Genomic DNA, 56,931 nt, shown 5'->3' on the forward strand with positions numbered 1-56,931 from the left:
AGGGAAATTACGTGCGACTTTTGTGGTGATGTAGCGGTGGGGGGAATTGCTACCATAGGAGGCTCTGGGCGGCGTGTCGCCGGCGTGTCGCGGGCCTATGGTAGTAATTCCCCCCGTTTGGAGCCGTGCCGTCGCCGCGGCTCGTTCGACAACGAGGCGCGGCAGTCGTAATACCCCCGTTTGGAGCCGTGCCGCCATGCCCCGATGCGCCGACGCCCCGTCGGAGCCCGCGCTCCGCACATTGTTACGTTTCTGAAACCTTGCCAGTACACGCTCAGGAGGGGCCTTATCGTGCCTGTGCTTGAATGCGTTTTATGCTGTTTCGTCGTGGACTGGCAAAGAACAAGTCGCCCGCGGCAATACAACTATTGAGAGGTTTCCCAAAGGTCTACCGCATTCTCACAAAGATTTGACATACTGTGGAGCGGAAACAACCCGTAACACCAGGAGCCATCGTGCCCGACCAATCCGTCACCGCTACACATCAGCAGGACGCGGCCTCGGCCTCGTCTTCGACCAAGAAACCCAGCCTCGGCCGCGTTATCGCCGCGTGGGGGGTACACCTCTTCACCATCTCGGGCCTCGTGTGGGCCACGCTCGCTCTGTTCGCGATCCTCAACAACAACACCCCCATGATGTGGCTGTGGCTCGTCATCGCCCTCATCGTGGACGGCGTCGACGGCACCCTCGCCCGCAAGGTCGGCGTCCGCGAGGTCATCCCGTGGTTCGACGGCGGCGTCGTCGACAACCTCGTCGACTATCTGACCTGGACGTTCCTGCCTGCCCTGTTCATGGCGCTGCACCTGCCCTTCGGCCCGCAGCCCGTGCCGGTCGTCATGATGATCGTCATCATCGTCTCCTCCCTGTTCTGCTACGCGAACGACGGCGAAAAGTCCAACGACAACTACTTCGTGGGCTTCCCCGCCGCCTGGAACTGCGTCGCCATCGTCATGTACGTCCTGCAGACCCCCGCGTGGGTGAACATCGCGGCGACGATCTTCCTCGCGATCATGACGCTCGTCCCGCTGCACTACACGCATCCCGCGCGCGTCAAGCGCTTCCAGATCCCCAACATCGTCGGCGCCGCCGCGTGGATCGTCGCGTGTGCGTACATGGTCGTTGCTTACCCGGTCCAGCCCCTGTGGGCGCTCATCCTCTTCTGGATTGGCGGCGGCTGGTTCTTGATCGCCGGCTTCATCCGTACGGCGACCGGCGAGGATAAGTAAGCTTCCCGCCACGAACGAATACGAGAACGTCCCCCGGGCATTGCGCTCGGGGGACGTCGTTATGCGAGCCTCGTTCGGGCGGCGACGAGGCCGGGGCGGGCTGGTGCCCGCGGCCGGCGACGAGGCCGGGGCAAGTTGCGCTGTGAACATACAGTATGTGGACGCTGGCCCCACAGGTGTGGAGGGCGTTGCCGGTGTGGAGGGCGCCGGAGGGACCGGAGGGCGGCGGCAGGGCCTGGCCGGGCTTCGAGCCGACGCGCCGAGCCTTTAGGCTCGCGGCGTGGACGGCGGGCGGGCGGTCCGCCACCCTCGGGCACGGAGAGTAGTTATGTGCGCGCGCTACGCAACCGCGACCGTTTCGCCGCTGCCCTCGGGCACGGACAACAGCTGGGGGAGGCGGTGCTACGAGAGCTCCGCGAGGCCTTTCTTGACGGCCCGGTCGCGCTGGTAGCGGAAGACCTCCAGGAAGATGCCGCCGAAGAAAATCAGGGCGATGGCAGTCCACACGCCCGGGGGAGCGTGGCGCCCGTACATGAGGAAGTACACGTAGGGGGCGAGGAAGGTGACGGCGGAGGTGACGGCGCCGACGATGCGGTGCCAGAGTTTTTGTCCGGCGACCATTTCGATGAGGCCCCACGTGTAGGGGATGGCGGTGATCATGTCGATGGCCCACAGGATGCGCCAGTCGCCCCGGAAGTGCGGGACGTACATGACGGGCACGGCCCGCGCCATCGAGTACACGAGGACGACGACGTAGGCGATGAACTTAGGGTTGCGGCACAGCTTGAGGAAGGCCGTGCGCTCAATGATGGAGGCACCGACTGCTCGCGCGGCGCGGGTGGCGCGTGACGCGGTTGAGAGCGTGTCGAGGCCGGCCATGGCGACCCGCATGAAGGCGCGTTGCTCGTCGGTGCCGTCCGCCCACGCCTCGAGCAGCGCGAGGGGGGACAGCGCGATGGGCGTGTAACCGCCGGAGGGGGCGCCGGCCTCGTGAATGACGTCGGAGCCGAGGGCCTCGCGCAGGCGCGGCAGCTGGTCGGTGGGGATCTCCGCAATCCACAGGCGCACGCGGCGTTGGATGGCGTCGTGGAGCTCGTGGGAGAGCGCGTGGCCGGCGGCGGAGTGGGGGGAGAAGCCTTCGGCGGCGATGTCTGCCAGGGCGCCGGGATGTTCAACGACGCGCGTCGTCAGGTCGCCGGCGCGGTCGACGCCGGAGACGGAGATGATGGTGGCGGCATCCCACTGGTAGGTGCGCGCGATCTCGATGTCGAGGATCGAACGCAGCGTGATGAGGGATGCTGTGACGCTCACGGGTGGCCTTTCGTTAGGGGTGTAACCATCCAATTGTGCCTGACTGGCCGGTCGGAATGCGCGCTCAGGCGCTCACACGTGTGGGACGTAGAATCGTCGCATGGCGAAACGACGGATTGACACGGCCCGTGGGATGGAGGCGCTGCGCGCGTGGCGCGAGGCGGTTGAGCGGGGCGGGGAGGCGCCGCGCCCCGTGGTCCTGACGGCTGTGCGCTTCACGCTCGAGGAGCTGGGGGCCCTGCACCCGGGGCGCTCGGTCGAGGTGCGTGTGCCTCCCGCGGGCGCGGTTCAGATCCTGCCGGGCACGACGCATCGGCGCGGCACTCCGCCCGCCGTCGTGGAGACGGACGCGCGTACGTGGCTGTCGCTCGCGTGTGGTGTGCTCACGTGGGACGAGGCCGTGGCTGGCTCCCTGGTGAGCGCGTCGGGAGAGCGCACGGACCTGGGGCCCCTCCTGCCGCTCGTGTGAGGGGCGGGGAGGGGATCGGGTCGGTGAGGCTCAGGCTTCGATCTGGGGAGCGCCGAAGCGTGCGATGAGCTTGGGGGCCAGGTACTTCTGGGAGCCCTTGTAGGCGTAGCGCTGGGCGACGGCTGCGACGGCGGCGGTGGAGGCCGCGAAGAGTACCAGCGAGGCCAGGGTGACGTCGTCGGCGTCCTCGGCGGGGACGGGGCGCTTGGTGACGGCCTTCCAACCAAATTCAAAAATCTTGGAGGCTGCGAAGGCTGCTCCGGCGATGACGGCGGTCGTGGCGATCTTGTCGATGGTGGCGGGATCCATGTGTGTCTCCTGGCGTGGGTTGATTGTCCCTGCGCGGGCGCGCGTGCTTCCATGATGCCCCACACTCCGGTCTTGTGCGAGGCCCAGCGGCTGTCTGTCTTATGCTTAGACGCAACTGTTCCCGTCAGAAGGATTCGTCATGGCTCGCGCCCGCTTTGTTTTTGCGCTGTCAGCCCTCGCGGCTGCTGCTACGGCCCTGTCGGCGTGTTCGCCGTCTGTGTCGTCGAGCGCCCCACAGGATCCTTTCGCGGCGCCGGTCGTTCCCGGCCAGGGGGCCCAGGGCTTGCCCGGTGACTTGCATGGCACGATTAACGCGCCGACGCCTCGCTCAGGTTCGGGCGTGGTGACGGTTGCTCTCGTGGGCGGCGCGCAGCTGCCTACCGAGACGGCGGAGGCGTTCACGAAGGCGACGGGTTTCTCGGTCGCGGTCGTCCCGGTTGATGGCGTGGCCATGGTGCCGAAGGCTGATGCGGATGTCGTCTTAGGCTTGGATGGCGCGGATGCGTTGCAGGCTGCGAGGGCGGGCATGATCGCTGGCGCGCCCCCGCAGGACACGATGACTCTCGCGGGGACGGCCGTTGATGGCGCGCCCGCGGCTGTGGCGTACGGGCGCGACGACGTGTGTGTCATTGCCGACAAGTCTTGGATGAGCGCGAATAATCGTCCCTTGCCGACTTCGTTCCACGATCTGTCCGACCCGCGCGTGCGCGCGCTGCTCACGGTCCCCGACCCGGCCTCGTCGTCGGTGGGACGCGCATTTGTGCAGGAGGCTGCCTCTCAGACGGGCGAGGGCCTCGGGCCCTTCGTGCAGTCTCTGAACCCGCGCGTGGACGCCTCCCTGGGCGCGACGATCGGCGCGTGGACGGCCGGCGCGTACGTGTCCGACAGCTATCTGTCCGAGGTCGTGGGTTCTGAGTCAGGCAAGTCCGGTTCCTACCCGCTGGTGGTTGCTCCGCGGTCGCTGGCGGCTGCGGCCGCGACGAACACGGGCGCTGACTCGTACGGCACGGCGGTGACCTCAACGTGCATCGCGCGCATCATGTACGTGGCTGCCACTCAGGCACCCGCCTCCGACGGTGCCGAGTCCCTCATTGCCTGGCTCCAGGGCGAAATCGCGCAGCGTTCCCTGGCCACGACGGGTGCCGCGTACCCGATCGACGGCGTGCTCGCCGCCGACACGAAGGCCGAGTGGCTCATGGGCATCAGCGGAAACGCGGTCGTTACCGACGAGACGATCGGTTCCCTCGACGCGATGAACGCGTGGCTGTCGACGTGGAGCTCGGCCATCGAGGCTCCCGCACCAGCGTCCACGCCCGAGCCGACGACGGAACCCACGACTGAGCCGCAGACGAGCTCCGCGGTCGACCCCGTGCAGGACGAGGCCGGGGCGGAAGACGACGGGTCGGCGGCCTACGACGACGAGGAGTAGGCACCCCACCGGTGATGGGAGCGGGGACGCGGCAGTGCCGCGTCCCCGCTCCTCGTGTCGGCCTATCCGTTCCCGCGCGCGAATGGAGTCCCTCTAGTCGCGCAGCATCGAGGGGCTGACCCGGCACTCGTCGCCGATGCGCATGGGCGCGATGAGGCCCGCTTCGCGCAGCTCGCGCAGGCGCGGGACCGTGCGTTCGACGACCTTCCACGGGTCGATTGTGTTGAGGTAGATGCGGGTGCCGCCCTCGAAGCCGGCCAGCGTCGAGATGCGCCACTTGAGCAGGATCCTCCAGCGCATGGGGGTCGAGACGGTGGGCGGGCGGTGGTACCACTCTTCGTTGGCGGGCACGTCTGCGCCGGTCGCCGCGTGCGCGGCGTGCAGGATGTCGGAGATCCCAGCCATGGCCTCGTCGCTGACCTCCCATGGGTTGCGCGGGGAGTGCAGCGGCCAGATTGCGATGCCGGGGAAGCGGTGACCGAAGCCGGCCAGGGCGACGGCGTGCTCGTTTTGGGCGATGAGGAGCTTGCGGGTGGCAGCGACCGTGAAGATCTGGTCGTAGATGTCGGGCTGGGCGCGCAGGCGCTCCAGCTCGGCCTCGGTCTGGACGGACATGTCGTCGATGGCGACCAGCTGCTTGTGGAGGTGGTCGAAGGAAGCACCGGCGGGGCGCAGCCAGTTCTGGAAGGTTGCGACGTAGCGCACCGCGGGGCTGAGGTCGTACAGGTCGCGCATGGAGCGGGCTGTGTACGCGGTGTACTGGGCGTGTTCCTCGGGGGTGAGGGTGCCCGAACCGGCCAGCTGGTGGGCTTCGGTGGCGCCGTCGACGAAGTGGCGTTTGCCGATGATCAGGTCGTGGCCGCCGGAGAAGAAGCCGTTGGCAGCCTGGAGGCGTGCGGTCTCGCTGGTCGCGGCGAATTCGCCTTCGCTCATGCCCGAGGCCAGCATCCGCGCGCGCACGACGTTCATCACGTGGTCGTAGCCCGCGTCCGAGGCCAGGTAGCGGGCCATGCGGTGTCGGTCCTCTTCTGAGGGCACGTGCCCGTGGTTGAGGTGCCAGTAGTTGTAGGAGACGATTTCGAAGAGGTTGGGGATGCGCCGGAATTCGGCGACTGTGTCGCCCAGCTTGTCGGCACCCAGGGCGTCGAGCTGCTCCCATGTGCCGTCCTCGCGGCGCACGAGACGCGACTTTTCGGGCGGGGTCTCCAGGTAGCGGCCGGAACAGAACGCGCAGTGGTGTCCGTCGGCGTCGTGGTCGATGGGGTTGCGGTCGGTGCGTGGCGCTGTGAGCGGCCGGTTTCCGCGGCCGGGGACGGTCCATACCTCTGTGCCGGTGAGCAGGTTCTGCTGTTTGACGGTGCCGTCGGCGAGTCGCACGATGGCGCGGTCGGCGCGGGTGAGCTTCGATGCCATGTCTCAATCGTACCTGTCGTTAGAGTCGGTTCATGGTGGTGGGGTGCGAACCCGTGCGTCCGGCTTCGCCTTCGTTGAGGGCGTCGATGCGCGCGGTCTGCTCAGGGCTCAAGCTGAAGGAAAAAGCGTCGACGTTCGTGGCCATGCGCTGGCTGGACAGTGTCTTGGGGAAGACGACGTGGCCGCGGTCGATGGCCCAGCGCAGGGTGACTTGGGCGGCGCTGACGCCCAGTTCATCGCCGATGGCGCGCAGGGTGGGGTCGGTGATGGCGCGTCCGCGGGCCAGGGGAGACCACGCTTCGAAGACCATGCCGAGGCCCTGGGCGTAGGCGCGCAGGTTGGCGTTGGGGAAGAAGGGGTGTGCCTCGACCTGTAGGACGTGCGGGCGCACGGTGGCGACGGCGCGGACCGCTTCGACGTGCTCGCGCTCGTAGTTCGACAGGCCGATCGCGCGTGCGCCGCCGGTGTTGAAAGCCTCCTCGAGGGCCGGCCAGGGCAGGGCAACGTCGCCCCCGTAGAGGGTGGGCAGCGGCCAGTGCACGAGGAGCAGGTCGACGTAGTCGGTGCGCAGGTCTTCGAGCGACTGGGCGATGGATGCGGCGGCGCGCTCGGGCTCGTGGTTGGAGTTGTCGACCTTGGTGGTGAGGAAAATCTGCTCGCGCGGGATTCCGGAGGCGTCGAGCGCGGCTCCAACCTCGGCCTCGTTGCCGTACATCTGCGCGGTGTCGATATGGCGGTACCCGACCTCGAGGGCGCGGCTGACGGCGTCGTAGGCGTCCTCGGGGGCGACTTTATAGGTGCCGAAACCCAGCACGGGGATGGGCAATCCCGTCGGCAGCGTGAGGGTCGGAATTGGGGACGAGGCCGTGGTGGCGTCGTCGGGTAATGGGGCGTTCATCGGTGAATCCTCCTAGTCGTTCCCAGTGTAGCCTTCCGCACGCGGCGCAGTTGCCGTCGTCCACACGCGCTCGGTCAGTGTGCCGTAGTGTTGTCCTCGTTTCGGAGCAGTGTGGGGCACCGGTTGGAGAGCGCAGGAGGAATCATGATCAACGTCTACGAGACGGAGGACGGCGTCGTCTTCGACATGAGCCAGCTGGAGTGCGACGCTCTGCGCTCATATGCCGATGGGCTCGTTGCCGACCCCGAGCATCCGTTCGTTGAGCTGCTGCGCAGCCAGGGCCTCGTCGTCGGTGATGCTCCCGTCCCGCATCTCGCCGTTCTCCTTCAGGCGTTTTCGCAGGCGACGAAGGTGCTGACCGCTTGGGTCGTCTCTCCGGCTGGGTGCCGCCGATCCACCTTCTTCGTTGGCCCGCACTCCGCCGTGGTGTCGCGGTGCGACGAGGGGGGACTGTACGCGGGCGAGGATGACCTGTTGTCGGTGTGGTCTATCGACTCCGCGCAGCTGCGCGAGACCTTTTTCGAACTCAGTGCCTTGGGGGAACCCTCCGGCGATGGGATTGTGCCGACGGCGGTACCGGAGGTGCTTGTCAGCGCGCTCGAACGGGGCGACGACACGAAGATTCTCGTGGAGGTGCCGAAGGCTGCCCGCGAGATCGCGGAGATCATCGATTCCGAGATCGACGAGGCGACGGGAGCCTTCTGGGCGGACCTCGCGGATGACTCGTGGGTGGGGCTCGCCGTCCGGGTCGTCGATGCGGCGGAGTACCCGGATTTGTCGGGTGACAGTTGGCGTTTGATTGGCACCAGCGAGGAGGTATGCGAGGTGCTGGCGGGCGTGGAGTTTACTGAGCTGTACCCCGATGAGGTGCCTCTGCTGGCGGATAAGGACGGTGAATTCTGGGCGGCAGTTGCTTCATCATCGCCGGAGGTGCTCTGGGAAGACATCGAGGACGTACTCGCTGAATAGTCCATCTGTTGATTCGTAGGTCTCATAGTCTGAGATCAGCGGGTGTCAATTATTTACTATCTATCTGGTCAAATACTAGGCGAGGGTCGGTTTTGGTTGCTTTGGGTGTGTCGGGGCGCGAGGTGTGTCATCTCTGACCGCTTGACTTATAAAACATTGCAATAAAGCTGAAAACCCTGTGCGTGATGTCTGCAACATGGTTGGCACTTTTATTAGAAGCTCGGTTAATTTGTTGCGTGTGCCGCGGAATGTCAAAGGCTTGCATCTAACCAGGCGGTAGGGATTTTGTTAGGTAACCCACCGTCATTTGTCCTCACTATGTAACGATTTGGCGTACGATAGATACTGTTCAACTACGAAAGCCAACGCGTCACTACAACGAACGGAGAGTTATGTCGGTTCGCAATGCACTGCTGGCACTCGTCGCGCAGCAGCCCGCGGGTGTCTACCGCCTCAAGCAGATGTTCGAGGAGCAGACGTGTGGAGCGTGGCCGCTCAACATCGGCCAGGTTTACCAGACCATGCAGCGCCTGGAGCGTGACGGTCAGGTTGTGTCTCACGCTGAGACCAACGCGGGCCGTGACTCTGAGGTCTTCGAGCTGACCGACGCTGGTCGCGATGTTCTCAACGCCTGGTGGTCCACCCCCGTTCCGCGCGAGCACCCCGAGCGTGACGAGCTTGTCATGAAGCTCGCCGTGGCCGCTGCCGACCCCACGGTCGACGTCGAGGCCATGATTCAGACCCAGCGTCGCTCGACCCTGGGCTCCCTGCGCGACGTGACCCGCCTCAAGGCCTCGGCCGACGAGGGCGAGCTCGCCTGGAAGCTCATCCTGGAGCGTCACATCTTCGACCTCGAGGCCGAGCTCAACTGGCTCGACCACATCGAGTCCGGTGCGGTCTCCGAGGCCGCGCGTCGCGCCGCCTTCGCTGCCGCGAAGGGCCGCTCGATGAGCTGGGCCCAGGCTGAGGCCGGTATTTCGGAGCGTGCCGGGGTGCGATGAGCCAGCCTGTGCCGCTACCGATCAGGATGGCCGGCGTCGGACATGAGTTCGGCGCGAATGGCGTCCGAGTGAGAGCGCTCGACGGGATCGACCTTGAGGTCGCGCCCGGCGAGCTTCTCGCTGTTATGGGCCCCTCTGGATCCGGCAAGTCGACGCTGCTGTCTATCGCGGGCGGGCTCGAGCGCCCCACGCACGGCAGTGTCTACGTGAACGGAATCGACCTGGCTGGGCTGGACAGTGTGCACCGTGCCGAGGTGCGACGCCGGTCGATCGGCTACGTGTTCCAGGACTACAACCTGATCCCGTCGCTGTCGGCTCTTGAAAACGTTGAGATGCCGCTACAGCTGGATGGAGTCAGTCCCTCGAAGGTGCGCGAGGCTGCGATGGCTGCCCTCACAGAAGTGGGCGTCGCGGAGCTCGCGGATCGCTTCCCCGAGAGGCTCTCGGGTGGTCAGCGCCAGCGCGTGGCCATCGCTCGGGGCCTCGTTGGTAACCGGTCGGTCATACTTGCTGACGAGCCTACCGGCGCGCTAGATTCTCACACTGGCGAACAGATCATGTTGGTGTTGCGTAACCACATAGATGCGGGCGCAGCCGGTATCCTCGTGACTCATGAGGCCAGAATGGCCGCATGGGCAGACCGCACTGTCTTCCTGCGCGACGGTCGCATCGTTGATCGATCGCGCGGTGACTCACTGAGGGATCTGCTGGCAGACGCAGCACCAAGGATCTAATGAGCCGACTCAGCACACGGATGAGGCGATGGGGAGTAGTACTCCGCATCGCCTCTCGTGATGCACGCCAAACTTTGGGGCGCACGGTTACGGCCGTCATCCTCATCTCCCTGCCGATCATCATCGCGATCGGCTCGCTCACTTTCTGGGATGTGACGACCTCCCAGCGCTACCAGGCCTCGTCCTGGCTGGGGCACGGCACCGACGCGCAGGCCGTCACGCTGCGACGTTCCACCACTGCCCTCGACCAAAATGTCACGGCCGACCTTTTCTTCAAGACGTCCTCGGATGAGGAAGTCGACGTGACCATGGAGACTCTCACCCAGTGGGTGCCCCCGGGCGACCAACTGATCGCGGTGGACACTCTCTACCAGCTGCATATGACCGCGCCCGACGGGACCGGCTACACGGTTGACGCAGGCACGCAGACAGCGTCGCTGGACGCCCCGCGTGTCGACGCCGGCTCCATGCACGGTGGGCTCGGCGCCGATCACGCGGTCATTTCCGACGACGTCGCGCGCGCACTCGGAGTGTCGGTCGGGGACACGCTCAGCCTGTCGCTGACGGTCGGGCGCGACCGCACGAGCCAGACTCTCACAGGTACCGCCGTGGTCGACGCGATCATCAAGGGCAGCGGTCGCGCCATCGTCGGTGACGGCACGCTCGATGTGGACCGCCTGGCCGTGGCCGGGCGCACCCAGACGGCCTGGTTCGTCACGGGTCCGGTGCCGGTGTCCTGGGACAAGATCCGCGAACTCAACGCGTCCGGCTTTTCCGTGGTCTCGCGCCATGTGCTGGCCAGCCCGCCCGACGCATCTGCCATGCCGCCCCAGATCGCCCAGTACCAGGTCACCGAACCCACTCGTAACACGAACCCGTGGCAGTACCTCCTCCTGGTCGCGGGAGTCCTCCTGATCCTCACCGAGATGATCCTACTCATCTCGCCCCTGTACACGGTCGCCCAGCGTTCCGTCATGCGCACGGCCGCCATGATCGTCGCCAACGGCGGAGACCGCTCCGACGGCCGCCGCCTCACGATCGCTCACGGCCTCATCATCGGCGCTTACTCGGCCGGGTTCTCGCTGGCGTTGTCCGGCGCTGCGATGGTCGGCATCGGCGTGTGGTCGGGCCTCGGTATCGGTATCGTCCCGCTATGGCCGGCCGGCCTGTCGGTGCTGCTACCGATCCTGCTGTCCCTCATGGCTTCCGTCTCCCCGGCGCACACCTCCTCCCACATCGACACTTCGGCGGTCATTGGCGGGCGTGTGTGGGAACCCTCCCGCCTGGTGCGCCGCCGCATGATCTATCCGATCTCTCTGCTGGCCGGCATCCCGGTTCTGGTCCTGGCCGCCGCCGCCGGCTCGATCCTGGCGCTCGTACTCGGCGTCGCCCTGCTCGAAGTTGGCCTCATCGGCTCGATCCCCTACGTGTTCACGCGTTGGCGCGTGCCCAACGGCCGCGCGTCGATGAGCATGCGCCTGGCCCTGCGCGACGCCGTGCGCAACGGCCACCGAACGTTCCCGGCCATGGCCTCGATCCTGACGACCGTCTTCGTCGCCTGCTCCTTGCTCATCACCCTGTCCTCCTCGAACGAGGCCGGCTGGAACTCGCGCCCGCACTTGGGCCAGCGCGGACAAATCTTCGTCTCGACGGTTGACAAGACGGAAACGAATACCCGTTCGCGCGCGCTCATGCAGGCCGCGTCCGACACCATCAAGAACGACCGCACGATCACCTCCGAGGCGGTCCTCACCGGCATGGCGTGGAACAGTGGCCCCGGCGGCCCCAGAACCATGGTCGAAGCCGTCTCCCCGCACGACAACTCGACGTCCCCGGAGGCCTCCGACATGCTCCCCATGGCGGAGCTGGACGTCGCCTATATCGTTGACGACGGCACCTACCTGCGACAGGCCGGCTACCTCAAGGAGGCCGACATGGTCCGCGCGGTTGCCACGCTCAACGCGGGCGGCGTGCTGGTGCCCGAAAAGCAGTACATCGACGGGGCCGGCCAGGTGAGGCTGCGCAGCCTCGACACGAGCGCCATCGCCGAGGCCAGGGCCGCCGGCGTCTCCGAAAGTGAGCTCCCCGACGCGCACGTCATGGCGACGCAGATTTTCCCGGCCTCGCCGCTGACCCGCATCAACGTCATGGTGCTCTCCCCGAGCGCAGCAACGTCCCTCGGCCTCGAGTCGGTCACGCTGGGCCGCCTCCTGACGCCTGAGAAGCCTGTGAGCACCGTGGATGCGCCCGCCTTCCAAGCGACCATCGCCCGCCAGGTGCCCGGCGCATCCGCTCAGGTGATCGGCCCGACCATGCGCTCCCAGGTCCTGCCCTACATCGCGGCCCTCATCGCGGTCGTCGCGGCGGCCGCCACGGTCGCCCTGGTCGTGGCCCTCTCGGCCTCCGACATGCGGCCGGATCTGGACACGCTGGACGCGATCGGCGCGGCCCCGACCATGCGGCGCCACGTCACCACCTGGCAGGGCGTCGTCCTCGCGCTCAACGCGATTCCTACAGCGGTCCTCTCGGGGCTCATCGTCGGCGTGCTCGCCGTCATTACTTTTGCCCGCTCCAATATCTTCCCGACGCTGACCACCACGCTGCAGCCCGTCGTGCCGTGGGGAGCACTGCTCGGCATGCTCATCGGCATGCCACTGCTGTGCGCGCTCGTCGCCATCGTCCTGACGCCGCGCAACCAGAAGCGTATTCGCCGCATCAACTAGGCTCGCCCATGAGTGATGCACCCGAAACGGTTGTGATCCCCCCAGGCGCGCTGGCCTCGTCAAGCGTGCGCGTCGACACGTGGCTGTGGGCGACCCGTCACCTCAAGTCGCGCTCCCAGGCGACTGCAGCTGTGCGCGCCGGACACGTGCGCGTGAACGGCGAGCCCGTCAAGGCCGCCTACAAGGTGCGCGTGGGCGACGAAGTGCGCCTACGCATCGAGGGCTTCGACCGGATCCTCGGCGTCGTAGTGCTGCTGAATAAGCGCGTGTCCTACCCACAGGCGCGCACCGCGTACGACGATCGCACCCCCGAGCGTCCCCGCGTCCACATCCCCGTCGCCATGCGCGAGAAGGGAAGCGGGCGCCCCACCAAGAAGGAACGCCGGGAGCTGGACCGCCTGCGCGGGTACGACTCTCACGAGCATTACTGACCCTGTGCCGAGGCCGTGGCGGGCCCTGGTTGCGGTGCGTATACGCGCGGTCCCGCCGCCTGGTGAGGCGACGGGACCGTCAGCGAGAGTACTTACTCGTTGGGGAAGAAGGACTGGGGAGTGATCTTGTAGAAGGCGCCCCACGCGGCGTCGTAAGGTAGGTCGAACGTGTAGTCGATCTTGTTGCCGTCGGTGGGCACCGTGAGCGTGACGACGTCTTTGTCGACGTGCGTCACGTTCTGTCGGGTCTCGTCCGTGGAAAATTCGATGGTGAGGACGACCGTCGTGTTGCTGAACGAGGTTAGGGTGTCCGCCTTGTCCCGGTATAGCTCGGCGGTGCCACTGCAGGTGACAACGGTACTGTCGGCGTTGCGATTGCACTCGTCAGTGAGCTTAACGATCTCATCCGGAGTATAGGTGGTCATGAAAACAGCGGTTGTCACGCGCTTGGTGCACTGAGAGTCAATCGACTGTCGGAGCTGCTCGCTGGCGTTTTTGTAGTCGTCGTAGAGCTGCGGGATTGCTTCGGCATTCGACGCGCTGATCGAGGAACACCAGGTGTTGGCCCGCGTCTCGATGGCCTCCGCGGTGGCGGTGGCGGCCTGTTCGGACAGGGAACGGGCCTGCGTCCGATACTTGTTCGCCAGGACGCCGAACGTGATCGCTGCGGCAATCACGAGGATCAGGGTGAGCCCCATGACGCGGTTGTAGATGCTGAGTAGCTTGTTCTTAGCGGGCTTGGCCGTTGACGTGGCGGGCTTGGTGGTCACTGTGCTGCCTCCTGTGCTGCGCTCAGATCGGAGTTGGCGTCGCTGAGGGCCTTCTCAGCCTGCTGGAACTCCGCCGATGCCGCCCGGTACATGCTGACCGTCATGGTGGCACCCGCCGCGAAGCCGATGGTGAGGATCGTTGTGATGACCGCGATGACGACCTGAGACTTTGGGGGCTGGGGGGTGCCCTGGGCCGGGCGTTGGCTCTGCGCGGTCGTTGGCTCGGCGCCCGCAGGGGGGACGTCGGGCGTGGCGTGGCCGGGGGTGTCCGCCTCCTCGCCGGGGCGCAGGACTCGGCCTGTGATGGGGTCGACGCTGGCCGTGATCGGGTGGGAGGCAGTCCCTGTGACGGGATCGATGGTGGGCGCGAAACGGCCGGTGCTGGTCACGGGTCTGGCGACCGATCCAGTGAACGGGTCGATGATGCCCGTGATGGGGTGGGAGGTCGTGCCCGTGACGGGGTCAATCGTGGGTGCGAAGCGACTGACGTGTGGGCTGGGCACGTCGTAGGAGGCCTCTGTCCTGTAGTCGTCGGTCCAGCCCGTGCCATCCCACCAACGCAAGCGGGGTGTTCCTTCCGGGTCGGGGTACCAACCTTCGATCGGGTTGCTCACGGAAAGCTCCTTTCGTGGTTCCCACCATCACGGGACGGTTGGAATGGGGGTGACTGGTGAGCGACCGGTCTCGCCAGCGTCACATGTTTGAGGGCCACCACGCGGTCATCGTGGCCCCGCACTCTGTATTGTCCGTCATTTGCGGGTCGTAGGGAACTGAGACCGTGAAGGCGAGCGTCGTGCCGGGTGTCAGCGTCGCCGTCGCGGTCCCCTGGTAGGGGGAGGACGGATTGAGGTTCGTGTTCTTCTCCGTGGTGTAGCCGATGACGGTCACATCAAGGGGACCAAACGTAGTAATGGTACTCGATGGCTTGATAGTGAGGGTCCCGTTGACCGTGGTCGTCACCTGATCGGTCGTACATTCGGTGATAGCGATCGTAAAGTCCGCGTTAGACAGCGTCCGCTGGGCGTTGGCCAGTGTCTCCTTGTCGGGGCACTGGGCGTGGATGGTCTCCTTGAGGGACTGGGTGGCCGAATCGTAGGTCTTGATGGCGTCGCGGATCGTGGAGGCGTTCTCGCGCGAGATTGAATCGCACCAGGTGGAGGCGTCGCGCACGACGCCGACGGCGTCCAGACGAGTCTTGGCGGCCTTGATCTCCTGGTCGAGTGCGGCCTTGTCGGATTGTGCCTGGGCGGCCTGCTCGTCGAAGCTGTGCGCGGCCTGGGTACGCGAGATGTTGACCCAACTCACCGCGGCGGACAAGACGATGAAGATGACGGCGAGGACGGCTCCCGCGACGGTTGCTGCGCGCAGGGGGACGGGTGCGGTGCTCACTTCTCGGCCTCCTCGATCTGGCGGTTGATGTCCTCGAGCGTGGACTGAGCGTTGTCGCGCTGATCCTGAGCGCTCTGTGCCTGCTGCTCGGCGTCGTGATAGATGCGGCTCGAATCGCCCAGGTGGGACCACGCGAAGACGAGCACACCGATGAAGACGGCGACCAGAATCCACGAGGCGGCGCAGGCGAGCACCCATCGCCCGGTCGTGCGAGCGGGTGCCGTCGTGCTTGCGCTCGCCTCGTGCTCGCTCATTGACGAGGCCTTGGTGCCGTGAGCGCTCGTCGTGGCCTCGGGTACGGGCGACGGTATTGGCATGGGAACCGCGTCGGCCCCGCGAGAGGGGGCGTGGCCCTGTTCGTTACCACGCGCGAGGGGAACGGTGTCGGGTGAGGCGGCCATGGCCTCGTCCCGGGTGTCGACCTCGGTGTGCTGCGCGCGGACGGTGGGGCTGCTGACCGTCTGATCCTGCGTCGCGTAAGGGACGACGTAGTCGGTCCAGTCACTCCCGCTCCACCAACGCAGCTGCGGCGCTCCGCTGGGGTCCGGGTACCATCCTTGTGCGGGCTCGCTCATCGTGGGCCCCCTTTCCCCTTGCGAATAAAACTGTCTTTCTGGTCAGGAAGTCTAGTCGCAGGACGGATGGTGGGCAACTATCCGCTCAGAGGCCGGTCACCCACAAGCTCGTGATCATGTTGCCGCAGCTGCCCTCGGTCAGGCCATTACCCGGCACTGTCAGCGTGTAACTGGCCTTTCCGCCCTTGGGGATCGTGAACGACGTCGATCCGAGGGGCTTATCTGAGTCTCCGAATTCCTTCGCGGCCGTGAGGTAGAAGTCCACGGTCAGCTCGAGGTCACCCAGGGCGGCCAGCTTCTCGTCGTTGGCCCACATCTCGCCCTTAAACGTCACGTCGGTACCGACGAGTTCGCAGCTTCCCTCCGAGGCGAACGCTTGGGACTTGAGGGAATAGATGGCATCCAAGAGCGCCTCCTTGTCGGGGCACTGCTCCGCGATCGCATCGATTTGCGTTTGGGGTTTCGCGTGCAGGCTGTTTGCCTGACTATTCAGCAGCGACGGGCTGGAGTAGGCGGACGTGAACTCGTTGCACCAGGTCTTGGCGCTTTGGTCGACCTTCGCGGTGTCGATCTTGGCCCGCACGTCCGTGGTCTGCGTCTCGGTCTCCTTCTTTTTGTCGCGGAGAGACTGCGCGTCGGTACGCGTCTGGTCGGCTTCCGCCTTCCGTGAGCGGGTGCCAGTAACGAAGAAAATGGAGGTGACCAGCAAACACAGGGCCAGCACTGCCGCGATGGCCGTCAAGATCTTGATCGTGCGGGTGGAAGCTCCGTTCGCGGGGCTGCTCATGTCTGTTCCTTTCCGAGGTCCTGCACGCGGTCACGGTCCGGCGTGTGCTCGGGGTGACATCTCGGGAGTGGTGTCCCGTCACTCATGTGTGTACATACCCGTCCGGGACTTGGGTCGGTGGTGGGTAGGGCAGGGATTGCTCACAAGCCGCTCATCCAGATACTCTGCACCTTGGTGATGCACTTCCCGCCGGGTACGCCGGGGTCGGGCAGGTTCTCCGAGTAGGTTGCGCTGCCTCCCGACGAAATGGTGAAGGAGAACGTGCCGATGGGCTTCGCATCCTTCGCCGGCTTCGTTCCCTTCGTGTAGTACAGGTCCACCGTGACGTCGATATCGCCGAGGTCCGACAGCTGCTTGTTCGTGATCGTCATGGTCTCCGAGAACGTCAGCCCTTCGTCCGTTATCTCGCAGGTCTGCGAAGACTTCTCAAACGAACTCTCGGGCGCGGCGTGCAGGGCCTCGACAAATGCCTTCTTCTCGGGGCACAGCTGCGCAATCGCGTTGCGTTGGTTCTGCGTCTTAGACGAGAGTTCCCCTGACGCATTGGTCAGGGAGTTAGGGGTGGAGTAGGCGGACGTGAATTCGTCGCACCAGGTCTTGGCCGATCCCTCAACCTTCGTTGAGGTGATCTGCGTTCGTACGTTCGCGGTTTCTGTCTCCGCGTCCTTCTTCTTCGCTCGCAGTGACTCGGTGTCGGCGCGCGTCTGCGCGGCTTTGGTGCTCTGCGAGTGTGCTCCGCTGCCCAGGAAGATGGAGGCACCGAGCAGGCATAGGCACAGCACCGTGGCAATGATCGTCATGATCTTGTACGTGCCGGGAGAAGACTCAACGTTCGCGGAAGGCGAGGCATCATTGGTCACTTCTGGGCCTCCGTCAGTTCCTTCTGAGCCTGCTCAAGGCCGGACTGTGCCTCGTCGTACTCCGCCTGCGCGGCCGCATGCTCAGATTCGGCCTTGGCGAGGTCCTTGCTCGCGCTCGAGTAGGACAATCCGGTGTAGACGGCGGTCACCGCGAGAATGACGACGAGAATCCATGCGGCGAACATGCCGATAAACCAGCCTTGCCCGGAGCTCGCCTTGGCCTTCTTGTCGCTTCCCTTCTGAGCCGGGGTGTCCTCGTCGTCTGAAAAGACCGGTGTCACGCCCGTGTTCTGGTAGGGGTTGGGGTGAACCTTCGGAGCCTGCTGAGAGGATGGCATGCGGGGGCCACTGGACGCGGACGAGTCCGACTGCGCTGCGCCCTGCTGAGCGGGGACTGGCTGTCGAGGCTGGGGTGCGGGGATTCCCCGCGCGCCACCTTGCTGCATCGGCGCATTGTGCGCTGCGGGCGCGCCAGGGGTGGGCACGGGGACGCTTCGCATGGGTGCGGGAATGGGCTGCTGGCGAAAGTTGGGCATCGGTTGAAACTGCTCGGTCCACGAGCTGCCGTTCCACCAGCGCAGGCGCGGGCTTCCGGCGGGGTCGGGGTACCATCCGGCAACGGGTTGAGACATGGCCATCCTTTCACTTTCTGGGTGCAGTCTATACCCAACCCGTGAGCCTTATAACTCGGTCACCTTTGCGCTTCTCACACCCGTCTCAGGATGTGACAGGTACCCTGAAAGCTATGGCTGGTCTCTTCTCGTCCTCACCCCTGCTCGCGCTGTTTGTCGTCGTTGCGTTGGGTGCGGCGATTGGGGCCATTCGGATCGGCCCGCTGCGCTTCGGAGCGGCGGGTGCTCTCTTCGTCGGTCTCGTCGTTTCGGCTCTGCATCCCGAGGTCGTCAGTAACCACATGTCGATCGTCCAGCCGATGGGTCTGGCGTTCTTTGTCTATTGCGTCGGCATTTCCGCGGGCGCGACCTTCTTCCAGAATTTACGTAAGCAGACGAACCTCCTCGCCCTCACCACGGTCGTGTGCATCGTCGGCGCGGTCATCGCGCTCGTGGGAGGCCGCCTCCTCGGCCTGTCCTCCGGTCTGACGTCGGGCCTGTTCACGGGTGCTCTGACGGCTGCTCCCGCCCTCGACACGGCTACCCGGCTCACCGGGGATGCGAACGCGGCGGTCGGCTACGCCTTCGGCTATCCGGTGGGTGTCATCGGAGGCATCCTCGTCGTCACGATCACCGTGACGAGGAAGTGGGTCGGCCCCAAGGACACGCCTTCCCTCGCGGGGTCCTCCCTGGAGGCCGTGAGTATTCGCGTGTCCAAGCACATCAACACGCGCGACATCGACGCGTGGCGCGACCAGCGCGTGCGCCTGTCCTACCTGCGACGTGACGGCCGCACCCGCGTCACCGCGGCCGGCGAGGACCTGTTGCCGGGTGACCACGTCGTCATGGTCGGGGACCCCGAGTCCATCAGGGAGACGGCACCCCTTGTCGGCAAGATCCTCGATCACAACCTCGAGGACGACCGTTCCGACCTTGCCTTCGAGCGCATCGTCGTGTCCAACCCCGACGTCGCCGGCCGCAGCGTCTGCGACCTCAATGTCACCAAGCGATTCGGTGCCGTCATCACGCGCGTGCGCCGTGGTGACCTGGACCTCCTGGCCCGCGACGACCTTGACCTGCAGCTCGGCGATCACGTCGCCGTCGTCGTTCCCACGGACGAGCTCGATGACGTTGCCGAGTGGCTCGGCGACTCCGAGCGCCGCGTCGCTGAGGTGGATGGCATGGCCTTCGGCATCGGCCTCGTCCTCGGCCTGCTCCTGGGCATCGTCTCCTTCCCGCTGCCCGGCGGCCAGGGCTTCCAGCTGGGTGCCGCCGCCGGCCCCCTGATCGTCGGCATGCTGCTCGGCGCCCTGCGCCGCACCGGCCCGCTCGTGTGGACCCTGCCCGCTGCCGCGAACCTGACGATCCGACAGATCGGCCTCATGCTCTTCCTCGCAGCCCTCGGCCTGAACGCAGGCCCGCAGTTCGCGAGCCTGCTCGGCAGTCCCGAGGGCTGGCGCGCCGCCCTCCTCGCCGCCGTCATGGTTATCGTCTGCTGCGTCATCCAGGCCCTCGGCGCGAAGTTCATCGGCCTGTCCTCCGCGCGCGCAGCCGGCGGCATCGCGGGCTTCCTCGGCCAGCCCGCGGTCCTGCAGGCCGCCGACGCCCGCGTCACCGACGAGCGCATCGAGGCGGCCTACGCGACGCTCTTCGCCTTCGCGATCATCATCAAGATCCTGCTCCTGCCGGTCATCACCTCCTTCCTGTGAGCGCCGTAGACTAGGGTCATGGCTACCCCCGACTTCGTCCTCGAACTGCGCCGCCACGTCGGCAACGCGCCCCTGTGGATGCCCGGCACGACCGTCGTCATCTTGCGCCCCGCGCCGGGATGCGCGCCGATCGACTGGGAGACCCCCATCGCGCCTGAGACGGTGGAGATGCTGTGCGTGCGCCGCTCGGATAATGGAGCCTGGACCCCCGTGACCGGCATCGTCGACCCGGGCGAGGAGCCTGCGATCGCCGCCGCCCGCGAGGCCGCCGAGGAGGCCGACGTGTGTATCGAGGTATGCCGCCTCCTGTCCGTCGAGGTCGTCGGCCCCGTCACCTACGCCAACGGTGATGTCACCACCTACCTGGACGTCGCCTTCGCCGCGCAGTGGGTGAGCGGCGAGCCCAGCCCCGCCGACGGCGAAAACAGCGAGACCGCCTTCTTCCGGGCCGACCAGCTCCCGCCCATGAACGACCGCTTCCGCCGCGCCGTCGCCAAGGCGCTGAGTGGCCGCCCCGGCGCGGACTTCCTCACCGCCTGACGGCGCGTGGCCTGAGGGCGGACCCCGGCCTCGTCCTCCCGGCGCGAAAATGCTTGTGTTTGCGTCAAACCCCTTGCGGGACTGAAGTCCTAGTGGTGGAATGGGGGTATGGATACTCCTAGCAAGATTGCATACTCCGTCACCGCCGACTCCACGGGCGGCCGCGCCGGCACCTCCTCCGTCCCCGCGCTCGGCATCAGCCACGTCATGCGCATGCCCAAGGAACTGGGCGGCCCCGGCGACGGCGCCAACCCCGAAGCCCTCTTCGCCATGGGCTACGGTGCCTGCTTCCAAGGCGCCATGGGCCTGGCCGCCAAGGAACTGGGCATCGACACCAAGGACTCCGTCGTGCGCACCACGATCGGCCTCGGCCCCGAGGGTGACTCCTTTGCCCTGACCGCCGACATTAAGGTCTTTATCCCCGGCGTCGAACTCGACCGCGCCCAGGCCCTCGTCGAGCGCGCCCACGAGCTGTGCCCCTACTCCAAGGCCACGCGCGGCAACGTGCCCGTCACCGTCACCGCCGTCGCCAACCTCTGAGCGCACCCGATAGACGAAAGCAACCCCGGCCTCGTCCGTTCCACATGGACGAGGCCGGGGTTCCCTCATGCCCCCCGTGTGCCCTCCGGGGGAGGTTCTCAAGCGCCGCCGGGGGTGCCGCGCGCACGGCTGCACCCTTCGGGTTTGCCGGGCGCGGGCGTCCCGGGCGTCAGGCGCCCTGCCAGTACGCCTTAAGCGCCTGCGACAGCGTCAGAAGATCATCGACGTGGCTCATCTCGCGCGCCGAATGCATGGACAGCAGGCCGATGCCCACGTCCACCGTCAGGATGCCCAGGCGCGTCGCCGTGATCGGGCCGATCGTCGTGCCGCACGGCATCGCGTTGTTGCCCACGAAGCTCTGTGAGGCCACGCCCGCCGCCGCGCACGCGCGATTCCACAGGGCGATGCCCTCGGCGTCCGTCGCGTAGCGCTGCTTCGAGTTGATCTTGATGACCGGGCCGCGACCCATCACCGGGCGGTTATCCGGGTCATGGTGGCCCGCGTAGTTCGGATGCACCGAATGCGCCGCGTCCGCGCTCACGCACGAGGAAGCCGCCAGCATGCGCTCGAAACCATCCTCGTCGCGGCCCAGCGCCGTCGCCGTTCGGCGCAGCACCGTCTCCAGGATCGGGCCCGCCGCACCCGTGCGCGACCCCGAGCCCACCTCCTCGTGATCGAAGCACATGAACACCGTGACGTCGCCGCCCGCAGGCGTTCCTTCCGCGGCCAGGCGCTCCAGGGCCACCAAGCCCGGGTGCACGCTCGACAGGTTATCCTGGCGCGACGCGGCCACGAACTGACCCTTGTCGCCGAAGAAGCCCGGGCCCTGGCTGGGCGTGAGAATCAGGTCGAAGGCCGCGATCTGCGAGGCATCATCCAGACCCGCGGTGCGCGCCACGTACTCCAGCACGTTGCCGTACGGGTTATCCACCGTCCACACCGGATGCAGGTGCTTCTGCGGATCCAGCTTCAGCCCGCCCGGGTTCACGTCTCGATCCAGGTGAATCGCCAACTGTGGGATGCGCGCGATCGGGCCCGTGCGGGCCAGGATCACCTCGCCGCTGGTCAGAACGAGGCGGCCCGCCAGCGTCAGCTCGCGATCCAGCCACGAGTTCCACATCATGCCGCCGTACACCTCGACGTCGATCTGGCCCCAGCCATCCGGCGTCGTCGACTGCACCGACGGCTTGACCGACAACGCCGGCGAATCCGTGTGCGCACCCACGATGCGGAAGCCCGCGTCATCGGCCACTGTTTCGGGGACAAACCACGCGGCCACCGCGCCGGCGCGCACCATCACGTGACCGCCCGGGGACGCATCCCACGCGCCCCTCTCGTCTACGCGCGTAAAGCCGGCGTCCACCAGGCGCTGAGCCACGACCTCGGCCGCATGATAGGGGGAAGGAGAATCAAGGAGGAAATGCTGATAGTCCACCGCGTTCGCGTGGACCTCATCCAGTTCAAGCTGTGCCATACCCCCATCGTAGGCCCGTGACAGGGGGCTATGCTGGAGTCATGAGCGGAATTCCGATGTACACGCTGTCCGACGGCCTGACTCTGCCCGCCATCGCGCTGGGTACCTACAACCTGCGCGGCGAGGCTGGAGTCGCCTCCATGATCTCCGGCGTCGAGGCCGGGTATCGCATGCTGGACAGCGCCTTCAACTATGAAAACGAGGGCGCCCTCGGGCAGGCCGTGCGCCGCTGCGGCGTCCCCCGCGAGGAGCTGCGCCTGGTCTCCAAGCTCCCCGGGCGCCACCAGCGCTACGACGAGGCCGTCTACACGCTCGAAGAATCCCTCATGCGCGCCGACCTGGACTACTGGGACATGTACCTGATCCACTGGCCCAATCCCAAGCGCGGCCTGTACGTCGAAGCCTTCCAGGCCCTGCTGGACGCGCGCGAGCGCGGCCTCATCCGCTCCGTCGGCGTGTGCAACTTCCTGCCCGAACACCTCGACCGCGTGCACGCCGAGACCGGCGAGTACCCGAGCGTCAACCAGATCGAGCTGCACCCCTACTTCCCGCAGGCCTCCGCGCTGGCCTACCACGCGCAGATTGGCGTGCTCACCGAGTCCTGGAGCCCGCTGGGCCGCAAGTGGCGCATCGTCGACGACCCCGCGATCGTCGCCCTGGCTGCCGAAGCGGGCGTGTCCCCGTCGCGCCTCATCCTGCGCTGGCACTACCAGCTCGGCGCCCTGCCCCTGCCCAAGTCCGGTCACCCTGAGCGCCAGCGCGAGAACCTCGACATCTTCTCCTTCTCGCTGTCGCCTGAGCAGATGGCTGCGATCAGCGCGCTCGGGCGCCCCGGCGGCCGCCAGGCCGACCAGAACCCGGAGTACTACGAGGAGTTCTGAGGCTTCTTCGTTCGGTGGTGCTTGTGGCGCCGCTGGTGTTCCGGGCGCCGTCGGGCCCGGCCGCCCGCGAGATCGCCACACGCGAGCTTCGCTCGGAGTGGTCGATCTCGAAGCCCGCCCGTGCCCTCCGGACCCTCCGGCGCCCTCCACACCGGCGGCGCAGCCGGAATTCGCGGTTGAGCTTGTTGCTTGCGGCTCCGCTGGTGTTCCAGGCGCCGTCGGGCCCGGCCGCCCGCGAGATCGCCACACGCGAGCCTAAAGGCTCGGAGTGGTCGATCTCGAAGCCCGCCCGTGCCCTCCGGACCCTCCGGCGCCCTCCACACCGGCGGCGCCTGCGGTGCTGATGCATGGTTCGGTGTGTTGGCTCGAAGCCCGGCCGGGCCCCGCCGCCGCCCACGGGCACCGCAGCCAGGCCCTACCTAGTGCATTGCCTTCCAAAATAGTCCAGCGGTGTCTACGTCTGCTGCGCATGCGGATAGGTTGTCGCCATATGGATAGGTTATGAGTATCCGGATAGCTTATTAACCTATCCGGATGCGGATAACCTATCCGCATCTTCATAACCTATCCGCGTCGTTGGCTGCCAGGTCTGCCCTTGTGCCCACGTGCGTGTCAGTCAGGCTCCGGAGGCGCGCTCATCGCCTCAAACAAAGCGCCCGCCCTCGCGTCATGCGGGGCGGGCGGCGACAGTGACGGCAAGCATTGCTAGCGTCACATGTGAGGCAAACGGCGAAAGCGCGAGCTTACTTCTTCTCGAGCGTCACGCGGTACACGTTGGTCTCGCGCAGTTGGAAGCCGGCGCGCTGGTAGAGGCGGTTCGCGGCCTCGCGCGTGGGGCGCGACGTCAGGTCGACGGTGCGGGCGCCGACCGTCTTGGCGTGCTCGATGGCTGCCTCAACGAGGGCGAGCCCGGCGCCCTGGCCGCGGGCGGCCTCGTCGACGACGACGTCCTCAACCCATGCGCGCACGCCCGTGGGGATCTCGAAGGTGGCCAGGGACAGCATGCCGAGGATCGGATTGTTGCCGTCGGCGTCGGCCGTCTCGGCGCGGAACACGAAGAGGTGGACGCTGGACTGGGACAGGAAGCGCTCCACGTCGGCTTCGCTCATCGGAGCGGCGGAACGGGAGAGCTGGGGGAGCAGGCGCCCCATGGCCTCGTGGAGTTCGGGCGTGGCGGCGGTGATCAGTTCGACAGTCATGTTTCTCCTAACGGTTGGTCTAAGTGTAGCGGTCGAGGCGCGAGTTCCGATGCGGAAATCGGAATGTGTTGGTCCTCCGCTCGCGCGCGGGCTCACGACGGGCGACACTTAGTTTCCATGGAAACTAGCGTTGCACTGATGGACGTCATCCGGCTCGATGGTCCCTGCGAGATCGATGAGATGACGGTCTCCCAGCTCCCGATTCCGCAGGTGAAGGAGGGGTGGCTGCGTGTGCGTGTCGCGGCCTTTGGTGTCAATGAGTCTGAGTCCCACTCGCGCCGTGGCCTGTCCGACCCGGACTTCACCTACCCGCGCGTACTCGGCATTGAGGGTGTGGGCGTCGTCGACGAGGTCGCCCCTGGCAGCGCTTTCACGCCCGGCCAGCAGGTTGCCTTCATGATGGGAGGCATGGGCCGGGAGTACGACGGCTCCTACGCGCGCTACACCCTCATTCCCGAGCGCATCGTGATCCCCTTTAGGTCCGACCTGGATTGGGCAACGATTGGTGCGATCCCCGAGATGACGCAGACCGCCTACGGCTCGCTCGTTCACGCAATGCGCGCTCGGCGCGGCGACACGATTCTTGTGCGCGGAGGAACCTCGACGGTCGGCCTGATGGCGGTGCGCCTGGGCGTGCGCATGGGGATGACGGTCATCGCGACCACGCGCCGCGAGTCCGCTCGGCCGGTCCTGAACGAGGCCGGGGCCGCCCACGTGGTCATCGACGACGGGCGGATTGAGGGTAAGGTGCGCGCTCTCGCTCCGGGTGGGGTGGATGCGGCGCTGGAGCTTGTGGGGATCCCGGTGCTCGGCGATACGCTGCGCTGCGTGCGCCCTGGCGGCATGGTGTCGTTCACGGGGTCGCTGACGGACGTGTGGTCGATGAAGGACTTCTCGCCTTTCGGCCTGATCCCCTCGACCGTGGGCCTCACGGTCTATCACGGCCAGGCCTGGGATCTGCCGGCGTCGGTCTTGCAGGAAGTGCTTGAGGCGGTGAAGGCGGGCGAGATGAGTGTGCCGATCGCGGGGGTCTTCCACGGCCTGGAGCAGGTGCCCGACGCGCACCGCGCACTCGATTCCCACGCGATGCCCGGTAAGAACGTGGTGGTGTTGGGCTGAGGCCTTGGGGTGGTACTCGACCTACGCGCGTTCGGGGAGGGGGGCAACCTCGGCGTGCCTTGAGACAATGGCATTGATGTCATCGGTTCAGCCGAAAACATCGTGGGTGAAAACTGTATGACCGAAAAAGTCATGCTTTTCTGCTTTCGATACCGCAAAACCGGAATGTGCATGAGAGCCGACACGTCGATGAGACGCATCGGCTCCCTTTGCTATATCACCACTTCAATTCTCCATCCCCGCCCATCGGTCTGGTCAAGAGGTAAAGCTGCACAGGTATCCGGGTATTCCGTTCACCTAGAGGAATAAATCCAGATGTGGATCATGCGGCATCGATCTCACGTGGTTTCTTGTTATTTCGATTCACAATATGTGGTAGGAAGGTCACCTCGCATCCTGCCAGAATAACTGCAAACATGTTAATCGGCGGATAAACAAAGATTGCCAGAATAATTCCGATTGCCTTAATGCTCAGGTCACCCGCAACGAATTTCCGGTTACTATGGTCCAACGCGCTCGTCGAGCCATTAGCCCTTGCGACCGCTCGCGCAAGCGCCAGGTTGGATAGTGAAACACATATCACCACCGCGCTGTAAAGCATCTGTGCAAAAAGGCTTGTGAAGTGGTCGCTCACAAAGTCTGTCACATACGGGAAGAAAGAGGCAAAAAACAGCATGATGATGCTCCACCAGATCACCTTGTTGTCTATCTTCTTGATCCTGTGCCAATTGTTATGCATATTCACCCACATGGCGCCAAGCCAGAAGAAGGAAATCGCATAGGAGAAGAAATGCGACCTGAGTGCCCAAAATGACGCCCAGTCAGCTGTCTCCGGTTTCTCAAGTTCCAGCACCAATATTGTCATGATGATCGCCAATATCGCATCCGTAAATGCGGTGAGTCTTTCTTTGCTCATTTTTCAGGAGCCCCTTTCTTCTTCGCGTAGGCAAGGTGGACGTCGTAGCCTAGCTTATCGAGCATATCAACAAAGACCTTATTGATGATGCGCTCTTTCTTGTTTATCGACCCGCTAATATACGGTGCGGAGGTGCCAACCATCTGCGCCAGCAGTGCCTGTGTGACACCTTCTTCCAGACATTTTACTCTTATAAGGACCTCGACCTCTACCCGCAACCCCCGCTCAACACCCGGTCACCCACACTCAACTCGGAAGAGCCGCTAATCAGGCAGTCTCAGATGACACTGGGGCCAACAGACTCGATTGGTATTCAATCTCGCCGGAACGCACTCCGGCATAGAACTCCATCTTCGAATCAATAAACCCCAGCATCTCCTTCAGTAGTGCGATTTTGTCCTCAACAACCTGGCGTTGCGCAATCAGCATGACTTCGCGCTCCGGGATGCTCTCTTCTCCCTGGAGACAAAGTTCCATGTAATGGCGCATTTGCTCGATACCCATGCCGCATTCGCGCAGGCAGTGCAGGCCCTTGAGCCAGGCGATGTCGTGGTCGTCAAAGACACGGTAGTTGTTCTCATCTCGCATTACTCGGGGGACTAGATTGATTTTGCAGTAGTAGCGCACGGTTTCAACCGCGACACCACTGACCTCAGCTGCCTCCTTCGTTGAATACAACCTGCTCATGAGTGCCTTAGCTGTTGTTACGTCGCTGAGCAATCAGATCGGTGAAGAAATCCACTGTGCCGATTGTCTCGTGATCAAAGAACAATGACGCCCCGGCGTCCAAACCTGCGATAGCGGCCATATCCGCCTCAGTCAGAGCGAAATCATCAATCGCGAAGTTCTGCTGCATCCGCTCTGTGTGTACTGACTTGGCCAGTGCCACAATCCCACGCTGATACAGCCAGCGCAACACCACTTGCGCCACTGACTTACCGTACTGCTGGCCAATGCCAGCCAACACTGGATTGTCGAACAAGCCTGAGCGGCCTTCACCAAAGGGCGCCCACGCTTCAACGGTAACTCCGAGCTTTTGCAGCTCAGCAACCCGCTCCGCCTGCTGATGGAAGGGGTTAATCTCAATCTGGTTAACCACCGGATAGACGGCGTTGAACGAACCCAGATCGTGCAGGCGAGCTGGAGTGAAGTTAGAGACCCCGATGGAGTGAATCAGCCCATCCGCCTGGGCTTTCTCCAGGGCCCGCCAGGAACCGTAAACATCATTGAACGGCTGATGCAACAGCATCAAATCCACATATTCAAGCCCCAGCTTCTCCAGAGAAGCCTTCACGCTGGCATAGGTGGCATCCTCACCATAGTTGTCCAACCAGACCTTCGTGGTGACGAACAGTTCGCTGCGGTCGATCCCGCTGCGACGGATACCTTCACCTACGGTCTCCTCGTTGAAGTAAGACTGTGCGGTATCGATATGGCGGTAGCCGACTTCAATAGCCTGAGCCACCGCGTCAGCAGTCTGCTCGGCTGGAATCTGGAAAACTCCGAAACCCTGAGCGGGGATGGAACGACCGTCAGACATGGTCAACGCGTCAAGCATGACACTCTCCTTCTTCAGTCAATGAATGGAACATCATCATCTAACAACTTGGGAGCAACTCCCAAGCAAATCCAGCGAGAGTCTGCTCCACCCCGTGTCCGGTTTCACCCGCCCCACGGACGCATGGGTGAGCGGAACACTCACGGGGTTAACACTTCTTGCCTCGTCGGCAGTGCAGTGAGCACCTCTCGGGGTCCAACAATGGCAGCACCAGGCTGCCACCCCAGGCCGCTCAGAAAGGCACATACGCCATGAGCACCACAGAGTCTCACACTGAGGGGGTATCAACCGATATCTCTCACCGCCTAGCACCTGAGAGGACGAGTGCGCTGCCCACCGCACGCCAGTTCGAATCCTGGGTCATGGACGAGGTGCTGCCCTCGATCCGCAAGCATGGCCTGTACATCACCGACCGGGTGATCGAGGAGATCCGCACGAATCCGAAGGCTCTGCTCGCCATGCTGCAGGGCAGGGACTCCGGCAACGCTGCCGTTCCCGGCAATATTATCGGAATCCCTTGTTTTCAAGGCGTTTTATGCACGTTTAATCCTTGACCCTTGACATCAATACGGCTGTCTCGACATGGGTCGTATGCGGGAACATGTCGAAGAGGCGGCCCTCGACGGGGCGCAGCGTGGGCATGGCCGCCAGGTCTGTGGCCAGCGAGGCGGGGTTGCACGAGGAGTAGATGATGCGCGGAGCGGAGCACTCGTTGAGGAAGGCGGCCAGGTCGGCGCCGATGCCTCGGCGCGGGGGGTTCACGACGATCACGTCGGGGACGTCCTCGGGAGACTGGACGCGTGCCCACGCGGTCGCATCGTCCGCGATGAAGGAGGCGGCAGACCGCGACAGGCCAGCGTGGCGGGCGGCGCTGATCGCCGAGGAGATCGCGCCGGAGGACACCTCGACGCCGGTCACGTGCGGGAATCCGGCGCGAGCGCACGCCAGCGCGAAGCCGCCGACCCCGCAGTACAGGTCCCACAGGCTCTCGGGCGCTCGGCCGTCGGCAAATGGTTGCGACGCCCACGCGGCGGCCTGCTCGTACAGGGCGGCGGCGACGGACGCGTTCGTCTGCGCGAAGGAACGCGGCCCCAGCTCGAGGCCCTCCACGGCCAGCGGGAGGGTGCGGGCGCGCGTCAGGATGATCTCGTCGGGGCCCTCCACGATGGCCTCGTGCGTGGGGTGAATGTTCGCGGTGACGACGTGGGCGCTGGGTACGAGGTCGCGCAGCAGCGGCAGCGCGGCGCGGATGTCGGAGACGCGCTCGCGGCTGCGCAGGACGAAGCGGATCATGAGGCGCTCGCCTGCGCCCACGGTGATGAGGATGTTCTTGAGCTCCCCGCGCTTGGTGGGAACGTCGTAGGGCGTCAGGTCCAGGGAGCGGATGAAGCGCTTGAGCCCGGGCGTCGCGCGGTTGATCGCGGGGTGCTGGATGGGGCAGCCGGGCAGGTCGACGCCGCGCCGGTCGGGCCCCAGGATGCCCAGGGTGGGGCGGCGGCGAGTGCCTCCGACGACGAGCTTCGCGCTCGTGCGGAAGCCCTTCTCGGGGGACGAGGCCGGGGCCAGCCAGGCGATCTCGCCGGCTCCGGGGACGGCGGAGAGGGTTGCCGCGACGGCCTCGACCTTGCCGGTGAGCTGACGCTCGTAGGGCTGGGGGAGGAGGGAGCAGGAGTGGCAGGTTCTGGCGTCAAAGTGGTCGCAGCGCATCCCTCAAGTGTAAGTGGGGGCGGGGCGTACCGTCCGGTACGCCCCGCCCCCATCTGTGGTGGTTATGCCCACGCGGTGGCTATGCCTGTGCTCGGCGCGAGCGGCGGAGCAGTGCCATGCCGACACCGGCTGCCGCCAGGGCGAACGCCCCGACGATCAGCGCGTTGGTACCGGTGCGGGCCAGACCGCCCTTGCCGCCCTGCTCGGGGGCGGGGGAGGGGGCCGCGGAGGGCTGCTCGCTCGGAGTGGCGCTCGGATCCTCGGCGGGTGCCGGGGGCACGGTGACCGTCAGCGGTGCGGAGGCCGTCACGGCGGGCGCGTCAGACGCGGCGACGACCGTGTGCGCGCCGGCCTCGGTGTCGGCGGGAACCGTCACCTCGGCGGTGAAGGCACCGTCAGCGTCCGTCGTGGCTGTGCCGACCTCAACGGGATCGGAGTGCAGTGTGATCGTCACCTCGGACTCGGGAGCGAAGCCCGTGCCCTTCACGGTGACGGTCTTGCCGGCCTCGACGGTGGAGGGATCGACGGTCACGGCGGGGGTCGCGAGCTTCTCGGCCTTGACGGTGACCGCCTTGACGGTCGTGTCCTTGCCGAAGCCCTTGAGGGCGTACGCCGGGTTGTCGTACTCGAGGGTCACGCGAGCGGTCTGGTTCGCTCCGATCGCGAAGGGGCCGACGCCTTCCTTGAGCTCGGCGACGGTGAGGTTCTTGATGACCTGTCCGGCGACCGTGACCTTGTACTTCGCGTAGGCGTCCGTGAAGCCCTCGGTGTCGAAGGCGACGCTCACGCCCGAGGCGACCTTGTCACCGGAGGTGATGGAGGCCGTGAAGCTGGTCTCGCCGGTCTTGGGGGTGGGGGCCTTGAACTTTTCGAGGCCGGAGGCGGGGATCGTGGTCGCATCGGTGCCGATGGTGGTCAGGCCGGTGGGCACGTAGGTGGGCGTGCCCTTCGTGGTGACCGTGACGACGGGGAGGATCTCGTCGGGCTGCGCGGGCAGCGTGATGACGAGGTCGTTGCCCTCGACCTTGTAGTCCAGAGCGGCGTCGGAGCCGTCCAGCTTCACCGAGGAGATGTCGTTGGCGCCGGCGCCGCGCAGCGTAATCATGCCGTCGGCGGGCCACTTCTCGATGCCCAGGTAGATGTGGGAGTCATCGACCATGGTCTTGCCCCAGGTCTCGATGGGGAAGTGGGTCGGGCGCGAGTTGCCCAGGACGCCGGGGTGAGCGCGGTTCCAGTCGCCGACGCCCTTGAGGACGGAGGCGTCCCACGGGTCGTAGGAGCCGTCGAACTTCGGGCCGACGTTGAAGAGGAACTGGCCGCCCAGGGCCACGGTCGAGAACATGTTGCCCACGATCTCGGTGGTCTTGGTGTGGGCGCCGCCGGGGGCCTTACGCAGGGCCGTGGTGTTGTCGACCTGCTGGATGTGGTCCCAGTCTTCCTCGGAGTAGTCCGGGTAGCCGGTGTCCTTGAAGGTGGGAGCTGCGTCGTCCCAGTTCGCGTAGCCCCATGTCTTGTGGAAGATCGACACTGCCGACTCCCAGGGACCCTGGGTCTGCTCGGACTGCATCTCGTTGTCCCAGCCGACCTCGAAGTCCGCGCGATCGTTGCCCACGCGGGAGTTGATCATGATGTTCGGCTGGAGCTCGTGCGCCCACTGGCGCAGCTGGTCGGACTGCTCAGGGTTCGGCTTGCCCATGTCGTACCAGAGCTCGGTGATCTCGCCGTACTTGCCACCGAGGAGTTCCTTGAGCTGCTCATGGATGTAGTCCATGTAGCCCTCTTCGTCGAGCGTGTTGGCGTTCGTCCACGGGTTCTCGGGCTGCTTCTCCCAGTCGATGTTGGAGAAGTAGAGGCCGAACTTGATGCCGACTTTCTGGCAGGCCTGCGACAGCTCGAGGAGCGGATCGCGGTGCGAGGGCGACTGCTTCGTGAAGTTGTAGTCGGTCGTGGCCGTGTCCCACATCGCGAAGCCATCGTGGTGCTTGGAGGTGATGAGCAGCATCTTCATGCCGGAGTCCTTGGCCTGCTGGCACCACGCGGTTGCGTCGAAGTTCGGGGCCTCGAAGGTCTGGGCGGCGGCCAGGTACTCGTCGCGGGGGATGCCCTGCAGGGGGATACGGGAGTCCCAGGTCTGCTGGTGGCCCCATGCCTTGATCTGCTCGGGGTAGCCCACTTCCTGCTTCTGGCCCTTGTACCAGCCGGCGTAGGAGGAGTAGACGCCCCAGTGGATGAACATGGCGTACTTCATGTCCTGCCACTCGGCTACCTTCGCCTCGCTGGAGGCGGGCACGGCCGCGGGGATCGCGTAGCGCGCGTCATAGACGGCGGGTGCGGCGGGTGTTTCCGGCGCGTCGGCCGGCGGCGTGTCTGCCAAGGCGGGGCCTGCCATTCCTAGTGTGAGTAGGCCAGCGAGGAGGCTGCCAGCCAGTCGGTTTGTGATGCGCATCAAGTCTCCATTGATTGACGGGGACTCTCGGACGGTGAGAGTGCCTCTAGTGTGCCAGAGTCGCGGTGCGCTACGCCACTAGTAAACGTTGTGTTTCCTTACGCCAGGCTTTCGCGTTACTTACTAAGCGATTTCATGTGTCGGTTTTAGTCGTGCTGGGGCGGGTTGAATGCCGTCGTGGTCGGGGATGGAATAAAAGCGTGATGAGAAAGTTGAGTACATCAGACTCAAGTTGCGAGCGGCTCAACCTCTTGAGGGGCTTCGTCAGGGAATAAAGCCCAGGCCTCCAAAGTTGAGTACATCAGACTCAAGTTTGAGAGCTTCGGGTTGCGGAATAAAAACCCGGCTCCTAAAGTTGAGTACATCAGACTCAAGGATGTGTCGGGATCCTCCCGGCACCCACAGACCAACGCGAGCCGCCCCGGAAGCGGAGACGGCCTCGTCGATGAAAGGAAAGAACTTATGGCACGCGCAGTCGGCATCGACCTCGGTACCACCAACTCCGCTATCGCCGTCCTCGAAGGCGGCGAGCCCACCATCATCCCCAACGCTGAAGGTTCGCGCACGACCCCCTCGGTCGTCGCCTTCTCCAAGACCGGCGAGGTCCTCGTCGGCGAAATCGCCAAGCGTCAGGCGGTCACCAACGTTGACCGCACCATCTCCTCCGTCAAGCGCCACATGGGCACCGACTGGACCACGGAGATCGACGGCAAGAAGTACACCGCGCAGGAAATCTCCGCGCGCGTCCTCATGAAGCTCAAGGCCGACGCCGAGGCCTACCTGGGTGAGCCCGTCACCGAGGCCGTCATCACCGTCCCCGCCTACTTCAACGACGCCCAGCGCCAGGCCACCAAGGACGCCGGACAGATCGCCGGCCTCAAGGTCGAGCGCATCGTCAACGAGCCCACCGCCGCGGCCCTGGCCTACGGCCTCGAAAAGGGCAAGGAAGACGAGCTCATCCTGGTCTTCGACCTCGGCGGCGGTACCTTCGACGTGTCCCTCCTCGAGGTGGGCAAGGATGACGACGGCTTCTCTACCATCCAGGTGCGCGCCACCTCCGGCGACAACCACCTGGGCGGCGACGACTGGGATCAGCGCATCGTCAACTGGCTGATCGACCAGGTCAAGGCCAAGACCGGCGCCGACCTGTCCAAGGACGCGGTCGCCCTCCAGCGCCTGAAGGAAGCCGCCGAGCAGGCGAAGAAGGAGCTGTCCTCCGCGACCTCCACGAACATCTCGCTGCAGTACCTGTCCATGACCGCTGACGGCCCCATCCACCTGGATGAGTCCCTGACGCGCGCCAAGTTCGAGGAGCTCACCTCCGACCTGCTCGAGCGCACCAAGAAGCCCTTCCGCGACGTTATGGCCGAGGCCGGCGTGACCGTCTCCGAGATCGACCACGTCGTGCTCGTCGGCGGCTCCACCCGTATGCCCGCCGTCACCGAGGTCGTCAAGGAGCTGACCGGCGGTCGCGAGCCCAACAAGGGCGTCAACCCCGATGAGGTCGTCGCCGTGGGCGCTGCCCTGCAGGCCGGCGTCATCCAGGGTGACCGCAAGGACGTCCTGCTCATCGACGTGACCCCCCTGTCGCTCGGCATCGAGACCAAGGGCGGCGTCATGACCAAGCTCATCGACCGCAACACCGCGATCCCGACCAAGGCCTCGGAGATCTTCTCCACCGCCGAGGACGGACAGCCCTCCGTGCTCATCCAGGTCTACCAGGGCGAGCGTGAGTTCGCCCGTGACAACAAGCTGCTCGGCACCTTCGAGCTGTCCGGCATTGCCCCGGCTCCCCGTGGCGTGCCGCAGATTGAGGTCACCTTCGACATCGACGCGAACGGCATCGTTCACGTCTCCGCGAAGGACCGCGGCACCGGCAAGGAGCAGTCGGTGACCATCACCGGCGGTTCCTCCCTGCCCAAGGAGGACATCGACCGCATGGTGCGCGAGGCCGAGGAGCACGCCGCCGAGGACAAGAAGCGCCGTGAGGACGCCGACACCCGCAACCAGGCTGAGCAGGCCGTCTACTCGACGGAGAAGCTGCTCAAGGACGAGGCCGACAAGATCTCCGAGGAGACCCGCGCGGCCGTCCAGAAGGACGTCGACGCCGTCAAGGAAGCCCTCAAGGGTGATGACATCGAGGCCGTGAAGACCGCTATGGCGGCCCTGTCCGAGTCCGGCATGAAGATCGGCCAGGAGATCTACGCCAAGCAGCAGGCCGACGAGGCCGCCGCTTCGTCCGCCCCCGAGCAGGACGACGTCGTGGACGCCGAGATCGTTGACGAGGACGGCAAGTGAGCACCGAAGAAACCAACGGTTTCTCGGCGCCCAACGAAGACGCCAACGTCGCCGGGGCCGACTCTGTCGAGTCGGCCCCGGCCGACCAGGCGGCCCAGCCCGAGAACCCCATTCCCGCGCCCGACGCACCCGACGCAGCCCAGGCATCGTCCGAGGCGGCCGACGACATGAGCGCCTTCGAGGAGCAGATCGAGGACTCCGACCTCGCCAAGGCCCTCGAGCGCATCGCGGCCGTCGAGGAACAGCTCGCGCGCACCAACGCCGAGCTGTACAACCAGGGCCAGGAGTACGCCAACTACGTGCGCCGCTCCAAGGAGGCCATCCCCGGCCACAAGACCGCCGGTCAGGACGAGGTCATCGAGTCGCTCATCAGCGTCCTCGACGACATCGCCGCCGCCCGCGCGCACGGCGACCTGGAGGACGGGCCCTTCGCGTCGATCGCCAACAAGCTCGAGGACACGCTCAAGACGCGCTTCGAGCTGGAGCGCTACGGCGCCGAGGGCGACGACTTCGACCCCGCCCTGCACGACGCCCTCATGGCAACCACCAGCGCCGACGTGGACCACCCCGTCATCGGGCAGGTCCTCACCAGCGGCTACCGCCGCGGCGAACGCGTCGTGCGCGCCGCGAAGGTGCTGGTGAACAACCCTGAGTAACAACACGCTCGCAACTGAAAGAGAGGTGACACGCGCGTGAGTGAACAGGATTGGTTCTCCAAGGATTTCTACAAGGTCCTCGGAGTCGACAAGACAGCGGACAAGAAGGCCATCACGAAGGCCTACCGTAAGCTGGCTCGCAAGTGGCACCCGGATCAGAACCCGGGCGACAAGGCCGCTGAGGCCACCTTCAAGGAGATCGGCGAAGCCTACGCGGTCCTGTCCAACGACGAGGATCGCAAGCGCTACGACGCTATTCGCGCGATGGCCGGCGGCGGGGCTCGATTCTCCGCAGGTTCGGGCGGCACGGGTGGCTTCGAGGACCTTTTTGGGGCCTTCGGCGGTGCGGGCGGTTCCGGCTTCGGCGGGCAGAACGTGCGCTTCCAGACCTCCGGCATGCCCGGCGGCGGGGCTGGCTTTGAGGACATCCTCTCCGGCCTCTTCGGCGGTGGCGGTGGCGCAAGCGCGCGATTCGGTGGCGACCCCTTCGGCTCGTCCTTCGGTGGCGGTCACGCCCCGCGTAGCGCGCCGACGCCCGAAAAGGGCGCCACTGTGCGCGCGAAGCTGTCGATTTCCTTCCGCCAGGCCCTCAACGGCGCAACCCTGACCATCAAGGTCGGTGGTTCTCCGATCAAGGTCCGCATCCCCGCGGGCATCAAGGACGGCCAGAAGGTCCGCGTCAAGGGCCACGGCAAGCCCGGCACGCACGGCGGTCCCACCGGCGACCTCGAGGTCGCCGTCACCGTCAAGCCGCATCCCGTGTACTCGCGGGAGGGTAACGACCTGGTCATGGATCTGCCCGTCACGGTGTCCGAGGCCATCCTCGGTGCCACCATCGACGTGCCCATGATCGACGGCAACACGGCCACGGTCAAGGTGCCCGCGGGCTCCTCCTCGGGCTCCGAGATCCGCGTGCGCGGAGGGGGCGTGAAGACCTCCAAGGCGACGGGTGACCTGATTGCCCGCGTGGCCATCCAGGTTCCCGACAAGCCGAGCCGCGACCTCAAGAAGCTCGCGAAGGAGATGGCGAAGGCCGAGGGTGACCTCGACGTGCGCGCCTCGCTGAGTGCCGGAGCCGAGGAGTAACCCATGGCCGCAACTGGCTCTGACGAGCCGATCACCTTCGTCATCTCGGTCGCCGCCGAGCTGGCGGGGATGCACCCCCAGACCCTGCGGCAATACGACCGCCTGGGCCTGGTCATCCCCGCACGCACGAAGGGGCGCGGCAGGCGCTACACGAAGCGCGACGTGCAACGCCTGCGCGACGTGCAGCGCATGAGTCAGGAGGAAGGCATCAACCTGGCGGGCATCCGCCGCATCCTGGAGCTCGAGCGCCGCGTCGAGGCCTTGGAGGAAGAGCGCGACGCCCTGCGCTCTGCCGTCGCTGCCTCCGAGGCTCGCCGCAACCGCGTGTTCGCGGCCTCCTCGGACGGCCAGGTCATGCCGATGCGCCGAGGTCAGCGCCCGTGGGAGCGCCCTGCGCGCCCCTCGGCATCCGGCGGTTCGCTGACGCTGTGGGACCCGATGGTCGCACGTGCGTCCCTGGCCTCCTCCGAGCCTCCGGCCCGCCAAGCGCTGCCGGGCCCGTCCAAGCGGACCGGCGTGCGCTCGATCATCGAGGGTACGATCATCGCTCGCTGATACGCCTGCGCGCCCACTGCTCGACCAGACAGTTCCGCCCCGACGCGCCCGCGTCGGGGCGGAACAGTCTGCGGGTGCACGATGGCGGTCTTCATCCGGGGCTGGCGATGTGGTTGTGCTTGGGGTGGGTGCTTGGGCCCTTGGATGCGCAGGTTAACCCCTTGGGTGGCAGTGTGGGCGGGGTTGCCCATGCTCCACCTGTAGGGCCCAGCTGCGCATCGAGGGGTTAATGCTGCCAGGTCTCTGGGGGTTGTTCCGTCGTCCGCCCCGTTCCCAGCTTGACCATGGCGAGCACGAGAGAATTGCGAGCCCGAATCTACTGTCTCGGCTGAGGCACGGCCCAGAGGCGCAGACAGTCCTGAGGCAGCTTGAGGTGCTGGACTCCCAACTGAGGAGCAAGACGGGTACGGAACCCGGCAAAGTCATGGGTATCTTGCCAGCAGCTGCGAATGACGTGCCATCCCGCGTTCACAAGATCATGCTGCCGACGGAGCCATTTGCCGGTGTTCTCGCGTACTTCCTGCTCCTTGTCGCCAAACTTCGCTTGGCCATCGGGCTCGACGATGACCTTCAGATCAGGAAGGACAATATCCCCGAAATAGGTGTGGTCTCCTATCCTGACGGGACACTGAGTGACGACGCGCCCCGAGTACAGGCTTTTGATGACCCACAGAACCGAGGCCTCGAAAACGTTGTCGCATCCAGCGTCCGCTGCTCGGATGATGCTGTCCGCGCGCTGGTGCCCATGGTGATTTGTATGCCGCGCTAGTTCCTCAAGCATTGCGTGACGGACCTCTTCGCCTCGTTGGCGTGACTCTTCCAGTGAAAAGCGGTCAAAACGCGACAGTATGTGCATGACCATGCAAGCTGCGACAAAAGCTTCTAGGGGTTCGTCGTTTAATGCTAGACGTACCGCAGCCTCGATTGGTGATTCAGCTTCAAGTGCTTCGATACAGGTGACTGTACGAGGTTTGGCAGCCCGACAGACGATGTTTGAGCGCGGTACGGTTGTGTGCGGGTGGTGAACAGCGCGATTGGGCGCGAGACGAAGCCGCGCGTCACTGGGCCAAACCTCAACGTCTGGATTGGCGGACCACGTTGGAATACCGTGGAGCAAGAGGGAGCTGTTTCCTGTGAATACCAGGCGTTGTGTGGTTTGATAGACGAGAGCATGAAGTCTCGCAACGTTGACGATTCGCCAAATTTCCCACGGGTGTGCCTGATCGTCTCCGTGGATGCGGATACGGTACCCGCGCCGAATCGTTAGAACGTTCGGGTTGTCGACGACGTTGGAGCGGCTGTGCCGATGGGTGCGGAACGATTCGATGGTCATCATGTAGACGGTATAGATGGCGCGCGCGTCTGCAGTCCAGCCGTTTCTGGATGCTTGTGGATAACTTCGATCGGAGACCTCACTTGTGGATAACTCGGTCTCGAGATTGGTCCTGTGCGCAGCACAGTGGAAGCGATACCCTGCCTCAAGGGCATATGAGTCAGTGTCGTATGCCCGATCGCGCATGCGGGCGACGCCTGGTGATTCCGGTTGGCTGCCTGTCACGGCCTCGGCGTGCGTGCGGCCCTGCCGGGAGGCAGGGAACGTCTGGCGGTAGGACTCACTGCATAGGTGGGTGCTTGGGCCCTTGGATGCGCAGGTTAACCCCTTGGGTGGCGGTGTGGGTGGGGTTGCCCATGCTCCACCTGTAGGGCCCAGCTGCGCATCGAGGGGTTAATGCTGCCAGGTCTCCGGGGGTGGTTCCGTCGTCCGCCCGTTCCCAGCGTTGGCCTCGCCGGTGAAAGTGTGACGAGGCCGGGGCCACTTTGTGTGCGTGTGTGCGCGGCTAGTGCGTGGCGGGCGTTCGTTGCCGGTGTTGGCCTCGTCCTCGCGTGCGTGCTTGGCGGCAAGGCTTGCCGGATAGGTGGTGTGTTCGGCCCGAGGGGTGGGTGCTTGGGCCCTTGGATGCGCAGGTTAACCCCTTGGGTGGCGGTGTGGGCGGGGTTGCCCATGCGCCACCTGTAGGGCCCAGCTGCGCATCGAGGGGTTAATGCTGCCAGGTCTCGGTCCCAGTTGCCACAGACGCGCGGCAAGCAGTTCCCACCGAGGCAAGGGTGGGGCATCCGAACACCACGATGAAACACCCGCTTTCGACACCGACTTCGACGCACCACCAAGCCGAAAAGTCGCCATTCCGGCAACGCGATTTGTCCATCCTCATAGTGGTCCCAGCCAGCTAAAATACCGATGTTTCCGCACTAGAAAGCCGAAAAATCACCCTTCCGGCAACACGTTTTGTCCATCCTCATAGTTGGTCCCAGCCAGCTAAAATACCGACGTTCCCGCACTAGAAAGCCGAAAAGTCACGCTACCGGCAACATGCAGTGTCCATAACCCTATAACCCCGATCATGTCCCGGGTCCTGGTGTTGCGCGTCAGTGCATCGTCGGAAGACACAAAGGAGCTGCGGGACCCACCCAACGGATGAGTCCCGCAGCCTAATTCGATCAAGAATCCAGGGGCACACAGGATCCCTGATCGAAGCCTGGAACAGGCGACAGGCTCTCGCCTGCTGATACAGTTTTACCAGGTCACGGCCGGTTTGGATACTTGATTATTCGGTGTCCGCTCACTTCGCACAAACGTGCAGGCCGTCCGAAAACAGCGTGCGTCTACTACGTTACTATTTTTGCGAAACATGTGCTGACCTGCACGTTTGCCCACCACCGTTGCTTTTCGTTGAAAACAAGCTGATTGTGGGCCGTGTGCGCCGTGTCGGCGCATCCCTCGGAGGTGAATATTTATCGATGGGAAATATTGACGCAGTCACAGCGACATGTCGTGGATAACGTCGATATGGTATGCGGCACTATTATCGCAGGTCAGGGCCTACTCGGCGTGTCGCGAGGGGCGACGGCGCCCCCAACCCGGCCACGGCCTCGTCCCCGAGAGGACCACACAGCGTTCTCGGCGGCGCGGGCAGTGCCCCGCAGGCGTTAATCTTGGGGGCATGACGAAAACACCGCATCACCTCTCGGTGCGCTCGCGCGTGGCCAACGCGGCCGGCGCCGCCGCCCGCTTCACCTCCCGGGCCCTCGGGCGAGGATCCGGAGGCATGATCGGCGGAGAGGTCGCCCTGCGCATCTCCCCGAAGTTCCTGGCCGAACTGGCAGCCCCCTTCTCCTCGGTCGTCGTTACCGGTACGAACGGCAAGTCCACGACGACGCGCATGGTGCGCGCCGCCCTGGAAAGCGCCGGTCCTGTCGCCTCCAACATCAACGGTGACAACATGACCTCCGGCGTCATCACCGCCCTCATGCAGGGCAAGAATGCCAGCCGCGCCGCCCTCGAAGTCGACGAGATGCACGTGCCCGCGGTCGCCGCGGACGTGCGTCCCGAGGTCTTCGTGTACCTGAACCTCTCGCGCGACCAGCTCGACCGCGTCGGCGAAATCGGCTCGGTGGAAAAGCGCCTGCGCCAGGGCGCGTCCGCTCACCCGGACGCAGTCGTCGTCGCCAACTGCGACGACCCGCTTATCGTCTCCGCAGCCGCCGACAACCCGAGCGTCGTGTGGGTCGCCGCCGGTGCCGGTTGGGGCGGCGACTCCGCTGCCTACCCGCGCGGCGGCCGCGTCGTGCGCGACTCCGATGGCTGGCACCTGATCCCCGCCTTCGAGGGCGAGGAGCTGCCCGCGCTGCGCAGCCGCCCGAAGCCCCACTGGTGGCTCAGCGACGTCGAGCTGGCTCCCGAGGGACCGCGCGCCACGCTCCACGGACCCGGGGATGTCGCCGTCCCCCTCGAACTCAAGCTCCCCGGCCGCGCGAACCTCGGTAACGCCGCGCAGGCCGTGGCCGCCGCCGTCGCCATGGGCATCGACCCGGCCGCCGCAGCCAAGGCCGTCAGCTCCGTGACCGAGGTCGCGGGACGCTACTCAGTCCACGACGTCAACGGGCGCAGCGCCCGCCTGATGCTCGCGAAGAACCCCGCCGGCTGGCAGGAAGCCATGACCATGGTCGACCCGCGCGTCGATCAGGTCGTCATCGGCGTCAACGGCCAGGTGCCCGACGGCCAGGACCTCTCCTGGCTGTGGGACGTCGACTTCTCCGGCGTCAACCAGCCGGGCAGGCGTGTCATCGCCTGCGGCGAGCGCGGCGCCGACCTGGCCGTGCGCCTCGAATACGCCGGCATCCACTGTGACCTCGTCGATCTGCCGATGGATGCGCTGGCCGCGTGCGAGCCCGGGCGCGTCGAGGTCCTCCTCAACTACACGGCAATGCGCGACTTCAAGGTCCTGCTCGACCGAAAGGAAGGCAAGCGGTGAGCGTTTCCACGCTGCGAATCGGCGTCCTCATGCCCGAGGTCTTGGGCACCTACGGGGACACGGGCAACGCCCTGATCCTGGCCGAACGCGCCCGCAGGCGCGGCATCGACGCCGAGGTCGTCCACGTCGGGTTGACCGAGGAGATCCCCGACAGCCTCGACATCTACACCCTGGGCGGGGGAGAGGACACGGCCCAGGCGCTCGCGGCCGACAAGTTCCGCGCCACCTCCGGCCTGTCCCGCGCGCTCGACGCCGGGCGCCCACTCCTGGCGATCTGCGCCTCCCTGCAGGTCCTGGGCCACTGGTACGAGGACGCGCGAGGCGCGCGCGTGCCCGGCATGGGCGTCCTGGACATCACGACCGAGCCGCAGGGACACCGCACCATCGGCGAGCTGGTGACGGTGCCCCTCGTCGAGGGACTCACCCAGGCCCTGAGCGGCTTTGAGAATCATGGCGGAGGAACCGTCCTGGGCCCCGACGCGGCACCTCTCGGGCGCGTCGTCTCCGGCGTCGGTAATGGCACCCCCCAGGGACGCCAGCCCGCCGATGTCGCCTACGACGGTGCCGTCCAGGGTTCAATCATCGCCACCTACATGCACGGACCGGCGCTGGCGCGTAACCCCGAGCTGGCCGACCTGCTGCTGACGCGCGCGACCGGCATGGCGCTCGAACCCCTCGAGGTGCCCGGCGTGGCCGAGCTGCGCGCGCAGCGCTTGAGCGGGGTCCAGCTGCCCTAGGGCCTGCCTCCTCTCGCAGATGGACGTCTCCGATCCACACGGGGATCGGAGACGTCCCAGTGGTCGCGCAACCCTGTTCGCAGGGGCGGCCGCGTTGTTATGCTAAAACAAATGTCTCATCAGGAAGGCACACTCATGTCGAATCCGTCCCCTTACGATTCTCAGGGCGGGCAGAACACGCCCTGGCCCCAGTACGGCGAAAACGCGCAGACAGCCGCGCCCCAGGGATATTCCGGCGCCGCTTACGGCGGTGGCTACGCTGGCCCCACCGCCGTTGTGATGCCGGATATGCCCAGCCGAGCTCCCGGCGTGGTCACGCTGGTCATTGGTGTCTTGCTGATGATCATTGTCGCCCCCATCGTTCTCATTATGACGATGGGAATGGGTATCACCTCGGCCGCCGAGTCGGTCGGTAACGAAGCCATCCTGCGAAACGGCGACAGCGTGACCGTCACGTCGGAGGGACAGTACACGCTGATGATCGGTGAGGCTGGCGCTACTTCCTGCTCGCTGGTTGACTCGAGCGGCGTGTCCCACCGTATGCAGTCCTACGACGACCAGAACAACCTGTACACGGCCTCGAACCTGTCCAGTGGCACGTACAAGATTGACTGCGACCTCGTGACGTCGGGCACCGATATCTTCGGTTTCAACGGGAATGCTGAGGATGCGGTCATCCAGATGTTCGTGATGCCCTTCGTGTGGGCGACGGTGGTCGGAGTCATCGGCCTGATCCTGCTGATTGTCGGTATCGTTCTCCTTGTCAAGGTGAACGGAAAGCGGCGCCGCCTCGTTCAGCAAACGATGATGTCAGCCATCCGCTGACAAGTACGTCGCGCAAGGCGTGAGGCCGGGAGAAGTTCCCGGCCTCACGCCTTTTTTGGCGCATGTTATCTCGCTGCGATGATGCAACACGCTCGGATCGTCAAGTGCGCTCGGTTGGGTCGAACGGTGTTATGCTGAGCCGACATTTCCACCAGAAAGGCACAGACATGTCCACTCCTTCCTATGGTTCCGCCCCGGTGGCTCCCTCCCCGGTGCCGATGCCGAAGATGCCCGGCCGCGGGGCTGGCATCACCACGCTGGTCCTCGGCATCGTCCTGATGCTCTTCATTGCGCCGGCCGTGTTCTTCGGAATGATGATTTACGGTGTGAGCCAGACCGGCGCGAACTCGATCCACGGTGGCACCACAAACAACGGCGATTCCGTGACCGTGACCGCGTCTGGAGACTTCACGGTCCAGGTGCGCGTGGATACGGATCCCGCCTGCTCGCTCGTCGACTCCTCCGGTGCGATGTATTCGCTGCGACCCTCTGCGGACGCCGACGACACCTACACGGCCTCGGGTGTGCCCGCGGGCCCGTACAGGATTTACTGCGCTGGCCTGTCCAACGACTCGTCTTTCTACGCTGTCAATAGCACGCCGGATGCCGTGACCAAGACCTTCGTGGTGCCCTTCGTGTGGGGCTCCGTCGTCGGAGTGACCGGTCTGATCTGCCTGATCGTCGGCATCGTGCTCCTCGTCAAGGTCAACGGCAAGCGCCGCCGCATCATGCAAGAGGCTATGATGGCAGCTGTTCGCTGACTCATAGCGCGAGGGGGTGAGTCCCGGGTTTTACCCGGCCTCACCCCCTTCCTCGTCTCTCACAACCGCGTCCCCCAGCGAGAGGATTTTGTGTGTCTACCCTGTCTTTCACCGGCACTCGCCAGGTGCGTTACCCGGCCCCTGACGTCGCGCGCGGCTTCATGCTGGCCTTGATTGCTCTGGCGAATGTGCCCTTCTGGCTTGCTTACTTCCCGGAGACTCCCCAGGCAGGACACGCGGCCCTCGAGGCGATGAATGGCGCCGACCAGTGGTGGTATCTGGCCCGCACCATGCTCGTCGATCGCAGGGCCTACCCGCTCTTCTCCATTCTGTTCGGCTTCGGCATGGCGATCATGGCGTCGCGCACGATGGAGCGTGAGCGCCGGGCCGCTTTGGACACCTTCTCCGCCGAGGAGGTCGCCGGCTGGCATCCCGTCCAGCGACAGATTGTCGAGGAGAATATCGAGCGTCACGTTCGCCGCGTGGCCGCGCGCCTAATCCGTCGCCGCGGCCTGTGGATGCTGGTATTCGGCGGCGTGCATGCCCTGTTCTTTTCGGGTGACATCATCGGAACCTATGGCCTCGTCGCGGTGTTGTTCGCCGAAGTCGTCGTCATGAAGCGCGTGTGGCCGCGCGTCTTGGTGGGCTCCCTCGTTGCTGCGCTCAGCCTCCTCGGTTTGTGGGGAACGGGGTTTTCGATGGGTGGCACGCCCATGGTGCTCGAATATCACGGCCCGTTGGCGCCGACGATGTTCTACCCGTTGACGTCCCTGAGGACCTGGTTGGGAGCAACCATCGCAACGGTTCTGCTGTCCCTCGTGGTTCCGTGCGTCATGATCGGTGTGGGCGTCGCTCGCTGGGGTGTCCTGCAGGATCCCCGCGGGCATGGGCTCATCCTTGCCTGTGTCGCCGTCGGTGGTCTGGGCGTTGGTGTCCTCGGTGGGCTTCCTTTCGCGCTCATGCAGCTGACGTGGGCGTTTGCGGGCTCGGCCGCCTGGTCCTACCCGCTCTTCCATGCCTCGGGGGTGCTGGGCGCGTGCGGCTGGCTTGCGCTCCTCGCGCTCGTGGGTGGTGGGCCTCGCGAAAAGCTTGGCTCGGTCTGTGCCTTCCTGAGTGCGATCGGTCGCCGCTCGATGACCGCCTACCTGTCCCAGACGGTGCTCTTCATCCTCATTGTCGTCGTGCTTGGTGTGGCCGGGGTGCGCAGCCTCGGGGTCGCCGTGTCCGGCCTGATCGCGCTCGTTGTGTGGGCGCTGATCGGTATCGGCTGTGTCATTGCCGAGGCATTGGGATCGTCGCGCGGTCCCGCTGAGTGGGCGCTGCGCTGGCTTGTTGCCAAGAGTGCCAGGCGTAGGCCGCTGCCGGCCTTCTTGCCTGTTCTCGCCGGTCAGTCGGGCGCGCCTGCAGAGGCTGCGGCGACATCATCTGACGCGGTGACTGCGGCCGCCGCGCCGTGCGCTGAGAGTGAGACACCTGCGCGGGGAAGTGTTTCCGAGGGCGAGTAAAAATCCCTATTTAATAGAAATTCACGCTGCTTGCAAGGGCTATACCAAAATGTGAGTAACTAGACAATTAGTGGCAGGTGTGGCTGAGTCCCCCGGATGAGCTGCAACGATGGTTCCTCATCGCTCGTCCGATCACTGGCCGCAGGGTTGAAAAGACCCTGCGGCCATTGGTATTTCGCGGATTCTGCGCTACTGTGAAGGTGTCGAGATACACGCACTGATGACGAGATGCGGTGAGTGGAGGAGGTGGCCAATGGGTGTGCATGTGGACATGGTGCGCAGGGGTGGCCGACGCGCTCACGCCCCCGAGTTAACGACGCAGTGGCGCGTCATGATCGAAAGAGACGAGTAGGGGAGTCATCATGAGCTGGCTATGGCGGGCGGATGCCGACGGCGGGACCGACGGTGAGGGCACGCCTCGCCGCGCTGAATCGGCGGACGGTATGCCCTCTGATATGGGACAATGGGAGGAAAGCAACGCGGCAGCGGCGGAAGGAATCGCCACGGGTAACTCGGAGTTTGAAGCTAATCGCTTTGACATGGTTCGTCCCATCACGCAAGAGCGCCTGGGACTCCTTTTCGACTCTGAAGGCTGGGCGTGGCGCATCGATGATGATAGTGACCTGTGTGGATTCTGGGAGGGGCACCTGTTCTGCTTCCGTTTCCTCGGTGATTCGCGCGAAGTGCTGTCGATCGTCGCGTTCATGAAGCAGCTCGTTCCTCTCGAGTATGGGGAGGACCTGCGTGACTTTCTGCAGGCCTGGCACGGGGAGTTCCTGTGGCCCAAGGCCTACGTGGCCGAGCAACTGGAGGGCGACCGTGTCGTCGCCGAGGTGAACGGCGACTACGAGTATGGCGCCACGGATGCTCAGCTGGTCCAGCAGGTCATGTGCGCTCTGGCCACAACGCTCCAGCTCTTCCGCGCGCTCGCGGAGCGCTACGGCATCGAGGATGCCGATGATTCTGGACCGTCGGGCGGTCATCAGCGCGGCTTCGGCGGACCCGTCTGGCTTCCGGAGGACTGAGTCCAGGCCTCGTTCCTGTCTCCATTTTCAAGTTGAGTGGAATAGACTCAACTTTAGCTTCGTTATGTCTATCAGATACGCCGAGAACCGTCGGCGCGACACATTCGAACTATTTGGAGGAACGATCTCATGGCACGTGAGATGACCACGAAGGCGCAGGAGGCCATCGCCTCCGCGCTCCAGGCCGCATCGGCGGCCGGAAATCCGCAGGTGGAGCCCATCCACTTGCTCCAGGCGCTCATCGAGCAGCGCGAGGGCATTGCCCTGTCCCTGCTCCAGGCCGTCGGCGCGGATGCCCGCGCGATCGGCACACGCACTCGCAACGCCCTGGTGTCCCTGCCGAGTACCCAGGGGGCATCCGCTGGCTCAGCCCAGGCCTCGCGCGCGCTGCTCGCCGTCGTCCAGGATGCGGAGGAGCGCGCCCAGGGCGCGGGAGACCAGTACATCTCCACCGAGCACCTGCTCATCGCGCTGGCCGCATCCGACACGGAGGCGGGGCGCATCCTGACCCAGGGTGGCGCCCAGGTCGACGCGCTCACGCAGGCTCTCTCCCAGCTGCGCCCCGACCCGATCACGACGGCTGACCCCGAGGGCTCGTTCGAGGCCTTGGCGAAGTACGGCCGCGACCTGACCGAGGTGGCGCGCGAGGGCAAGCTCGACCCCGTCATCGGGCGCGATAACGAGATTCGCCGCGTCGTGCAGGTCCTGTCGCGCCGCACGAAGAACAACCCTGTCCTCATCGGCGAGCCCGGCGTCGGTAAAACCGCCGTCGTCGAGGGCCTGGCCCAGCGCATCGTCGCTGGCGACGTCCCCGAGTCCCTGCGCGACAAGCGCCTGATCTCGCTGGACGTGTCCTCGATGGTGGCCGGTGCGAAGTATCGCGGTGAGTTCGAGGAGCGCCTCAAGGCCGTCCTGGCCGAGATTGCGCGCTCGGACGGTCAGGTCATCACCTTCATCGACGAGCTGCATACGGTCGTCGGCGCGGGCGGTGGCTCCGAGGGTGCGATGGACGCGGGCAACATGCTCAAGCCCATGCTCGCCCGCGGCGAGCTGCGCATGGTCGGTGCGACCACGCTCGACGAGTATCGCGAGAACATTGAGAAGGATCCCGCCCTGGAGCGTCGCTTCCAGCAGGTCTTCGTCGGCGAGCCCTCGGTTGAGGACACGGTCGCCATCCTGCGCGGCATCGCCCCGAAGTACGAGGCCCACCACAAGGTGACGATCTCCGATGGCGCGCTGGTGGCCGCCGCCACCCTGTCGAACCGCTACATCACGGGGCGTCAGCTGCCCGATAAGGCGATTGACCTGATCGACGAGGCCGCCTCGCGTCTGCGCATGGAGCTGGATTCCTCGCCGGTCGAGATCGACGAGCTGCGCCGCAGTGTGGATCGCCTGCGCATGGAGGAGTCCTACCTGGCGGAGTCCGACCCCGACGGGGCCGACGCCGCCACCCAGGATCGCCTGAGCAAGCTGCGCGCGGACCTGGCGGATCGCGAAGAGAAGCTGCGTGCGCTCACCGCGCGCTGGGAGGCCGAGAAGGCTGGCCACAACCGCGTGGGTGACCTGCGCGTCCAGCTGGACACGCTGCGCACCCAGCTCGAGCTGGCCGTGCGCGAGGGGCGTTGGGAGGAAGCCGGTCGCCTGCAAAACGGAGAGATTCCGGCAGTCGAACGACAGATTGCACACGAGGAGGCTCGCGCCGAGGAGCAGGATGCCGTTGCTGCCGAGGAACCGATGATCGCTGAGAAGGTTGGCCCTACGGAGATTGCCGAGGTTATCGAGGCCTGGACGGGAATTCCTACGGGTAAACTCCTCCAAACTGAGACTGAGAAGCTTCTTCACATGGAGGCCGAGCTCGGCAAGCGTCTGATTGGACAGAAGGAGGCGGTGCGAGCGGTATCGGACGCCGTGAGGCGTTCGCGCGCGGGCCTGTCCGATCCGAATCGCCCGACCGGCTCCTTCCTCTTCCTGGGGCCCACGGGTGTCGGCAAGACGGAGCTGGCCAAGTCCCTCGCGGAGTTCCTCTTCGACGACGAGCGTGCGATCGTGCGCATCGACATGTCCGAGTACTCGGAGAAGCACTCGGTCGCGCGGCTGGTCGGTGCCCCTCCGGGGTACGTCGGCTACGAGCAGGGCGGTCAGCTGACCGAAGCGGTGCGACGTCGGCCATATTCCGTCGTTCTCCTGGACGAAGTGGAGAAGGCTGACCCTGAGATCTTCGACATCCTCTTGCAGGTTCTTGATGACGGGCGTCTCACTGACGGTCAGGGTCGGACGGTCGACTTCCGCAACACAATCCTGATTCTCACGTCAAACCTGGGGTCGCAGTTCCTGGTGGACGAGGGTTTGACGGACTCGGAAAAGCGGGATGCGGTCATGTCTGTTGTGCGGTCAAAGTTCAGGCCAGAATTTCTCAATAGGCTGGATGAGACTGTCATGTTTGACGCCCTGACCCGCGAAAATCTGGGTCAGATCGTTGACCTGCTGGTTGCTGCCCTTCAAACGCGCCTCCAGGATCGCCGCATAAACTTGACAGTGAGTGAGCCAGCTCGCGGCTGGTTGACTCAGGTGGGCTATGATCCCGCCTTCGGGGCGCGCCCGCTTCGCCGCGTGATTCAGCGCGAGATCGGTGATCGGCTGGCTGTTATGCTGCTCGGCGGGCAGGTGCAGGATGGGTGTAGCGTGAAAGTTGACATTAACGCGATGTTCGACGGGCTTGTCATGAATGTTGATAAACCCTAAGATTACGCGCTACACTGAATACCAGTGTGTATTTCGGACTAACGGTATGTGACGTCCGCAACAGCAGGAGAAGATATGACAACCCAGAGGAAGGCCCGTGGCGCCTATTCCGTAGGACAGGCGACGCGCGAATCCATCCTCTCGGCAGCGATGGTTCTGATCGCGGAGCGAGGCTACAACGGCTTCTCTCTGCGCGACCTCGGTCGTCGAGTCGGTATTTCCCACCCCGCCGTCGTCTATCACTTCCCGTCCAAGGAAGCGATCCTGCGCAGCGCGATCCAGCGTCACGAGGAGATGAACGCCCTCTTCGACGTCACCATCAATGACGAGGCTGAGGGCGGCTTCGACGAGGGCGGCATCACTGCCGGCTCCTTCGTCGACTGGGCGGTTGGCGAGATGCGTTTCGCCATGAAGCCCGGGGCAGACGCCGCTATCGCCTTGGACTGTGTCCTGTGGGCGGAATCCTCCTCGGAGACGCACCCCGCACACGCGCACTACAAGTACCGGACCCAGCAGATGGAGGAGGCGCTCACGGCGATGATCGCCGCCTTCGTCGAGGACGAGGGCGCCGACATCGGCACCACCCCTCGCACTCTGGCGAAGATCCTCATCCGCTACTGGTACGGCTCTGTCGTGTCGGCTCGTTACAACGACGAACCTATCGACGCCCGCGAATTCGTCGCGGACTTCCTGGCCGTGTGCGTGCAGCTCCTGCACCTGCCCGCGCATTACGTCCTCCAGCTCGGCGCGTCCGTGCCCGAGGAGGTCGCGGAAGTCTACGCACGCACGCTGCGTAAGATCAGCGAGAAGACCACGGCGGCAGCAGAAGCCGCCGCGGCCGCGGCTGCTCCGGAAGCCACCACCGCGTGATCGGACCGCTGCCGTCCTTCGATGCCGCCCTCGTCCTTCGTGTCGGGGGCGACGTCGTCTACTCGCACGGCGATACGGGCAGAGTGTTCCCGCTCGCGTCTGTTACCAAGCCGATCGTCGCGTGGTCGGTGCTGGTCGCGGTTGAACGAGGCCTGATCTCCCTCGATGATCCCGCGGGTCCTGAGGGGGCAACGGTTCGCCACCTGCTGGCCCATGCCTCGGGCCTGCCTTTCGAGGGGAGGCGTCCTGTCGCCGCTCCCGGGAAGCGCCGCATCTACTCCAACGAGGGCTTCGACGTGCTCGGCGAGGTCGTGGCTGACGCGAGCGGAATGGGGGTCGCTCAGTGGGTGCGCCAGACGGTGTTTGACCCGCTTGGAATGGGCTCCGCGGACATCCCGGGTAGTCCCGCTCATGCGGGGGTCGCCAGCGCGTTCGATGTCAGCCTTTTCGGTGCTGAGCTCGCCCGTCCGACTCTGGTGAGCGCGCCGCTGGCCGCCCTTGCGGGACTCTCACAGTTTCCGACGCTCGCCGGCGTCGTGCCCGGCTACGGGCGTTTTGCGCCCTGCCCGTGGGGCCTCGGCGTGGAGATTCGCGGCGACAAGTCGCCGCACTGGACCGCGCCCGATGCCTCCCCGCGTACCATCGGGCACTTCGGCCAGTCCGGCTCCTTCGTGTGGGCGGACCGCGACCTGGGAGCCAGCGCCGCTTTTGTGGGTGCCGAGCCTTTCGGGCCGTGGCACCGCGACAACTGGTCGGCCCTCAACGCGTCGTTGTTGTCCCTCGCGCGCGAACACGCCTAATCGCGACGAATCGAGGCCTGGGCACGTGCCCAGGCCTCGACGCGTTGCGGGGCTCGCCCACGCCTCGTCCGGTCCCTCAGTCGACGTCGATGATGACGGGCACGTGGTCGGACGCGCCCTTGCCCTTGCGTTCGTCCCGATCAATCAGTGCGCCGCTCACGCGCGCGGCGAGCGCCGGGGAACAGTAGGCGAAGTCGATGCGCATGCCCTCGTTCTTGGGGAAACGTAGCTTCTGGTAGTCCCAGTAGGTGTAGTTCGTGACGCGGCCTCGCGTGACCTCAACCCAGCCGTCGGACGCGAAGGCGGCGAAGGCCTCGCGCTCGGGGGCGGACACGTGGGTTGAGCCCTCGAAGACGGCCATGTCCCACACGTCCTCATCCAGGGGAGCGACGTTCCAGTCGCCGACCAGCGCAATGAGCGCCTCCGGGTCGGCAAGCCAGCCGCGGCCCTGCTCGGCGAGGTTGGCGAGCCACTCGAGCTTGTAGGCGTAGTGCGCGTGGGTGAGCTCGCGCCCGTTGGGCACGTACAGGCTCCAGATCGTCATGGACGAGGCCTGCCCATCCTCGCGCGGGAGGGCGTCGGTCGTGTCGATGGTGACGCCGAGTGCACGGGCCTCGACGACCGCCGGGTCGCCGAAGGCAGGCTGGGTGGGGAAGTGGTCCTGGATGTCGAGGATCGGCAGGCGCGAGGCCACGGCGACGCCGTTCCACTGGTTGAGTCCGTGGATGGCGACGTGGTAGCCGGCCTCCTCGAAGGGGGCGGTGGGGAACTGGTCGGGGCGGCACTTGATTTCCTGCATGGCGAGCACGTCGGTGCTTGAGCGCTCGAGGAAGGCGATGACGCGGTCAACGCGCGTGCGGATGGAGTTGACGTTCCAGGTCGCGAATCTCATGGGGTCGAGCCTAGCTGGGGGACGGGGTGCTGGGCGCGTGAAACGCGTGTGAAACGCGCGCGGTGACGTGCGGTTGTCGGACCGATTGTCTATAGTGATAATGATTCTCATCTACAACATAGCTAGAAAAGGCACCCTTATGTCATACCTGCGACGCGTCAGCACCGCGGCGCTGGCCCTCTTCCTGGCGCTGACCCCCGCCACCGCGTGGGCCGGGCCCGACCAGGACAAGGACTGGATCGTCACCGGACAGCACGTGGATGCGCCCATCCCCGTCTGGCACGACGATACCAACAGCTTTAGCCTCAACACCATCAACCTACCGATGGAAAAGACCGCCCTGTGGATCCCCAAGGCGTGGACCGGCACCGGCGAGAAGGACGAGGCCAAATCGCAGCTCGTCGTTCCCGCCAAGCGTCCCGACCTGTCATTCCTCGGCGCCGAAGGAAGCGTCCTGAACGCCGCCCCCCAGACCCCCGGCCCCGGCAACACGCCCATCTGGGCGGGCCTGGGCGCCGGCGAGATCGGAGACATGGACAAGTTCGAGGGTGAGACCTACACGCTCGACCTCATCAGCGTCGACGGCCCGGGCCGCATGGAGATGTTCATCGACAACGGTGACAGCGTTAACCGCTTCCTCTCCAGCCATGACACCGCCTACCGGTCCGTCTACAACCCCCGCCACACGCACCTGTACACGACCTTCACCCAGCCCGGCCGCTACGTCGCGAACTACAAGATGACCGCGCGCAGCGCCGACGGCACCGCCCTCTACTCCTCGCCGATCACCCCGCTGGTCTGGCAGGTTGGCGGTGCGAACCCCGCCGACGGCACGATCAAGGACATTGTGTCTGCCTACAACGCGGCCCGAGCAGAGCGCACCGACGGCAACGCCGCCACACCCACGCTCACCCTGTCCCACCACGCCGAGCGTGAACATCCCGGCGACAACTACCTCACCGACATCACGCTCGACACGGGCGTCGCCACCGACACGGGACGCGCGTGGATTACCGTCAACGGCTACTTCCTCACCGAGGCCGTGGTTGAGGGCGGCCGCGCAACCGTCTCCGAGCTGCTCGGCGCGGACGCGGCGGCCGTCCAGGCGATCTACATCCCCTCCGATTCCGCCTCCGCCCGCTGGGTCTCCCAGGCCGCGCACTACTCCCAGAAGGACACCGAGCCCGTCACCGTCGGCGGATCTGACACGATCCTGGGCCCCTCCAACCCCGACCCTGCTCCCGAGTGGAACCCCGACCGCCTGCCCGTGGCCTCGCGCCGCGTCGACGTCTCCTACGACCTGATCCCCGGCACGACCGACCAGTACACGGCCACCGTCAAGGCGGCAGACCCCAACCTGCGCGCCACCTACAAGATCGAGTTCCTCGAATCCAAGTGGGATTTCAGCCCCTGGTGCTCGATGGAAGGCACGCTGGGGGCCGGCGGCATGGACACGAAGACCCAGGACCTCGGCGTGTGCCAATCCGACCCCATGTACATGCGCGTCGTCCTGCGCCCCCACCCCCTCTCCGACGCAGTCATGACGGTTGCTGATGCCTCCGACGTCACCGTTGGCGACCACGTGGGTCTGACCGCCACGCTCAAGATGCGTGACGGCTCCCCGGCTCCCGTAGAACCCGAGCCCGCACCCGACCCGACCCCCGATCCTGCGCCCAGCCCTGAGCCCGCGCCCAACCCCGGTGGAGGAGACAACCCGGCCCCGGCCTCGTCACTGCTGACCGACCCCGTCGAGATCGGCCGCGGACACCTGGACGTGCGCCTGACCCAGGCGGCCGGCGAGAACGGCACCACCTACGGGCTGGCCGTCAAGGACGACTCGCTCACCAACGCGCGCACCTCCGTGCTGCGCACCCTGTCCTCCACGACCCTGTCCGTCGGACCCAACGCGCGCTTCGTGCGCCCGGCCTCCCTGTCGGACGCGAGCTACGACGTGCTCGGCCCGGTGGGCACCGCCACCTACGTGCTGCCCGAAACGCAAAACAGCGACATCGTGTGGCCCGGCCTGTCCACCGAAGGCATCGACTACGCCGCCCTGCCCGAGGGCGCGGACCTGACCCTGCACCTGGCCGAGGCCCCCCAGGGCGCTCGCGTCGCCTTCTTCCAGGGCGGCACCTTCGGAACCGGCGCGCGCATCCACTTCGACTCGGCCGCGGGCGACGGGGCGGTCCACACGACCGAGTCCACGCACATGCACGGCAACTGGGTGTTCAGCGCACCCGGAACCTACCGCATCGAGGTGGGCGCCCGCAGCGGCGAGCGCGTCCTCGCCGATCCGCAGTCCTTCACCGTCGTGGTCCGCTCCGGCCACCACAACGACCAGCCCGCGCCCACCCCGGGCGACGAGCCGGTCCCGACGCCCTCGCCGGGCCCCGCGCCGACGCCGGAGCCCGAACCGACTCCTGCGCCCGCCCCCGCGCCGACGCCGGCTCCTGAGCCGAGCGTTGACCCGGCACCTGCGCCCGATCCGACTCCCGCTCCCGAGCCGAGCGTTGACCCGGCACCTGCGCCCGAGCCGACTCCCGCTCCAGAGCCGAGCGCTGCCCCGGTGCCCGCTCCGAGCTCTCGCCCGGGAGGGTCCCCGGCAGCGGCACCCGCAGCTCCTTCCGGAAACAAGGCCGTGGCCAGGGGAGTGCTCTCGAGCGCAACCCGCCCCGCAGCCTCCGCATCCGGCGCGGGCGCCCCGGGTACGCAGGCAGTCCTGAGTTCCGGAGCCGCCTCGCGCGGTGGATCGGGCGCCACGACCTCCTCGGGTGGCGCCACCCCGGTCACCGCCCCCAAGGCGGCACCCGCCGCGACCCCGTCTGCGAGTGCCAGCCCGCAAAGCGGTGCCCAGAGCGGTGAGAGCGCCCAGTCCGGCGCCGCCGGAGCCCCCTCGGTGGGCACCAGCGACGCGGCCGCCTCGCTGCCCATCGCGGCGGCGACCGACGCTGGACGATCGGGAGGCTGGAGCCCCTACTGGCTGCTCCTCCTCCTCATCCCGGCGGCCCTCGCCGGTGGCGGAGCCGGATTCCTGATCCGCACGCGATAAAACAGCAGGCCGGGGCGGACTCGCGACACGTGCGCGACCCCGCCCCGGCTTCGTGCTACCCCCACGCGAGCGCGTTAGACTTCCCCCATGGGAACCGCGCTTGTGACCGGAGCAACCTCCGGGATTGGTGAAGAATTCTGCTGGCAGCTGGCCTCCGCAGGCCATGACCTGGTGCTCGTCGCGCGCCGCGAGGACGCCCTGGCAGCGCTCGCGGCCTCGCTCGCAAACGTCGCGGGCGTGCGCGCCGAGGTCATCGCCGCCGACCTGTCCACCGAGGAAGGATGCGCGCGCGTCGCCGCACGCCTCGACGTCGGAGGCCCCGCGGACACCGAGAAGCCGGACTTGCGCCCCGTCGACCTCCTCGTGAACAACGCGGGCTTTGGCCTGGGTAGCCCCTTCCTGGACAACACACTGGAGCGGGAGGTGGACGGCCTGAACGTCATGGTCCGAGCCGTCATGACCCTGGCCCATCACGCCGGTATCTCCATGCGTTCGCGCGGCCGCGGCGCCATTCTCAACGTCGGCTCCGTCGCCTCGCGTACGGGGGCTGGCACCTACTCCGCGCACAAGGCCTGGGTCGTCGCCTTCACCGAAGGCCTGGCCGCCGAGCTTAAGGGGTCGGGCATCACCGCGACCGTCGTGTGCCCCGGTCCCGTCGATACGCCCTTCTTCGAGCGCGCCGGCGTCGACATGCGCTCGACCCCCTCCTGGCTCATGGCCAGCCCTGACCAGGTCGTCACGGCAGCCCTTGACGCCGTGCGCGCCGGGCGCATCCACGTCACCCCCACAGCCACCTACAAGGTCGCCATGGGTATCATGAAGATCGCCCCTCGCTGGGTCACCGCGCGCGCCATGCGCGCCGTGCCCCACATGTGAGGGCGCGCAGACGATAACGAGGCCGGGGCCAGGTTCACGCAGAACCCGGCCCCGGCCTCGTCGATGGACGGAAAGGATCAGGCCAGGCCAATGTCCTCCAAGCCCAGCGCGTAGAAGTACGGGAAGCCTTCGGCCTCGATGCGTTCCTTCGCGCCGGTCGCGCGATCCACGATCACCGCGACGGCGACGACGTTCGCACCTGCCTCGCGCAGCGTGAGCGCGGCCTCCAGCGGGGAGCCGCCCGTCGTGGAGGTGTCCTCCAGGACCACGACGTTCTTGCCCACGACATCCGGGCCCTCGATGCGGCGCTTCATGCCGTGATCCTTGGCCGCCTTGCGCACGACGAAGGCGTCCAGGTCGAGGCCGCGCGAGGCCGCCGCATGCAGCATCGCGGTGGCCACCGGGTCCGCGCCCATCGTCAGGCCGCCCACGGCCACGTACTCCTCGCCGACTGAGAAACCAGACTCCTCCAGGAGATCCAGCATGACGTGGCCGATGAGGGGAGCCGCCTCGTGGTGCAGCGTCGAGCGGCGCATGTCGACGTAGAAGTCGGACTCGCGGCCCGACGCCAGGGTGACCTTCTCATGAATGACGGAGAGCTCCTGGACGAGGGTGGCCAGGCGCGCCTTGTGGGAATCGTTGGTCATGGGGGTTCCTTTCCGGGACGGAGTGGGTCAGTGGGCCGCCTCGACGAGCTCAATGAGATCGCCGATGCCCTCGTGGATGCCGAAGGGGCGGAACGGGTATTTGGAGATGTCCTCGCGTGCCGTGGAGCCGGACAACACCAGGTGGGTGCGCAGGCCCGCCTCGACGCCGGCGCGAACGTCGGTGTCCATGCGGTCGCCGACCATCGCGGCGCGCTCCGAGTGGGCGCCGATCGTGTTCAGGCCGGCGCGGATCATGACCGGGTTCGGCTTGCCCACGAAGTAGGGCTGCTTGCCGGTGGCCGCTGTGATCATCGCGGCGATCGCGCCGCACGCGGGCAGGGTTCCCTCGTCGGAGGGGCCCGAGACGTCGGGGTTCGTCGCGATGAACTTCGCGCCGCCCTCGATGAAGCGGATCGCCTGGGTGAGGGCGCGGAAGTCGTAGGAACGCACCTCGCCGAGCACCACGTACTCGGGGTCCGTCTCCGTCATGACGTATCCGGCGGCGTGGATCGCGGTGGTCAGGCCGGCCTCGCCGATGACGTAGGCGGTCGAGCCGGGGGACTGCTGCTGGAGGAAGGCGGCCGTCGCGTTGGCGGAGGTCCAGATGTTCTCTTCGGGGATGTCCAGGCCCGAGTTCGCCAGGCGCGCCGAGAGGTCGCGGTTGGTGAACACCGAGTTGTTGGTGAGGACCAGGAACGGAATGTTGTTGGCGCGCAGCGCCGCCAGGAATTCGTTGGCGCCCGGCAGTGCGCGGTTCTCCTTGACCAGGACGCCGTCCATGTCGGAGAGCCACGCGCTCACGGGCGGCAACTCACTGAGTGCTGTTGGTTCGTTCATCAGCGGATTCATGCCTCCATTCTACGTTCCCGATAGGGTGGGATCCGTGAACGAGTTGGAAAACGGGTGTGACATCGCGCGGCAGGGCGCGGTTTCTGGGGACACTGAGGCGTACGAGGCCGGGGCTGGCGCTCGCGGGCAGGTGGGGGTCGGTCCGTGGCCGGGTGGGCAGGCCGCCTGGCCGGTTGGCGAGCACTATGACCGGGAGCTCCTGGAGCACGGGGATCGGCGCAACGTCGAGGACCGATACCGCTACTGGACGATGGATGCGATTCGCGAGGACGTCGCCGCCCGCTCGCTTCCCTTCGAGGTGGCCGTGGAGAACCTGGACCACGACTTCAACATCGGTTCCATCGTGCGCACGGCCAACGCGCTTGGCGCGCGCCGCGTCCACGTCGTGGGCCGCAAGCGCTGGAACCGCCGCGGCGCCATGGTGACCGACCGATACCTGCCGGTGGATCAC

The 56,931-nt window shown here is 65.8% G+C and carries 53 protein-coding genes (1 of these 53 only partly in view); 30 read left to right on the forward strand and 23 right to left on the reverse strand.

The genetic code is table 11. The annotated features are described in order from the left end of the window. The first annotated feature begins 455 nt into the window (after positions 1-455). Positions 456-1,226 (forward strand): phosphatidylcholine/phosphatidylserine synthase, encoded by a 771-nt coding sequence (locus O3669_RS06585; RefSeq protein WP_371524098.1) that lies wholly within the window; start codon positions 456-458, stop codon positions 1,224-1,226. Between the two features lie 402 nt (positions 1,227-1,628). Here O3669_RS06585 and O3669_RS06590 read toward each other — a convergent pair whose 3' ends face one another. Next, positions 1,629-2,537 (reverse strand): cytochrome C oxidase subunit IV, encoded by a 909-nt coding sequence (locus tag O3669_RS06590; RefSeq protein WP_371524099.1) that lies wholly within the window; start codon positions 2,535-2,537, stop codon positions 1,629-1,631. Positions 2,538-2,637: 100 nt separating this feature from the next. Between O3669_RS06590 and O3669_RS06595 the strand changes: the two genes are divergently transcribed. Further along, positions 2,638-3,006: a sterol carrier family protein gene (locus tag O3669_RS06595; protein WP_314769150.1), complete on the forward strand. Its 369-nt coding sequence runs from the start codon at positions 2,638-2,640 to the stop codon at positions 3,004-3,006. 30 nt (positions 3,007-3,036) lie between these two features. On the opposite strand, the gene O3669_RS06600 is transcribed toward O3669_RS06595, so the two are convergent. Beyond that, complete coding sequence (locus O3669_RS06600; RefSeq protein WP_295968843.1) at positions 3,037-3,315, reverse strand: DUF4235 domain-containing protein; 279 nt, start codon at positions 3,313-3,315, stop codon at positions 3,037-3,039. A 139-nt stretch (positions 3,316-3,454) separates the two neighbouring features. Between O3669_RS06600 and O3669_RS06605 the strand changes: the two genes are divergently transcribed. Continuing rightward, positions 3,455-4,744 carry a hypothetical protein gene (locus O3669_RS06605; RefSeq protein WP_371524100.1) on the forward strand — a complete coding sequence of 430 codons (1,290 nt, stop codon included), beginning with the start codon at positions 3,455-3,457 and terminating at the stop codon, positions 4,742-4,744. Positions 4,745-4,837: 93 nt separating this feature from the next. Here O3669_RS06605 and O3669_RS06610 read toward each other — a convergent pair whose 3' ends face one another. Beyond that, positions 4,838-6,157 (reverse strand): DUF4921 family protein, encoded by a 1,320-nt coding sequence (locus O3669_RS06610; RefSeq protein ID WP_371524101.1) that lies wholly within the window; start codon positions 6,155-6,157, stop codon positions 4,838-4,840. A 19-nt stretch (positions 6,158-6,176) separates the two neighbouring features. Next, positions 6,177-7,055 carry an aldo/keto reductase gene (locus O3669_RS06615; protein ID WP_371524102.1) on the reverse strand — a complete coding sequence of 293 codons (879 nt, stop codon included), beginning with the start codon at positions 7,053-7,055 and terminating at the stop codon, positions 6,177-6,179. Positions 7,056-7,199: 144 nt separating this feature from the next. Here O3669_RS06615 and O3669_RS06620 point away from each other — a divergent pair, with 144 nt between their 5' ends. The 5 genes from O3669_RS06620 (at position 7,200) to O3669_RS06640 (ending at position 12,913) form a co-directional block, all read left to right on the forward strand. Beyond that, positions 7,200-8,024, forward strand: coding sequence for a hypothetical protein (locus tag O3669_RS06620; protein ID WP_371524103.1), 825 nt, complete (start codon positions 7,200-7,202; stop codon positions 8,022-8,024). A 392-nt stretch (positions 8,025-8,416) separates the two neighbouring features. Then, entirely contained in the window at positions 8,417-9,025 is a 609-nt protein-coding gene (locus O3669_RS06625) for a PadR family transcriptional regulator (protein ID WP_295920011.1), read from the forward strand. Further along, positions 9,022-9,759 (forward strand): ABC transporter ATP-binding protein, encoded by a 738-nt coding sequence (locus O3669_RS06630; protein WP_295920013.1) that lies wholly within the window; start codon positions 9,022-9,024, stop codon positions 9,757-9,759. The genes O3669_RS06625 and O3669_RS06630 overlap by 4 nt, the downstream gene beginning before the upstream one ends. A 20-nt stretch (positions 9,760-9,779) precedes the next feature. After that, complete coding sequence (locus tag O3669_RS06635; RefSeq protein ID WP_315283605.1) at positions 9,780-12,482, forward strand: ABC transporter permease; 2,703 nt, start codon at positions 9,780-9,782, stop codon at positions 12,480-12,482. Positions 12,483-12,490: 8 nt separating this feature from the next. Next, entirely contained in the window at positions 12,491-12,913 is a 423-nt protein-coding gene (locus O3669_RS06640; protein WP_371524105.1) for an RNA-binding S4 domain-containing protein, read from the forward strand. Between the two features lie 92 nt (positions 12,914-13,005). Here O3669_RS06640 and O3669_RS06645 read toward each other — a convergent pair whose 3' ends face one another. The 7 genes from O3669_RS06645 to O3669_RS06675 form a co-directional block, all read right to left on the reverse strand. After that, a complete protein-coding gene (locus tag O3669_RS06645) occupies positions 13,006-13,683 on the reverse strand; it encodes a hypothetical protein (RefSeq protein ID WP_295920018.1) in 678 nt (225 codons plus the stop codon). Then, entirely contained in the window at positions 13,680-14,297 is a 618-nt protein-coding gene (locus O3669_RS06650; RefSeq protein WP_371524106.1) for a DUF2510 domain-containing protein, read from the reverse strand. The genes O3669_RS06645 and O3669_RS06650 overlap by 4 nt, the downstream gene beginning before the upstream one ends. Before the next feature lie 79 nt (positions 14,298-14,376). Continuing rightward, a complete protein-coding gene (locus O3669_RS06655; RefSeq protein ID WP_371524108.1) occupies positions 14,377-15,072 on the reverse strand; it encodes a hypothetical protein in 696 nt (231 codons plus the stop codon). Continuing rightward, positions 15,069-15,647 carry a DUF2510 domain-containing protein gene (locus tag O3669_RS06660; protein ID WP_371524109.1) on the reverse strand — a complete coding sequence of 193 codons (579 nt, stop codon included), beginning with the start codon at positions 15,645-15,647 and terminating at the stop codon, positions 15,069-15,071. The genes O3669_RS06655 and O3669_RS06660 overlap by 4 nt, the downstream gene beginning before the upstream one ends. Positions 15,648-15,732: 85 nt before the next feature. Then, complete coding sequence (locus O3669_RS06665) at positions 15,733-16,434, reverse strand: hypothetical protein (RefSeq protein ID WP_371524110.1); 702 nt, start codon at positions 16,432-16,434, stop codon at positions 15,733-15,735. Positions 16,435-16,574: 140 nt separating this feature from the next. Next, on the reverse strand, positions 16,575-17,294 hold the full coding sequence (locus O3669_RS06670; RefSeq protein ID WP_314769169.1) for a hypothetical protein: 720 nt from the start codon (positions 17,292-17,294) through the stop codon (positions 16,575-16,577). Then, entirely contained in the window at positions 17,291-17,926 is a 636-nt protein-coding gene (locus tag O3669_RS06675) for a DUF2510 domain-containing protein (RefSeq protein ID WP_371524112.1), read from the reverse strand. The genes O3669_RS06670 and O3669_RS06675 overlap by 4 nt, the downstream gene beginning before the upstream one ends. Positions 17,927-18,039: 113 nt before the next feature. Here O3669_RS06675 and O3669_RS06680 point away from each other — a divergent pair, with 113 nt between their 5' ends. The 3 genes from O3669_RS06680 to O3669_RS06690 all read left to right on the forward strand — a co-directional run bounded on the left by O3669_RS06680 (position 18,040) and on the right by O3669_RS06690 (position 20,694). After that, positions 18,040-19,614, forward strand: coding sequence for an aspartate:alanine exchanger family transporter (locus O3669_RS06680; RefSeq protein WP_371524113.1), 1,575 nt, complete (start codon positions 18,040-18,042; stop codon positions 19,612-19,614). Between the two features lie 18 nt (positions 19,615-19,632). Continuing rightward, positions 19,633-20,154 carry an NUDIX domain-containing protein gene (locus O3669_RS06685; RefSeq protein ID WP_371524114.1) on the forward strand — a complete coding sequence of 174 codons (522 nt, stop codon included), beginning with the start codon at positions 19,633-19,635 and terminating at the stop codon, positions 20,152-20,154. A 108-nt stretch (positions 20,155-20,262) separates the two neighbouring features. Continuing rightward, the gene (locus O3669_RS06690; protein WP_371524116.1) at positions 20,263-20,694 is read left to right on the forward strand and encodes an Ohr family peroxiredoxin; all 432 of its coding nucleotides are present in this window, start codon (positions 20,263-20,265) and stop codon (positions 20,692-20,694) included. A gap of 169 nt (positions 20,695-20,863) precedes the next feature. On the opposite strand, the gene O3669_RS06695 is transcribed toward O3669_RS06690, so the two are convergent. Continuing rightward, complete coding sequence (locus O3669_RS06695) at positions 20,864-22,168, reverse strand: M18 family aminopeptidase (RefSeq protein ID WP_371524117.1); 1,305 nt, start codon at positions 22,166-22,168, stop codon at positions 20,864-20,866. A gap of 41 nt (positions 22,169-22,209) precedes the next feature. Between O3669_RS06695 and O3669_RS06700 the strand changes: the two genes are divergently transcribed. Beyond that, a complete protein-coding gene (locus O3669_RS06700; protein WP_371524118.1) occupies positions 22,210-23,049 on the forward strand; it encodes an aldo/keto reductase in 840 nt (279 codons plus the stop codon). Positions 23,050-23,792: 743 nt separating this feature from the next. Here the strand turns inward: O3669_RS06700 and O3669_RS06705 are convergent. Then, positions 23,793-24,248 (reverse strand): GNAT family N-acetyltransferase, encoded by a 456-nt coding sequence (locus tag O3669_RS06705; protein WP_295921165.1) that lies wholly within the window; start codon positions 24,246-24,248, stop codon positions 23,793-23,795. A 117-nt stretch (positions 24,249-24,365) separates the two neighbouring features. Here O3669_RS06705 and O3669_RS06710 point away from each other — a divergent pair, with 117 nt between their 5' ends. Then, positions 24,366-25,367, forward strand: coding sequence for a zinc-binding dehydrogenase (locus O3669_RS06710; protein WP_371524119.1), 1,002 nt, complete (start codon positions 24,366-24,368; stop codon positions 25,365-25,367). Between the two features lie 322 nt (positions 25,368-25,689). On the opposite strand, the gene O3669_RS06715 is transcribed toward O3669_RS06710, so the two are convergent. From O3669_RS06715 to O3669_RS06730, 4 genes are read right to left on the reverse strand one after another with little or no spacing between them, the layout of a single operon-like run. Continuing rightward, positions 25,690-26,283 (reverse strand): TMEM175 family protein, encoded by a 594-nt coding sequence (locus O3669_RS06715; RefSeq protein WP_371524121.1) that lies wholly within the window; start codon positions 26,281-26,283, stop codon positions 25,690-25,692. Next, positions 26,280-26,501, reverse strand: a complete 222-nt coding sequence (locus O3669_RS06720; protein ID WP_371524122.1) for an XRE family transcriptional regulator — start codon at positions 26,499-26,501, stop codon at positions 26,280-26,282. The genes O3669_RS06715 and O3669_RS06720 overlap by 4 nt, the downstream gene beginning before the upstream one ends. A 49-nt stretch (positions 26,502-26,550) precedes the next feature. Continuing rightward, on the reverse strand, positions 26,551-26,970 hold the full coding sequence (locus O3669_RS06725; RefSeq protein WP_291449150.1) for a MerR family transcriptional regulator: 420 nt from the start codon (positions 26,968-26,970) through the stop codon (positions 26,551-26,553). Between the two features lie 7 nt (positions 26,971-26,977). After that, entirely contained in the window at positions 26,978-27,841 is an 864-nt protein-coding gene (locus O3669_RS06730; RefSeq protein ID WP_371524123.1) for an aldo/keto reductase, read from the reverse strand. A gap of 251 nt (positions 27,842-28,092) precedes the next feature. Between O3669_RS06730 and O3669_RS06735 the strand changes: the two genes are divergently transcribed. Continuing rightward, positions 28,093-28,395, forward strand: a complete 303-nt coding sequence (locus O3669_RS06735; protein ID WP_371524124.1) for a hypothetical protein — start codon at positions 28,093-28,095, stop codon at positions 28,393-28,395. On the opposite strand, the gene O3669_RS06740 is transcribed toward O3669_RS06735, so the two are convergent. Continuing rightward, positions 28,385-29,548 (reverse strand): SAM-dependent methyltransferase, encoded by a 1,164-nt coding sequence (locus tag O3669_RS06740; RefSeq protein ID WP_371524125.1) that lies wholly within the window; start codon positions 29,546-29,548, stop codon positions 28,385-28,387. The genes O3669_RS06735 and O3669_RS06740 overlap by 11 nt on opposite strands. 79 nt (positions 29,549-29,627) lie before the next feature. Then, positions 29,628-31,994, reverse strand: coding sequence for an alpha-L-fucosidase (locus tag O3669_RS06745; protein ID WP_371524126.1), 2,367 nt, complete (start codon positions 31,992-31,994; stop codon positions 29,628-29,630). 462 nt (positions 31,995-32,456) lie between these two features. Between O3669_RS06745 and dnaK the strand changes: the two genes are divergently transcribed. From dnaK to O3669_RS06765, 4 genes are read left to right on the forward strand one after another with little or no spacing between them, the layout of a single operon-like run. Further along, on the forward strand, positions 32,457-34,292 hold the full coding sequence (dnaK, locus tag O3669_RS06750) for a molecular chaperone DnaK (RefSeq protein WP_295966420.1): 1,836 nt from the start codon (positions 32,457-32,459) through the stop codon (positions 34,290-34,292). Next, positions 34,289-34,948, forward strand: a complete 660-nt coding sequence (locus O3669_RS06755) for a nucleotide exchange factor GrpE (RefSeq protein WP_371524127.1) — start codon at positions 34,289-34,291, stop codon at positions 34,946-34,948. Before dnaK ends, O3669_RS06755 begins: the two co-directional genes overlap by 4 nt. 36 nt (positions 34,949-34,984) lie before the next feature. Further along, positions 34,985-36,034 carry a DnaJ C-terminal domain-containing protein gene (locus tag O3669_RS06760; protein WP_371524128.1) on the forward strand — a complete coding sequence of 350 codons (1,050 nt, stop codon included), beginning with the start codon at positions 34,985-34,987 and terminating at the stop codon, positions 36,032-36,034. 3 nt (positions 36,035-36,037) lie between these two features. After that, positions 36,038-36,589 carry a heat shock protein transcriptional repressor HspR gene (locus O3669_RS06765; RefSeq protein WP_295966425.1) on the forward strand — a complete coding sequence of 184 codons (552 nt, stop codon included), beginning with the start codon at positions 36,038-36,040 and terminating at the stop codon, positions 36,587-36,589. A gap of 316 nt (positions 36,590-36,905) precedes the next feature. Here O3669_RS06765 and O3669_RS06770 read toward each other — a convergent pair whose 3' ends face one another. Then, positions 36,906-37,925: a hypothetical protein gene (locus tag O3669_RS06770; RefSeq protein ID WP_371524129.1), complete on the reverse strand. Its 1,020-nt coding sequence runs from the start codon at positions 37,923-37,925 to the stop codon at positions 36,906-36,908. A 1,666-nt stretch (positions 37,926-39,591) separates the two neighbouring features. Between O3669_RS06770 and O3669_RS06775 the strand changes: the two genes are divergently transcribed. The 9 genes from O3669_RS06775 (at position 39,592) to O3669_RS06815 (ending at position 50,167) form a co-directional block, all read left to right on the forward strand. After that, the gene (locus O3669_RS06775; protein WP_371524130.1) at positions 39,592-40,902 is read left to right on the forward strand and encodes a MurT ligase domain-containing protein; all 1,311 of its coding nucleotides are present in this window, start codon (positions 39,592-39,594) and stop codon (positions 40,900-40,902) included. After that, positions 40,899-41,639: a type 1 glutamine amidotransferase gene (locus O3669_RS06780; RefSeq protein ID WP_295966430.1), complete on the forward strand. Its 741-nt coding sequence runs from the start codon at positions 40,899-40,901 to the stop codon at positions 41,637-41,639. Before O3669_RS06775 ends, O3669_RS06780 begins: the two co-directional genes overlap by 4 nt. Before the next feature lie 111 nt (positions 41,640-41,750). Continuing rightward, the gene (locus O3669_RS06785) at positions 41,751-42,464 is read left to right on the forward strand and encodes a hypothetical protein (protein ID WP_371524131.1); all 714 of its coding nucleotides are present in this window, start codon (positions 41,751-41,753) and stop codon (positions 42,462-42,464) included. Positions 42,465-42,631: 167 nt separating this feature from the next. After that, the gene (locus tag O3669_RS06790) at positions 42,632-43,225 is read left to right on the forward strand and encodes a hypothetical protein (RefSeq protein ID WP_314769780.1); all 594 of its coding nucleotides are present in this window, start codon (positions 42,632-42,634) and stop codon (positions 43,223-43,225) included. 92 nt (positions 43,226-43,317) lie between these two features. Beyond that, positions 43,318-44,730 carry a DUF418 domain-containing protein gene (locus O3669_RS06795; RefSeq protein ID WP_371524133.1) on the forward strand — a complete coding sequence of 471 codons (1,413 nt, stop codon included), beginning with the start codon at positions 43,318-43,320 and terminating at the stop codon, positions 44,728-44,730. Between the two features lie 362 nt (positions 44,731-45,092). Further along, entirely contained in the window at positions 45,093-45,755 is a 663-nt protein-coding gene (locus O3669_RS06800) for a YbjN domain-containing protein (RefSeq protein WP_295919878.1), read from the forward strand. A gap of 129 nt (positions 45,756-45,884) precedes the next feature. Continuing rightward, positions 45,885-48,497, forward strand: a complete 2,613-nt coding sequence (clpB, locus tag O3669_RS06805) for an ATP-dependent chaperone ClpB (protein WP_371524134.1) — start codon at positions 45,885-45,887, stop codon at positions 48,495-48,497. 75 nt (positions 48,498-48,572) lie between these two features. Then, positions 48,573-49,367 carry a TetR/AcrR family transcriptional regulator gene (locus tag O3669_RS06810; RefSeq protein ID WP_295919875.1) on the forward strand — a complete coding sequence of 265 codons (795 nt, stop codon included), beginning with the start codon at positions 48,573-48,575 and terminating at the stop codon, positions 49,365-49,367. Continuing rightward, positions 49,364-50,167 (forward strand): serine hydrolase domain-containing protein, encoded by an 804-nt coding sequence (locus O3669_RS06815; protein WP_371524135.1) that lies wholly within the window; start codon positions 49,364-49,366, stop codon positions 50,165-50,167. Before O3669_RS06810 ends, O3669_RS06815 begins: the two co-directional genes overlap by 4 nt. 76 nt (positions 50,168-50,243) lie before the next feature. On the opposite strand, the gene O3669_RS06820 is transcribed toward O3669_RS06815, so the two are convergent. Further along, on the reverse strand, positions 50,244-51,059 hold the full coding sequence (locus O3669_RS06820) for an exodeoxyribonuclease III (RefSeq protein WP_371524136.1): 816 nt from the start codon (positions 51,057-51,059) through the stop codon (positions 50,244-50,246). A gap of 139 nt (positions 51,060-51,198) precedes the next feature. On the opposite strand from O3669_RS06820, the gene O3669_RS06825 reads away from it, so the two are divergent. Together O3669_RS06825 and O3669_RS06830 are read left to right on the forward strand one after the other, a co-directional pair. Continuing rightward, positions 51,199-54,108 carry a choice-of-anchor M domain-containing protein gene (locus O3669_RS06825; RefSeq protein ID WP_371524138.1) on the forward strand — a complete coding sequence of 970 codons (2,910 nt, stop codon included), beginning with the start codon at positions 51,199-51,201 and terminating at the stop codon, positions 54,106-54,108. A gap of 87 nt (positions 54,109-54,195) precedes the next feature. Beyond that, positions 54,196-54,984: an SDR family NAD(P)-dependent oxidoreductase gene (locus O3669_RS06830; RefSeq protein WP_371524139.1), complete on the forward strand. Its 789-nt coding sequence runs from the start codon at positions 54,196-54,198 to the stop codon at positions 54,982-54,984. A gap of 77 nt (positions 54,985-55,061) precedes the next feature. Here O3669_RS06830 and pyrE read toward each other — a convergent pair whose 3' ends face one another. Next, entirely contained in the window at positions 55,062-55,631 is a 570-nt protein-coding gene (gene pyrE / locus O3669_RS06835) for an orotate phosphoribosyltransferase (protein ID WP_371524140.1), read from the reverse strand. Between the two features lie 27 nt (positions 55,632-55,658). After that, positions 55,659-56,480 (reverse strand): HAD-IIA family hydrolase, encoded by an 822-nt coding sequence (locus O3669_RS06840; RefSeq protein ID WP_314769760.1) that lies wholly within the window; start codon positions 56,478-56,480, stop codon positions 55,659-55,661. Between O3669_RS06840 and O3669_RS06845 the strand changes: the two genes are divergently transcribed. Then, positions 56,479-56,931 carry the 5' portion of a TrmH family RNA methyltransferase gene (locus O3669_RS06845; protein ID WP_371524142.1) on the forward strand. It continues 297 nt past the right edge of the window, so the window shows 453 of its 750 coding nt (coding positions 1-453); it begins with the start codon at positions 56,479-56,481; the stop codon falls past the right edge of the window. The genes O3669_RS06840 and O3669_RS06845 overlap by 2 nt on opposite strands.

Origin of the sequence: Pauljensenia sp. 20925_1_34 (assembly GCF_041432775.1) — a bacterium.
GTDB lineage: Bacteria > Actinomycetota > Actinomycetes > Actinomycetales > Actinomycetaceae > Pauljensenia.

Bases quoted from the DNA above. Each gene is read 5' to 3' on its own strand.
- O3669_RS06595 (WP_314769150.1), top strand. From the start codon at position 2,638: ATGGCGAAACGACGGATTGACACGGCCCGTGGGATGGAGGCGCTGCGC.
- O3669_RS06600 (WP_295968843.1), bottom strand. From the start codon at position 3,315: ATGGATCCCGCCACCATCGACAAGATCGCCACGACCGCCGTCATCGCC.
- O3669_RS06605 (WP_371524100.1), top strand. From the start codon at position 3,455: ATGGCTCGCGCCCGCTTTGTTTTTGCGCTGTCAGCCCTCGCGGCTGCT.
- O3669_RS06610 (WP_371524101.1), bottom strand. From the start codon at position 6,157: ATGGCATCGAAGCTCACCCGCGCCGACCGCGCCATCGTGCGACTCGCC.
- O3669_RS06615 (WP_371524102.1), bottom strand. From the start codon at position 7,055: ATGAACGCCCCATTACCCGACGACGCCACCACGGCCTCGTCCCCAATT.
- O3669_RS06620 (WP_371524103.1), top strand. From the start codon at position 7,200: ATGATCAACGTCTACGAGACGGAGGACGGCGTCGTCTTCGACATGAGC.
- O3669_RS06625 (WP_295920011.1), top strand. From the start codon at position 8,417: ATGTCGGTTCGCAATGCACTGCTGGCACTCGTCGCGCAGCAGCCCGCG.
- O3669_RS06630 (WP_295920013.1), top strand. From the start codon at position 9,022: ATGAGCCAGCCTGTGCCGCTACCGATCAGGATGGCCGGCGTCGGACAT.
- O3669_RS06635 (WP_315283605.1), top strand. From the start codon at position 9,780: ATGAGGCGATGGGGAGTAGTACTCCGCATCGCCTCTCGTGATGCACGC.
- O3669_RS06640 (WP_371524105.1), top strand. From the start codon at position 12,491: ATGAGTGATGCACCCGAAACGGTTGTGATCCCCCCAGGCGCGCTGGCC.
- O3669_RS06660 (WP_371524109.1), bottom strand. From the start codon at position 15,647: ATGAGCGAGCCCGCACAAGGATGGTACCCGGACCCCAGCGGAGCGCCG.
- O3669_RS06665 (WP_371524110.1), bottom strand. From the start codon at position 16,434: ATGAGCAGCCCCGCGAACGGAGCTTCCACCCGCACGATCAAGATCTTG.
- O3669_RS06675 (WP_371524112.1), bottom strand. From the start codon at position 17,926: ATGTCTCAACCCGTTGCCGGATGGTACCCCGACCCCGCCGGAAGCCCG.
- O3669_RS06680 (WP_371524113.1), top strand. From the start codon at position 18,040: ATGGCTGGTCTCTTCTCGTCCTCACCCCTGCTCGCGCTGTTTGTCGTC.
- O3669_RS06685 (WP_371524114.1), top strand. From the start codon at position 19,633: ATGGCTACCCCCGACTTCGTCCTCGAACTGCGCCGCCACGTCGGCAAC.
- O3669_RS06690 (WP_371524116.1), top strand. From the start codon at position 20,263: ATGGATACTCCTAGCAAGATTGCATACTCCGTCACCGCCGACTCCACG.
- O3669_RS06695 (WP_371524117.1), bottom strand. From the start codon at position 22,168: ATGGCACAGCTTGAACTGGATGAGGTCCACGCGAACGCGGTGGACTAT.
- O3669_RS06700 (WP_371524118.1), top strand. From the start codon at position 22,210: ATGAGCGGAATTCCGATGTACACGCTGTCCGACGGCCTGACTCTGCCC.
- O3669_RS06705 (WP_295921165.1), bottom strand. From the start codon at position 24,248: ATGACTGTCGAACTGATCACCGCCGCCACGCCCGAACTCCACGAGGCC.
- O3669_RS06710 (WP_371524119.1), top strand. From the start codon at position 24,366: ATGGAAACTAGCGTTGCACTGATGGACGTCATCCGGCTCGATGGTCCC.
- O3669_RS06715 (WP_371524121.1), bottom strand. From the start codon at position 26,283: ATGAGCAAAGAAAGACTCACCGCATTTACGGATGCGATATTGGCGATC.
- O3669_RS06725 (WP_291449150.1), bottom strand. From the start codon at position 26,970: ATGAGCAGGTTGTATTCAACGAAGGAGGCAGCTGAGGTCAGTGGTGTC.
- O3669_RS06730 (WP_371524123.1), bottom strand. From the start codon at position 27,841: ATGCTTGACGCGTTGACCATGTCTGACGGTCGTTCCATCCCCGCTCAG.
- O3669_RS06735 (WP_371524124.1), top strand. From the start codon at position 28,093: ATGAGCACCACAGAGTCTCACACTGAGGGGGTATCAACCGATATCTCT.
- O3669_RS06740 (WP_371524125.1), bottom strand. From the start codon at position 29,548: ATGCGCTGCGACCACTTTGACGCCAGAACCTGCCACTCCTGCTCCCTC.
- O3669_RS06745 (WP_371524126.1), bottom strand. From the start codon at position 31,994: ATGCGCATCACAAACCGACTGGCTGGCAGCCTCCTCGCTGGCCTACTC.
- dnaK (WP_295966420.1), top strand. From the start codon at position 32,457: ATGGCACGCGCAGTCGGCATCGACCTCGGTACCACCAACTCCGCTATC.
- O3669_RS06765 (WP_295966425.1), top strand. From the start codon at position 36,038: ATGGCCGCAACTGGCTCTGACGAGCCGATCACCTTCGTCATCTCGGTC.
- O3669_RS06770 (WP_371524129.1), bottom strand. From the start codon at position 37,925: ATGATGACCATCGAATCGTTCCGCACCCATCGGCACAGCCGCTCCAAC.
- O3669_RS06775 (WP_371524130.1), top strand. From the start codon at position 39,592: ATGACGAAAACACCGCATCACCTCTCGGTGCGCTCGCGCGTGGCCAAC.
- O3669_RS06785 (WP_371524131.1), top strand. From the start codon at position 41,751: ATGTCTCATCAGGAAGGCACACTCATGTCGAATCCGTCCCCTTACGAT.
- O3669_RS06790 (WP_314769780.1), top strand. From the start codon at position 42,632: ATGTCCACTCCTTCCTATGGTTCCGCCCCGGTGGCTCCCTCCCCGGTG.
- O3669_RS06800 (WP_295919878.1), top strand. From the start codon at position 45,093: ATGAGCTGGCTATGGCGGGCGGATGCCGACGGCGGGACCGACGGTGAG.
- clpB (WP_371524134.1), top strand. From the start codon at position 45,885: ATGGCACGTGAGATGACCACGAAGGCGCAGGAGGCCATCGCCTCCGCG.
- O3669_RS06810 (WP_295919875.1), top strand. From the start codon at position 48,573: ATGACAACCCAGAGGAAGGCCCGTGGCGCCTATTCCGTAGGACAGGCG.
- O3669_RS06820 (WP_371524136.1), bottom strand. From the start codon at position 51,059: ATGAGATTCGCGACCTGGAACGTCAACTCCATCCGCACGCGCGTTGAC.
- O3669_RS06825 (WP_371524138.1), top strand. From the start codon at position 51,199: ATGTCATACCTGCGACGCGTCAGCACCGCGGCGCTGGCCCTCTTCCTG.
- O3669_RS06830 (WP_371524139.1), top strand. From the start codon at position 54,196: ATGGGAACCGCGCTTGTGACCGGAGCAACCTCCGGGATTGGTGAAGAA.
- pyrE (WP_371524140.1), bottom strand. From the start codon at position 55,631: ATGACCAACGATTCCCACAAGGCGCGCCTGGCCACCCTCGTCCAGGAG.
- O3669_RS06840 (WP_314769760.1), bottom strand. From the start codon at position 56,480: ATGAATCCGCTGATGAACGAACCAACAGCACTCAGTGAGTTGCCGCCC.